Source organism: Microbacterium sp. SWDP-B6 (assembly GCF_059803615.1).
In genome coordinates this window covers 112111-169781 of sequence record NZ_JAPFGV010000002.1, presented here as the reverse complement: position 1 = coordinate 169781, position 57671 = coordinate 112111, and the positions used below count along the sequence as shown (strand labels likewise).

The following is a 57671-nucleotide window of genomic DNA, read 5'->3' as shown; positions in this document are numbered from 1 at the left end:
GGTCATCGCGCTGTGCGTGCTGCTCAGCGGACCGCTGCGCGCGGTGCTGCTTCCGCTGGGGGCGTTGGGATCGATGCCGCTGTCGGCTTACAGCGTGCACGTCGCGTCGGTCGCGCTGATCGCAGGACCCGGCGGCTTCTTCTCGAGCAACGCGTTCTGGGCCGCCACCGCGATCGTGCTCCTTCTCGCCACGACGCTGTGGTCGATCCTGTTCGGGCGAGGGCCGCTCGAACGACTCGTCGGCTGGGCTGCGACGAGGATGGCCGCGGTTCCCCCTGGGCCACCTGTCATCACAGGTCGTAGGGTGGGACCATGACGATTCCTGCACTCGAACTGAACGACGGCCATTCCATCCCGCAGCTCGGCTACGGGGTGTTCAAGGTTCCGGCCGACGAGACCGAGCGCGCCGTGAGCGAGGCGCTCGAGATCGGCTACCGCCACATCGACACGGCCGCCATCTACGGCAACGAAGAGGGCGTCGGCGCGGCCATCGCCGCATCCGGCATCGCCCGCGACGAGCTGTTCATCACCACCAAGCTCTGGAACGACCGGCACCACGGCGAGGAGCCGCGTGCGGCGATCGGGGAGAGCCTCGAGAAGCTCGGTCTGGATGCGGTCGACCTCTACCTCGTGCACTGGCCCACCCCGGCCAAGGACGACTACGTGCACGCGTTCGCCAAGCTCATCGAGCTGCGCGACGCCGGCCTCACGCGCAGCATCGGCGTCTCGAACTTCCTGGTGCCGCACCTCGAGCGCGTCGTGGCCGAGACCGGCGTCACCCCGGCGGTCAACCAGATCGAACTTCACCCCGCCTACCAGCAGCGCGACGTCGTGGACTGGGCGACCGAGCACGGCATCCGCATCGAATCGTGGGGGCCGCTCGGCCAGGGCAAGTACGACCTGTTCGGCACGCCGGCGATCGCCGAGGCTGCAGCGGCGCACGGCGTCACCCCCGCCCAGGCCGTGCTGCGCTGGCACCTGCAGAAGGGCTTCATCGTCTTCCCGAAGTCGGTGCGGGCAGAGCGTCTGCGCGAGAACCTCGACGTCTTCGGCTTCGAGCTGACCGACGCCGAGATCGCGAAGATCGACGCGCTCGACCCGCTCGACGGCTCGGGCCGCGTCGGCTCGCACCCCGACGACGTCAACTGAGGCGTCCCGTTTCGACAGATGACGCCCCGTGTCGCTTCGCGCGACACGGGGCGTCGTCGTGAGTAGCGTCAACGGCATGACTGCTCCCTACCGCGTCGTCGCCGTCTCCGGTTCTCTGCACGAGCCCAGCAAGACCACGGCCCTCATCCGTGCGATCGCGGGGGCGATCGCCGAGCGCGCCGAGGTCGAGATCGAGGTCATCGAGCTCACCGACATCGGTCCGTCGCTCGCGGGGGCGCTTCGTCGCGACCAGCTGCCGGCGAGCGTCGAGGAGAAGCTCGTGGCCATCGAGGCGTCAGACCTGCTGATCGTGGGCAGCCCCGTCTACCGCGCGTCCTTCACCGGCCTGTTCAAGCATCTGTTCGACTTCGTCGGCCAGTACGAGCTCGTCGGCAAGCCGGTGCTGCTCGCGGCGACCGGAGGAGGAGAGCGCCACGCGCTGATCATCGAGCACCAGCTGCGGCCGCTGTTCGCCTTCTTCCAGGCGCTGACGCTGCCGCTCGGCGTCTACGCCAGCGACACCGACTTCGACGGCTACGTGATCGCATCCGACGTGCTCCGCGCACGGATCGAGCTCGCCGCAGACCGCGCGCTGCCTCTCGTCGGCTACGCCGCTTCCCGGCCCGTGGAGCTGCTCGTCTCCTGACCGTCTCGTCGAGGCCCGACCGGCGTAGCGTGGGCGTATGACGAACCGGCTCGCCGACACGCTCAGCCCCTACCTCCGTGCGCACGCGGACAACCCCGTCGAGTGGTATCCCTGGGGGCCGGCGGCCTTCGCCGAAGCGCAGCGGCGCGACGTGCCGCTGCTGATCTCCATCGGCTATTCGACGTGCCATTGGTGCCACGTGATGGCGAGGGAGTCGTTCGCCGACCCGCACACGGCCGCCCTGATCAACCGCGACTTCGTGGCGATCAAGGTCGATCGCGAGGAGCACCCCGACGTCGACGGTGCCTACATGGCCGCAGCGTCGGCGTTCACGCAGAACCTGGGGTGGCCGCTGACGGTGTTCACGACTCCGCGGGGCCGCACGTTCTATGCCGGCACCTACTGGCCGCCCGAGGCGCGACAGCCCCTGCCCGCGTTCCGCGACGTCCTCGCGGCCGTGAACGAGGCCTGGACCCTGCGTCGGGTGCAGGCCGAGGAGTCGGCGGATGCCGTGACCGATGCGCTCGCCAGAGCGGGGGCCGCCGTGCCCTCGGATCTGCCTGACGCCGCGGCGCTCGCCGGGGCGGCCGAGGCCATCGCTGCACGCGAGGATCGGCAGTTCGGCGGGTTCGGCGGCGCCCCGAAGTTCCCCGTCGCGACGACCCTGGGCCTGCTGCAGACGCCGCTGGTGCGGCGGAAGGCTCCGGATGCCGCGGCCGCGGCCGATCGGGCGCTCGCCGCGATGTCGGCATCCGATCTGCGCGATGCCGACGGCGGCTTCTTCCGCTACGCGACGCAACGCGACTGGACCGTGCCGCACTACGAGCGGATGCTGACCGACAACGCCCAACTGCTGCTCGTGGCACTGGATGCGGGGGACGAGTCGACCGCGCGCGGTATCGCGGACTTCCTCGTGGGCACTCTGCGCCGCGAGGGCGGCGGTTTCGGTGCCGCTCAGGATTCGGAGTCGTGGATCGACGGTCAGCGCAGCGAGGGCGGGTACTACCTGCGACCGGTGACCGAACGGGCGGGACTCGAGCCCCCGGCTGTCGACGGCAAGGTCATCACGGGCTGGAACGGGCTCGCCATCGGGGCGCTGGCGCGCGCCGGGTCGAGGCTCGGCGAGCCCACCTGGGTCGCCGAGGCGGAGGATGCCGCGGCATACGTGCTGCAGGTGAACCGCGACACGGCGGGCGCTCTGGTGCGCGCGTCTCTCGACGGCGTCGCGTCGCAGGCCATCGCGACCGCCGCTGATGTCGCGCTGCTCGCCGACGGGCTGTTCTCGCTCGCCGCCGCGACCGGCGATCCTCGGTGGGCCGTCGAGGCTCGCGACCTGCTCGATGCGGTCCTCTCCGGCATCCAAGGCGATCCGCTGCTCGCTGAGCACGGCATCGCGGCCGCGCCCGATCAGACCGACGGAGACCTGCCTTCGGATGCGGCCGCGGTCGCCGCCGCATCGCTCACGGCCTGGCGGCTCGGTGCAGGGGACCGCTATCGCGGAGCCGCGGCAGCGCGAGTGCGCGAGCACGCCGGCTCGGCGATCGGTCAGCCGTTCGCGCACGGCAGTCTGCTGCGGGTCGCCGCGGGGCTCGTCGATGCCCCCAGGCAGGTCGTCGTCGTCACCGAGGCGCCGCAGGGTGCCCTCGCGTCCGCCGCTCGTCGGGCAGACGCCGATGTCGTCGCGATCGTCACCCCGGAGCAGGCGGGGGCATTCGCGGACGCCGGCTTCGAGCTGTTCGAGGGCAAGGGGAGTGCCGGCGAGCAGGCGTTCGACTGCCGATCGTTCGTGTGCCGGCTCCCCGTGAGCGATCCCGCCGAGCTTCCTCTCGCGCGGTGAGGACTCAGCGAGCGTTGCGCGGGTGTTCCCGCGCGGTGCCCGCCGCTCCGCGTATGACTGTGCAGTCTGCTCGCCGGTTCCGCGATTCCACCCCGCCAGTTGCGCGCGTTGCGCACCGGATGCTGCACCGATTGCCCACCTCTCATCATCCGGTCTAGTGTTGCGCGACAGCAGGCGCCGCCCGGACGCCACCGCATCTCAGCAAGGACGCTCAGACGATGACTCTTCCCACCCGTGCCGGACTCGACGCCGTGCCTGCCTACCGCCAGGGGCGTTCCGCCCCGGCCGGTGCCTCGAAGCTCTCCTCCAACGAGTCTCCGCACCCGCCGCTCCCGTCCGTCGTCGAGGCGGTGCAGCAGCGCCTCGCGACCATCCATCGCTATCCCGACATGAGCGCCGCCGCTCTGCGCGAGCGCCTGGCGGAGCGATACGGCGTCGAGCCGGCGGCCGTCACCGTGGGTGCCGGGTCCGTCGAGATCGCCTCTCAGCTCATCCACGCCGTGGCCGGTGAGGGAGACGAGGTCATGTTCGCGAGGCGGTCGTTCGAGGCCTACCCGTCACTCGTGCGCATCGCCGGAGCGACTCCTGTCGCGGTGCCGCTGAACGCCGAGCACGCCCACGATCTCGATGCCATGCTCGCCGCGATCACCCCGCGCACGAGGCTGATCTTCGTGTGCAACCCGAACAACCCGACCGGAACGGTCGTCGGAGCGGCAGAGCTGGAGGCATTCGTCGCGGCGGTGCCCCGCGACGTGCTCGTCGTGATCGACGAGGCCTACGTGCACTTCGACCGCACGGGGTCGCACGGGGCGGGCGTCGAGCTCTTCCACCGGTATCCGCACGTCGCGGTGCTGCACACCTTCTCGAAGGCGTACGGCCTCGCCGGTCTGCGCATCGGCTACGCGCTCTCGCCGCTCGCGGTGGCCGACAGTCAGCGCAAGGTCGCCGTGCCGTTCGGGGTGACCGACCTCGCCCAGGCCGCGGCGCTCGCATCCCTCGATGCGGAGGACGAGCTCGCGGTGCGCATCGACGAGGTCGTCGCGCACCGCGATCGCCTGTGCGCGCTGCTCGTCGATGCCGGCTGGCCCGCCGTCACCTCGCAGGCGAACTTCGTCTGGGTCCCCGCGGGCGACCGCACCGACGAACTCGAGTCCCTGCTGAACGAGGGCGGGGTGATCACGCGGATCTTCGCCGGTGAGGGGATCCGCATCTCATCGGGTTCAATGGAGGACATAGACCGGGTGCAGTCAGCGCTCCAGGCTGAGACCGCACTGCAGGAGGCACGCGCATGACCGAGGTTCCGACCACGACGACCACGACGAAAGGTCTGCACCCCGGGCTGACCCGCCGGCAGATCTCGATGATGGGACTCGGCGGCGCGATCGGCGCCGGGCTGTTCGTGGGTTCGGGCCAGGCGATCAGCATCGCCGGCCCCGCTGTGCTGATCTCGTACCTCGTCGCGGGTGGCATCGTGGTGCTGATCATGGCGATGCTCGCCGAGATGGTCGCCGCCCGGCCGAGCTCCGGTGCCTTCAGCTCGTATGCGCAGAAGGCCATGGGACGCAGTGCCGGCAGCGCCGTCGGCTGGCTCTACTGGATCCAGCTCGTCGTCGTGATCGCGGCGGAGGCGACCGGAGCCGGAGGGATCATCTCTGCCTGGATCCCCGGCATCCCAGCGTGGGTGTGGGTGCTCGTCTTCGTGGTGGCACTGACCGCGGTGAACCTCTTCGGGGTGCGCAACTACGGCACGTTCGAGTTCTGGTTCGCCGCGATCAAGGTCGCCGCGATCATCGTGTTCCTCGTGGTCGGCGTGTGCGCCATCGTCGGCTTCATCCCCGGTGTTCCCGCGACAGGCATCGGCAACCTGGTCGACAACGGCGGCTTCGCACCGAACGGACTCACCGGCATCGCCGCCGCGCTGCTGATCGTGGTCTTCGCGTTCGGCGGCACCGAGGTCGTCGCGATCGCGGCTGCCGAGTCCGACGACCCCGCGCGCAACATCCGTCGGATCGTGCGCGAGGTGCTCGTGCGCATCCTGATCTTCTACGTCGGCTCGATCTTCGTCATCGTGTCGGTGCTGCCGTGGAACGACCCCGCCGTCAAGGACGGACCGTTCTCTGCCGTGCTCGATACCCTGCAGCTGCCCGGCGTCGGGCTCGTGATGGACCTCATCGTGGTGATCGCGCTGCTCTCGGCGATGAACGCGAACATCTACGGCGCATCGCGCATGGCTTACTCGCTCGGGGAGCGCGGTCTGGCTCCGCTCGCTGCGACCCGCACGACGTCGAAGGGCGTGCCGGTGGTCGCTGTGCTCGCCTCCGTCGCGTTCGGCTTCGTCACCGTGGGACTGAACTGGGCGTTCCCCGACGTGGTGCTCCCCGCGCTCCTCAACGTCGTCGGATCCACGCTGTTGGTCATCTGGACGGCGACCGCCGTGTCGCAGATCATCCTTCGCCGCCGTGCCGATCGGGCCGGGGAGGACATGCCGATGCGGATGTGGGGCTTCCCCTGGTTGTCGTGGCTGTGCCTGGCGCTCCTCGCCGGTGTCGTCGCGCTCACGATGATCGACGGCGCCGCGCGCGTGCAGCTGCTGCTCACCATCGGCCTGACCGTCGTGCTCCTGATCGTCGCGCGACTCACGCGGAACGCCTCCCGCCCCGGTGTCACCAGCGAGCGCGACAGCGCGGTGGTGGACTGACCGTGCACATCGACCGCCTCGACGCCGAGCTCATCCGCATGCTCACCGAGTCGCCGCAGCTGCCGATCCTCGAGTGCGCGCGACGACTGGGGGTCGCCAGGGGCACCGCGACCAGCCGTCTCGCGCGCCTGCACGAGGGCGGGGTGATCGAGGCGATCGTGCCACGCATCGACCCCGCGGGCTTCGGCTACGGGGTCGTCGCGTTCTGCCTCGTCGAGATCGACCAGAAGGTGGGTCACGACGATGTCGCCACGGCGCTCGCCGATGCGGTGCCCGAGATCGTCGACATGCACACCGTGACCGGTGCGAGCGACATGCAGCTGCGACTCGTCGCTCGCGATGCGACCCAGCTGCAGGAGGTGCTCGATCGGGTGGCTCTCGTGCCGGGGGTCTCGCGCACGGCGTCATCGATCGCGATGCGCACCCACCTGTCGGGGCGCGTGCTGCCGCTGGTCGAGCACGTCGCCGGCGACGCCGGCTGACAGGTCAGATCCAGCCGGGCAGCCAGTTGTGGAGCAGCCAGAAGTCGTAGGGCACGCTCATGCCGGTCCACACCGGGTAGAAGAACACCGAGACGAGCAGAACCACGGCGAGGAAGATCAGCACCGTGCGCTCGCCTGACTGGCGGCGATGCAGGGGATCGTCTCGTCGGCCCGCGATCTGACGCAGAGCGACGGCGAGCGCGATCACGAGGAACGGCGCCATGGCGACCGTGTAGAACTGGAAGATCGTGCGCTCGGGGAACAGCAGCCAGGGCACGTAGGTCGCCGCGAGTCCGACCAGCGGGAACGTGAACGCGGGGCCGACCGGCGTGCGTTCGATCCACCCGCGCACGAGTCGGTAGATCAGGTAGAGGGCGGCGGCGACACCGGCGTACCAGATGATCGGGTTGGGGATCGTCGAGATCACCGCGATGCAGTGGTCGACACCGCAGGGCCCCGGATCGCTGCCCACCCAGACCGCCGTGGGCCGGAGCAGGAGCGGCCACTCCCACGCAGGGCTCGCGTAGGGGTGCCCCTTGCTGAGGCCGACGTGGAAGTTCAGGATCGCCTCGTGGTAGTTCCACAGTGCGATCAGCGGGTTCGGGTCACTCTGACGGGCATAGCCGCCGGCTGTGACGAGCCACCCCGTCCAGCTGACGAGGTAGGTGGCGAGCGCCGGCAGGACCAGCAGCACGAAGGAGACCGGCCCCTGACGGAACGCCGCCGCGGTCGGCCAGAGGACGACTCCGGCGCGGCGTCTCGCCAGAGCATCCGTCACCACCGTGTACAGGCCGAACGCCGCCAGTGCGTAGAGCCCCGACCACTTCACGGCGCAGGCCGCGCCGAGCGCGACACCCGCGGCGATCAGCCAGGGGCGGCGCCAGAGCACGGGACCCCACATCGGCTCGGGGGAGTCGGGGGCGCTGCGTTCGAGCAGAGGTATCGACCGGTCGCGGTCGATCAGGATGAACAGTGCGCCGAGCATCAGGAAGAACGTCAGCGGGCCGTCGAGCAGCGCGGTGCGGCTCATCACGATGCTGAGGCCGTCGATGGCGAGCAGAGAGCCGGCGACGGTGGCCACGACGATCGAGCCGGTCAGTCTGCGGGCGACCAGGTAGGTCAGCAGCACGGTGGCCGCGCCGAGAAGAGCCGTCGCGATGCGCCAGCCCACCGTGTTGTCGGGGCCGCCGACGGCCATCCCCAGGGCGATGAGCCACTTGCCGAGGGGAGGATGCACGATGAACGCCCCGGCATCCGACAGCGGCAGCTGCTGCAGCGTGATGAACGCCTCGTTCGCGTCCTTGCCCCAGGTGCCCTCGTATCCCAGAGTCCAGAGCGACCAGGCGTCCTTGACGTAGTAGGTCTCGTCGAACGCGAGCTGGTGCGGGTGCCCGAGGTTGACCAGGCGCAGCACCGCAGCCAGGGCGGTCACCACGAGAGGTGCGAACCAGCGCATCATGCGCCCCCAGTCGGGGTCCTGCAGCACGCGGTCGCGCAGTCGCTCGTAGCGCGTCGGTCGCTGCTCGGGGGGAGGCAGCAGGGGCAGGGGCGCGGTCACCGCACCAGCCTAGACACTCCGCCGATGGGGCCCGCCTAAGCTGGGCGGGTGATCATCCTCGCCGCAACACCGATCGGAAACCTGGGGGATGTCTCGCGTCGCCTCGTCGAAGTGCTGGAGAACGCGGAGGTCATCGTCGCCGAGGACACCCGCACCACGCAGAAGCTGATGCAGGCTCTGCAGATCGCGAACCGTCCGCGGCTGATCGCGCTGCACGATCACAACGAGAAGCAGAAGGCGGCAGAGCTCGCGACCCTCGCCATCGAGACCGACGTCGTCGTGGTGAGCGACGCGGGGATGCCGGCCATCAGCGATCCCGGCTACGGTCTCGTCGCCGAAGCCGTCGCGCAGGGCGTGACGGTCACGGCCATCCCCGGACCCAGTGCGGTGCTGATGGCCCTCTCGATCTCCGGGCTCCCGACCGATCGCTTCACCTTCGAGGGGTTCCTGCCCCGCAAGCCGGGGGAGCGGCGGTCGACCCTGCGGGCGCTCACCGCAGAGCCCCGCACCATGGTCTTCTTCGAGTCGCCCGCCAGGCTGGCGTCGTCGCTCGCCGACATGGGCGCTGCGTTCGGTGCCGACCGCCGCATCGCCGTGTGCCGTGAACTGACCAAGTTCTACGAGGAGGTACGTCGAGGCACCTCGGCCGAGCTCGTCGAGTGGGCCACGGCGGGGGTCAAGGGTGAGATCGTCGTCGTCGTCGAGGGGGCGCCGCATCGGGAGGTGTCTGCGGAAGACGCGCTCGCGCAGGTGCAGAGCCTCGTCGCATCCGGGGTGCGCCTGAAAGAGGCGTGCGCCGAGGTCGCCGCCGCCACCGGTCTGTCGTCGCGCGACCTGTATCAGGCAGCGCTCGCCGCCCGCAGCTGATGGTGCAGGGCACTGACGCCGCGGTCGGCTCCGCCTACGACGCGAGGGCCGCGGAGTACGTCGAGCTGGCCGGCGCGATCGAGCAGATGGATCCACGGGATGCGGCGGTCATCGCTGCCTGGCGTGACGCGACCCCTGGACGGCTGCTCGATGCCGGATGCGGGCCCGGGCACTGGACCGGGTTCCTCGGCACGGGCGGGCGCGAGGCGCGGGGAGTCGACCTGTCGGCGGAGTTCATCGCGACCGCGCGGACACGGCACCCCGATGTCCCCTTCGATCTCGGGACGTTCCGCGACCTGCCGCTCGACGGCGGTTCCGTCGGCGGCATCCTCGCCTGGTACTCGCTGATCCACACGCCTCCGGCGGACCTGCCCGAGATCCTCGCCGAGTTCCGTCGCGTGCTGGCCCCCGGCGGCAGCATCCTCATCGGATTCTTCGACGGCGAGCCGCGCGAGTCGTTCGCGCACGCCGTCGCTCCGGCATTCTTCTGGTCTGCCGACGCGCTCGCGGAGCTTCTCGCCGATGCAGGCTTCGCGGTCGTGTCGAGTGAGACCCGCGGCCGGGAGCAGGCCGAGATCAGCGCCAGGCCCCACGGCTCGCTCGTCGCGCGCCGACGGTGAGTCTCGCCCCGGGTACCCTGGTGCACACGCAACCGGAGGAGGACCGAGCGTGACCAAGAAGGCGACCGTCTACGACGTCGCAGAGCGCGCGGGCGTGTCGATCGCGACGGTCTCCCGTGTGCTGCGGCAGCCTGATGCGGTGCGTCCGGTCACCCGCGAGCGGGTGCTCGACTCGGTGGCTGCCCTCGGCTATGTGCCCAGCGGCAGCGCGCGCGGCCTGGCCGAACGCCGCACCGGCGTGCTGGGGCTGTACTTCCCGGGCTTCGATGCCTCGGAGGACGCTCCCGTGCTCGATGTGCTCGCCGGGGATCAGGCCGAGGTGCCGCCTTTCACGGTCGAGCAGGCCTCTGCCGACGCGGGGGCGCCGCATCCGACCATGCTCTTCCTCGACGAGGTGCTGCGCGGTGCCGAGCTGGAGGCCTGGAAGCAGGGGTTCGTGCTGATGATCGGCGTCGGGCGGGGAGACCCCGCCCGCGAGACGGTGCGCGACATCGCCGGCCGGGTCGACGGGCTGATGGTGCTGGCGCAGAGCGTGCCGGACGACGTGCTCGCTCGGCTCGCCCAGCGGATCCCGGTGGTCGTGCTCTCGGGGCCGGCGCGGGGTGACAGCTACGACCACGTGACCGTCAGCAACGCCGAGGCGATGTCGGAGCTCACGCGTCTGGTGCTCGCGCAGGCCGACCCGGGAGGCCTCGCTTTCCTCGCAGGCCCCGAGGACTCGCCCGACGGTGCGCAGCGCTGGGAGGGCTTCGCTGCCGCCATAGCCGAGGCGGGCATCGCGGCGGATGATGTGACGGTGCTGCGCGGTGACTTCACGCGCGCATCGGGACGCCGCGCCGCCGAGGAGCTGATCGCCCGCGGCGCACCGGCCGCGTTGGTCGCGGCGAACGACCAGATGGCTCTCGGGGCGATCGATGCCTTCCGATCGGCCGGCATCCGGGTTCCCGACGACGTGCGGGTCACCGGATTCGACGGCATCGAGGCTGCCGCGCTCTCGCGGCCGACACTGACCACGGTGCGTCAGCCGATGATCGACCTCGGCCGCGCCGCCGTGCAACTGCTCGCCAGACGACTGGAGCAGCCGGATGCCGAGCCGATGACGGTGCGCCTGCCGCTGCAGATCCTCGTCCGCGAGAGCTCGCAGCGCCCCGCCTGAGCGGTCCGACGACCCGCTCAGGCGCGATCGTGCAGCGTGATGCGGTAGCCGTCGGGGTCGGCGAACGTGAAGGTGCGGCCGAACGGGCCGTCGATCGGATCCGCGACGATCGTGTGCCCTGCGGCGGCGAGAGCGTCGTGGATCGCCTGCACGTCGCTGGCATGCAGCCAGATCGCGGCGCCGATCCCCGGCTGGTCGACGCCGTCGAGGTCTGTGCCGGGGGCGATATCGCGCAGTGCGAACGCGATGGGTGTGGTCTCGAAGACGACGGCATGCGGCGGCCCCGTCGGCGAGCGGACGAGGCCGAGGTACTGCTCGTAGAACGCCTGCGACGCGGCGAGGTCGCGAGTCTGGAGGGAGATGAAGTCGGGTCCGGTGACGGGCATGATGTGCTCTTTCCTGTGATGTCAGTTATCTGACACGGATCAATGTATGTCAGAATACTGACATGAGTCAAGACGGCGGCGGCATCGACCTCGACACATCGCTCGGATACCTCCTGAAGGAGGCCTCCAGTGCGCTGCGTTCGGCGATGGAGGAGGTGCTGCGTCCGCTCGGCATGACCATCACGCACTACTCGTGTCTCGAACTGCTCGCCCAGCGGCCCGGCCTCTCGAACTCCGAGCTGGCCCGCGGAGCGTTCGTGACGCGGCAGTCCATGAACGTGCTGCTGCAGGCGCTCGAGCGGGATGGATTCGTCACGAGACCGCCCGAGGCTCCGGTGGGCAAGGCGCTGCCGACGACGCTCACGCCGCGGGGGAGGAGCAGTCTGGCGCAGGCCACGGCCGCGGTGCGATCCGTCGAGGTGCGGATGCTCGCGGGCATGACCGACGACGAGCAGGCGGCTGCGCTCCGGGCGCTGCGGAGCATGGTGCGCTCGCTGCGCGATTCACCGCGATAAAGACAGGTTTGGCACCGCTCCCATCCTCGTCACGGTGGGGAAGTCGCCCTCGTTGTGCGGTGGTCGAGGGCTTGCGCTCGCAAAATGTATGCGCTTACAATCACTCATGCGGCTTCGGCCGCGGGGCGCCCCGACCCCCGGGACCCCCCTTCATGACACAGACGACATGAGGTGGCAGTGTGGCGAAGACGCACATGCTCCGGCGCTGGCGGAGAGCCGCGATCGTGGGACTGGCGGCAGCAGCCGTCGTGCTCAGCGGTTGCAGCATCCAGATCAGTTCGCAGCCCGATCCATCGATCGGCGACGACACGATGCTCATCAATGCGGACAAGGGGAACCCGTTCTTCACGCGGAACTTCAATCCGTACCTCACCAACACGCGCACGGCGTCGAGGTGGATCTACGAGCCTCTGATCCTGGTGAACCCGCTCGACGGAACCGAGAACCCGTGGCTCGCGAGCGAATGGTCGCAGCCCGACGCCCGCACGGTCGTGATGACGATCCGCGACGACGTCGAATGGAGCGACGGCGAGAAGCTGACGCCCGATGACGTGGCGTTCACCTTCCAGTTGCTGAAGGACAATCCCTCGCTCGACATCAAGGGCGCCTGGCAGCACCTCGAGACCGTCGAGGTCGACGGCGACGACGTCATCATGCACCTTCAGACAGACGACGCCCCGTCGCTGCCGATCCTCGGTCAGACCATGATCGTGCCCGAGCACCTCTGGGCCGACGTGAAGGATCCGGGTACCTACCGCAACGAGAACCCGGTCGGCACCGGACCGTTCGTGCTCGGCAACTACAACGACCAGCAGTACTCGGTCGACAAGAACCCCGACTACTGGCAGGCCGACAAGATCGAGATCGAGCACATCATCCTGCCGTCCACGAACTCGCAGCTCGACACCGTCACCCGCGGCTACGACTGGGCCTACTCGTTCATCTCCGACGTCGAGGGCACCTGGGGTGCGGCCAGCGAGCACAACGCCTGGTGGTTCCCGCCGGGTGGAGTCATCGCGCTCATGCCGAACCTCGAGGTCGCTCCGTTCGACGACGTGAACGTGCGCCGCGGCATCGCCCTCTCGCTCGATCGCGAGGAGATCGCCGAGACCGCATCCGAGGGGTACATGGAACCCGCCGGGCAGACCGGGCTCATCCTCCCCAACCAGGAGGAGTACCTCGATCCGAGCATCCCCGACCAGGGCATGATCACCCAGGACACGGATGCCGCACTCGCCGCGTTCGCCGAGGCGGGGTACACCCTCGACGGTGACCGGCTCGTGGGCGCCGACGGCACGCAGCTCGAGTTCGCGCTGACGACCGCCAACGGCTTCTCGGACTGGACCCGCGCGGCGCAGACCGTGCAGAGCCAGCTCGCAGACGTCGGCGTCAAGGTGACTCTCAAGCTCCCGCAGCCGGCGGGATATCAGAGCGCCATCAGCAACGGCGACTTCGAGATGGCCATCGGCGGCATGGGCAACGGCAACGTCTACCAGGCGTTCAACAACCTGCTCTCGAGCGAGTTCTACGTGCCGTCCGGCGAGGCGACCGCGAACAACTTCGAGCGGTACCGCTCGGACGAGGCCGACGCCCTGCTCAAGGAGTACCGCGAGACCGTCGACCCCGCCCGCCAGACCGAGATCGTCGAGGAGCTGCAGGGCATCGTCTACGACGACCTGCCCGTCATCGGCCTCTACTACGGCGGGATCTGGGGCCTCTTCAACGACTCCAAGTTCACCGGCTGGCCCACAGAGGACGACCCGTACATGATTCCGCAGAACTACGACTCGGCGCCGCTGGGCATCTTCACCCGGCTCGAGCGCGTCAAGGAGGATGACCGATGAAGTACGTCCTCCAGAAGGTCGGCCTGTTCGTGCTCACGCTGTGGGCAGCGATCACGCTGAACTTCTTCCTTCCGCGCCTCATGCCCGGTTCGCCGGCAGACGCCGCGATCGCGAAGCTCTCGCAGAACGGTCCGGTGTCGGATGCGACGCGGGCCGCGATCGAGGCCCAGCTCGGCGTGCCGACCGGATCGATCTGGGATCAGTACGTGGCGTACCTCGGTCAGGTCGCACGACTCGACTTCGGTGTCTCGTACACGTTCTATCCGCAGAGCGTCTCGAGCATGGTCTCGACCGCACTGCCCTACACGATCGGCCTCGTCGGCATCGTCACGATCCTCGCGTTCGTGATCGGCACCCTGATCGGCACCGCCGCGGCCTGGCGCCGCGGCACATGGCTCGACAGCCTGCCGACTCTGACGGGGTCGTTCCTCAGCACCTTCCCGTACTTCTGGACGGCGCTGCTGCTGCTGTTCTTCTTCGGCTACGTGCTGCACTGGTTCCCGACGACGGGAGCGTATGCGGCGACGACCACGCCCGGGTTCACCTGGGACTTCATCGTCGACCTCGCGCAGCATGCGGTTCTCCCCGCGCTGACCATCCTGCTGACCTCGCTCGGAGGGTGGATCATCGGCATGCGCAACGCGATGATCAACACGCTGGGTGAGGACTACGTGACCTTCGCCGAGGCGAACGGTCTGCACGGTCGCACGATCGCCCTCCGCTACGCCGCGCGCAACGCGATCCTGCCGAACCTCACCGGCTTCGGGCTCACGCTCGGCGGTGTGGTCGGCGGATCGATCCTCGTGGAGCAGGTGTTCGGATACCCGGGCATCGGCTATCTGCTCTTCAACGCCGTGATCGGGCAGGACTACCCGCTCATGCAGGCGCTCTTCCTGATGATCACCGTCAGCGTGCTCATCGCCAACTTCCTCGTCGACATCCTGTACGGCGTGCTGGATCCAAGGACCCGCCGATGACCTCCACCATGAATGTCAAGGTTCCCTCCGACCGGATCGCGGCTCCCAGTCCGTGGCGCTCGTTCGCCCGGATGGTGGGCACCCTCTGGTCCAACGGCAAGGCCCGACTGGGCCTCATCATCCTCGGGCTGTTCGTCGTGGTCGCGGTGTTCGCACCGCTGCTCGCCCCGTACGGCCCCAAGGTCAACACGTTCGAGCGCAACGCCGATGCATCGGCCGCGCACTGGCTCGGCACCACCGCTGCAGGCGAGGACGTGCTGAGCCAGCTGATCTACGGTTCGCAGGTCAGTCTGCTGGTCGGCATGGCCGCCGGCATCCTCTCGACGATCGTCGCCGTGCTGATCGGTCTCAGCTGGGGCTACATGCGCGGTTTCCTGGGGGAGGTGGTCGGCTTCATCGTCAACCTCTTCCTCGTGATCCCCGGTCTCCCGCTCATGATCGTGATCGCCGCGTACCTGCAGAACGGCGGCATCCTGATGATCATCGCGGTCATCGTCGTCACCGGGTGGGCGTGGGGCGCGCGCGTGCTGCGCAGCCAGACCCAGTCGCTGCGAGGCAACGACTTCGTCACCTCGGCGCAGTTCTCGGGTGACAGCCGGGCGCGCATCGTGTTCCGCGAGATCCTGCCGAACATGACGTCGATCATCGCCGGCACGCTCTTCGGAGCAGCGACTGCGGCGATCCTCGCCGAGGCCGGACTCGAGTTCCTCGGGCTCGGCGACTCCAGCATCGTCAGCTGGGGGACGATGCTCTACTGGGCGCAGAACTCCAACTCCCTGCTCACCGGGCAGTGGCTGCTGCTGTTCGCCCCCGGTCTCTGCATCGCCCTGCTCGCTCTGAGCCTGACACTGATCAACTTCGGCGTGGACGGCATCTCCAATCCGCGCCTGCGAGAGGGGAAGGGACGATGAGCGCCATGGAAGCGAACACCCCCGCGACCACGAACGACGTCCTGCTCGATGTCCAGGGCCTGTCCGTCGAGTACGCCTCCCCGGGTGTGACGCCGGTCACCGCCGTCGAGAACGTGTCGTTCACGCTGCGTCGGGGCGAGTTCGTCGGCCTCGTCGGCGAGTCGGGCTCGGGCAAGTCCACGCTCGGTTTCGCGCTGACACGGCTGCAGAAGCCGCCGGCTCGCATCAGTGACGGGCGGATCCTGTTCGACGGCCGCGACATCCGCGACCTCGACGCCGAGGAGCTGCGTCGACAGCGTCAGGGCGGGTTCGCGATGGTGCTGCAGTCGGGCATGAACGCGCTGAACCCCGTCCGCACGATCGGCAACCACTTCCGCGACATCTTCGCCGCGCACGGGCATGTGGCCCGAGACGCCCGGGATGCGAGGGCGAAGGAACTGGTCGGCAAGGTGGGTCTCGACCCTCTCGTGCTGTCGCGGTACCCGGGAGAGCTGTCGGGCGGAATGCGCCAGCGCGCGTCGATCGCCCTGGCTCTCTCGCTCGAGCCGCAGCTCATGGTGTTCGACGAGCCGACCACCGCGCTCGACGTGCTCGTGCAGCACGCGGTCATGGACACGATCCGCGACCTGCAGCGCTCCGAGCACTTCACCGCGATCCTCATCAGTCACGACCTCGGCATCGTGCTCGAGGCCACTGACCGCGTGATGGTCATGCACGAGGGGCGGATCGTCGAAGACGCGCCGAGCCTCGACATCCTGCACCGCCCGCAGGACGAGTACACGCGGATGCTGCTGAGCCACTACGCCGACCCGCGGGCCGAGTCGATCTCGATCCCCGGGTTCGTCGACCTCGGCACCCGGCGTCGCGAGGGGCACTCGCGCACCGATCTGACCGAGACCCTGCCCACGGTGTCGCAGCGCGACACCCGACGAGCCGATGCCGCGATCGTGGTCGAGGGCGTCTCCAAGCGCTACCCGGCCCCCCGTCGGGGGGAGAAGCCCGTGACGGCGGTCGACGACGTGTCTTTCCGTCTCGAGCCCGGTGAGGCGCTGGCGCTCGTGGGTGCGTCGGGGTCGGGCAAGTCGACGATCGCGAAGCTCATCACCGGGGTCGAGAAGCAGACCGAGGGCACCGTGCGCTTCGGTGACGTCGACGTCGCGATGCTGGGCCGCAAGGGCCTCCGCGATCTGCGCAAGGACGTGCAGATGGTGTTCCAGGATCCGTATGCCGCGCTGAATCCGCTGCACACGGTCGAGTACGCGCTCAGCCGACCGATCCGCAACTACACGCCGCTGCGAGGGCAGGAGGCGAGAGCCCGCGTGCTCGAGCTGCTCGAGACGGTGGGGCTGACGCCGGTCGAGCAGTTCGCAGCGAAGCTGCCGCACCAGCTCTCGGGCGGCCAGCGTCAGCGTGTCGTCATCGCCCGGGCTCTGGCCAGTGATCCGCAGGTGCTGATCGCCGACGAGCCCGTGTCGATGCTCGACGTGTCGCTCCGAGCCGGCGTGCTCGCGCTGCTCGAGGATCTGCGCGAACGGTGGGGCATCAGCATGCTCTACATCACGCACGACCTGCTCAGCGCGCGTCTCGTCACCGAGAACATCCTCGTGCTCAACAGCGGCCGCGTCGTCGAACGCGGCGAGACATCTCAGGTGCTTCAGCATCCGGAGGACCCGTACACGGTCCAGCTGCTGGATGCGGTGCCGAACCCGGCACGGGCCGAACGCTGACCGAAGACCATCGCAAGACGAAAGGAGCACTCGTGCTCACATTCCCTGACGGCTTTCTCTGGGGCGCTGCGACCGCAGCCCATCAGGTGGAGGGGAACAACACGACCAGCAACTGGTGGGCCATGGAGCATGCTCCCGGCTCGCCCATGGTGGAGCCCTCGGGCGACGCCGCCGATCACTTCCACCGGTACCCGGAGGACATGCGGCTGCTGGCGGACGCCGGTCTGAACTCGTACCGCTTCTCGATGGAGTGGGCCCGCATCGAGCCCGAGCGCGGGTTCGTCTCGCGGGCGATGCTCGATCACTATCGCCGCATGATCGACACGGCTCGCGAGAACGGGCTCGACCCCACGGTGACCCTGATGCACTTCACCGTGCCGCAGTGGTTCCAGAAGGACGGCTTCTGGCGTGCGGACGACGCGGTCGACCTGTTCTCGCGCTACGTCGAGACGGTGCTGCCGATCCTCGAGGGCGTGACCTACGTCTGCACGATCAACGAGCCGAACATCGCGGCGATGCTCGCCGGGGGTGAGGATGCGGCCAACCTCGTCGCGTTCGGACTGCCGAACCCCGACCTCGCTGTCGCCGACACGCTGCTCGACGCGCACCACCGTGCGACCGAGATCCTGCACTCCGTCTCGGGCGTGCAGGCCGGATGGACGATCGCCACGCAGGCCTTCCACTCCACCGGCGAGCCCGGCGCAGACGAGATGCTCGCCGAGTACGGCGACCCGCGCGATCACTGGTACCTCGACCAGTCGGCGGGCGACGACTTCGTCGGCGTGCAGGCCTACACGCGCACCTTCATCGGACCCGAGGGGCCGCGGCCGGTCGCCGACGATGTCGAGACGACGCTCACCGGGTGGGAGTTCTTCCCCGAGGCGCTCGAGATGGGCGTGCGCAGCGCCTGGGAGCGCAGCGGTGGAGTGCCGGTGCTCGTGACCGAGAACGGCATCGCGACCGCCGACGACACTCGTCGCATCGCCTACACGCAGGGCGCGCTCGAGGGTCTGCACCGGGCGATCTCCGACGGCATCGAGGTGAAGGCGTACCAGCACTGGAGTGCACTCGACAACTACGAGTGGGCGAGCGGATTCCGTCCGACCTTCGGCCTGATCGGCTTCGACCACGAGACGTTCGAGCGCTCGCCGAAGCCGTCGCTCGCCTGGCTCGGCGAGGTCGCGCGTCGTAACGGGCTCTGAGCCGGACGACCCCGGGGCTCTGCCCCGGGGTTACCCTCGGATCATGAGCCATGCAACCCGTACGACGCGCGGTGACAGGCTCCGATCGGCGGCCGCCGGGCTGAGTGCGGCGGTCGTCGCGGTCGGCCTGGCGGAGCTGGTGGCCGCCATCGTCGAACCGAGCGCGAGTCCGTTCGCCGTGATCGGCAGCGGGCTCATCGACCTCGCGCCCAGCTGGGCGAAGGACACCGCGATCGCGCTGTTCGGCACCGGCGACAAGGTCGCGCTCCTCACCGGGATCGCCATCGTGCTGGCAGGACTGGCGGCGCTCGCCGGCATCCTGGAATCCCGCCGGGCGGGAGTGGGGTCGACGATCCTCGCTGCTCTCGGCGTGCTCGCTCTGGTGGCCGCGATGATCCGTCCTGGTGCGGGACCGTTCGCCTGGCTCCCCGGCCTCGTCGCGGGAGTGACGGCGGTCGTCGCGCTGCGGCTGCTCATGCGCAAGGTGCACCCGGTGCCGTATGTCCGCGCCGAGCATGAGGAGCGCCGACAGTTCCTCCTGTGGACCGTCGGCGTCGCAGCCACCGGCATCGTGGCGCTCGCCATCGGCAACGCGGCCCGCGGCGTGACCCGGTCCATCGAGGCGGTGCGGTCCACACTGCGCCTGCCGAAGGCCGCCACGCCGGCCCCGGCAGTGCCGGTCGCCGCAGAACTCGACATCCAGGGGCTTGCGCCCGTCGTCACCCCGAATGCGCAGTTCTACCGCATCGACACCGCTCTGATCGTGCCGCGCATCGACCCGGCCGATTGGTCGATCCGCATCCATGGGATGGTCGACCGAGAGATCGTGGTCACGTGGGACGAACTGCTCGCCCTGCCGATGCAGGAGTCGCATGTGACGCTCGCGTGCGTGTCGAACGAGGTGGGCGGAGACCTGATCGGCAACGCCCTGTGGCTCGGGCATCCGGTGCGCGAGCTCCTCGCGCGGGCGGGCGTCGACCCGGACGCCGACATGGTGCTGTCGACCTCGTCCGACGGATTCACGGCCTCGACACCCCTCGAGGCTCTCACCGACGACCGCGACGCCCTGCTCGCGGTCGGCATGAACGGTGATCCGCTGCCCATCGAGCACGGTTTTCCGGTGCGCATGGTGGTGCCGGGGCTCTACGGCTATGTCTCTGCGACCAAGTGGGTGACCGACCTCGAGGTCACGCGGTTCGACCGGGCGACCGCGTACTGGACCGACCGCGGGTGGTCGGAGCGCGGACCGATCAAGCTGCAGTCGCGCATCGACGTGCCCCGTCGCGGGACTCGGATCGAGGCGGGTGACGCCGTGATCGCCGGCATGGCATGGCAGCAGCATGTGGGAGTCGAGGGCGTCGAGGTGCGGATCGACGAGGGCGCATGGCGTCGGGCCGAGCTCGCCACCGCGATCTCCGACGACACCTGGGTGCAGTGGCGCCTCGACTGGTCGGCCGAGAGCGGAGCGCACACGATCGAGTGCCGGGCGATCAGCGCCGACGGCGAGACGCAGACCTCGGATCCGGCCGACGTCGTGCCCGACGGCGCTCAGGGGTGGCATCGCATCGAGGTCTCGGTCGCCTGAGCGTAACGACCCCCTGCATCCCACCTAGAATTGTCCCCATGCCCGCAGGCGAATCGTTCTACATCACCACGCCCATCTACTACCCCTCCGATGTGCCTCACATCGGTCACGGGTACACCTCGGTGGCGGTCGACGCGCTCGCGCGCTGGCACCGTCAGGGCGGCGATGACACGTGGATGCTCACGGGCACCGACGAGCACGGCCAGAAGATGCTCCGCGCGGCGGCGGCGAACAACGTCACCCCGCAGGAGTGGGTCGACAAGCTCGTCACCGAGGCGTGGTTCCCGCTGCTGAAGACCCTCGATGTCGCGAACGACGACTTCATCCGCACCACGCAGGAGCGCCACGAGACCAATGTACAGACGTTCTTCCAGCGTCTGTACGACCGCGGCTACATCTACGCGGGCGAGTACGAGGCGCTGTACTGCGTCGGCTGCGAGGAGTTCAAGCCCGAGTCCGAGATCGTCGACGGCACAGGTCCGTTCGAGGGTCTGAAGGTGTGCGCGATCCACTCGAAGCCCCTCGAACTGCTGCAGGAGAAGAACTACTTCTTCAAGCTCAGCGAGTTCCAGGACCGCCTGCTCGAGCTCTACAAGACGCAGCCCGACTTCGTGCGCCCCGACTCCGCGCGCAACGAGGTCGTCTCCTTCGTCAGCCAGGGGCTGAAGGATCTCTCGATCTCGCGCTCGACGTTCGACTGGGGCATCCCGCTGCCGTGGGACGAGTCGCACGTCATCTACGTGTGGGTCGACGCACTGCTCAACTACGCCACCGCCGTCGGGTACGGCTCCGATCCGGAGACGTTCGACCGCCGCTGGCCCGCCTATCACGTGGTCGGAAAGGACATCCTGCGCTTCCACGCGGTGATCTGGCCCGCGCTGCTGATGGCCGCCGGTCTCGACGTGCCCAAGGGCGTGTTCGCGCACGGCTGGCTGCTGGTCGGCGGAGAGAAGATGTCGAAGTCGAAGCTAACCGGCATCGCACCGACCGAGATCACCGATGTCTTCGGCTCCGACGCGTACCGCTATTACTTCCTTTCCGCGATCGCGTTCGGTCAGGACGGGTCGTTCTCGTGGGAGGACCTCTCGGCCCGTTACCAGTCCGAGCTCGCGAACGGCTTCGGCAACCTGGCCTCGCGCACCACGGCGATGATCGAGAAGTACTTCGAGGGCATCGTGCCGCCCCCCGCCGACTACACCGAGAAGGATCTCGAGATCCAGAGGATCGTCGCGGATGCGGCGTCGAACGCGGATGCCGCGATCGAGCAGTTCCGCATCGACGAGGCCATCTCGTCGATCTGGACCATCGTCGACGCCCTGAACGGCTACATCACCGCGAACGAGCCGTGGGCGCTGGCCAAGCAGGCGAACAGCGGAGACGAGGCTCAGCGCGGCCGTCTGGGCACGGTGCTCTACACCTGCGCCGAGGGCCTGCGTGCCCTCGCGGTGCTGCTCTCGCCGGTGATGCCGCAGTCGACGGAGAAGCTCTGGGTCGCCCTCGGCGCTGCCGAGAGCCTCGGACGTCTGCAGGATCAGCCGATCCGTGAGGCCGGAGCCTGGGGAGCGCTGCGCCCCGGAACCAGCGTCAACGGCCTCAGCCCGCTGTTCCCGCGTGTGGAGTCCAACGCCTGAGCATGACCTACGTGCAGCAGCGAGACGGAGAGGGACGCAAGAACCTGCGGTATCCGGCGGCCCCCGAGCCGCTCTCCGTGCCCGTGTACGACAACCACGCGCATCTCGAGATCCTCGACGGCGATGAGCCGCTGTCGCTGACCGAGCAGCTGGATCGGGCCCAGGCCGTGGGCATCGCCGGGGTGGTGCAGGCGTCGGGTGACATCGAGTCTTCTCGGTGGGCGGTCGAGGCGGCGGAATCGGACTCCCGTGTGCTCGCGGCTGTTGCGATCCACCCGAACGACGCGCCTGCCTACGCCGAAGAGGGGCGCCTCGATGAGGCCATCGCGGTGATCGACGAGCTCGCCGCGCACCCCCGCACGCGGGCGATCGGCGAGACGGGGCTCGACTTCTTCCGCACCGAGCCCGAGCGCCGAGCACCGCAGTTCGAGTCCTTCGAGGCTCACATCGCGCTCGCCAAGAAGCATGGCATCGCGATGCAGATCCATGACCGCGAAGGGCACGACGCGGTTCTCGAGACGCTGACGCGGGTGGGTGCCCCCGACCGGACCGTGTTCCACTGCTTCTCGGGTGACGACGAGATGGCCCGGATCTGTGCGGATGCCGGATATCACCTGTCGTTCGCAGGCAACGTCACGTTCAAGAACGCACAGAATCTGCGCGACGCGCTGAAGGTGACACCGCTGGATCGCATCCTGGTCGAGACCGACGCGCCGTTCCTCACCCCGACGCCGCTGCGCGGCCGGCCGAACGCCCCGTATCTCGTGCCGATCACGGTGCGCTTCATGGCCGCCGAGCTCGGCATCGAGGTCGACGAGCTCTCTGCCCAGCTCGCCGCGAACACCCTGCGGGTCTACGGCTCGTTCACCTGAGTCTCGATCGCCTGCGTGTCGGAGACCGGCTTCGCCGACACGATCTGCGAGATCGGCTTCCACACGAACAGCAGCGTGAGCGCAGCGCCGACGAACGCGAACCACCACGGAGCGGTGAGACCCCAGAACTGCGCGATCACGCCGCCCAGTGCCTGTCCGATCACCATGCCGCCGAACACGCCGACCATATTGACCGAGGCGACCCGGCCCTGCAGCTCGGGCGGCACGAGGCGCTGACGGACGGTGGTCGAGATCGTGCCCCAGATGAACGCGTAGGCGCCGAAGACGAACATGATCACGAGCGCGACCCACCCGGTGCTGGTGAGCGCGAAGGCGAGGTGCATCAGCACTTCGAGAGAAAGCACGACGCGCATGAGCGTCGCGAACGACACGTGTCGTTCGAGCCACCCGAAGCACAGCGTGGCGAGGATGCCACCGGCGGCGGAGGCCGTGGTCAGCGCTCCATAGCCGACGGCGCCCATGTTCAGGTGCTCGGTGGCGTAGAGCACGAGCACGCCCCAGGGGGCCGCCCAGGTCACGTTGAAGACCAGGATGATGAGCACGAGCATCCGCACCGGCGGGTTCTGCCAGAGCCACCGCAGGCCCTCGGCGATGTCGGTGTGCACGTGCGTCTTCTCGGCGTCGCCCGTCGCCCGGGGCGGCACCGGCGTGCGGGCCATGCGCGAGATCAGCACGACCGCGAGGAGCACGCAGAGGACCTCGAGCAGGAAGGGCCACGCCGTGCCCGCGGCGAAGAGGAAGGCTCCCAGCGGAGGACCCGCGAACTGGTTCGCGACGAGGTACCCGGCCTGCAGACGCGCGTTGCCGATGCCCAGATCGGCGGGCTTCACGAGCATCGGCAGCAGCGTGCTTCCCGCCGTGTCGACGAAGACCTCTGCCGTGCCGTAGAGGAAGGCCACAGCGAGCACGATCCAGATGTTCGCCGTGCCGGTGAGCAGGAACGCGCAGAGACCTGCGAGCACCACGGCCCGCGCCGCGTTGGCGAACATCACGAGGCGTCGGCGGTCGAACCGGTCGGCGATCGCACCGGCGTGCAGCCCGAACAGCAGCCACGGAAGGAACTGCATGATCGCGCCGGCGGCGACGAGGATCGGCGATGACGTCATCGAGGCGATGAGCAGGGGAGCGGCCGCCAGAGCGACGCCGTCTCCGACGTTGCTCGTCCACGACGATGCGAGCAGCCAGCGGAAATCCCTGCCCATCCGACGGGGCGCGATCAGTTCACCGAGGGAGGGCACCACAGAAGACTACTGGCGGGTTCGGACACCGGTGAGGCGTGGGGGACAATGGAGCAATGACAGTCACCCTGCTCGGCGCCACCGAGATCCGCCGCCTCGCCGCTGAGCTCGACGTCACCCCGACCAAGAAGCTCGGACAGAACTTCGTCGTCGATGCGAACACCGTGCGCAAGATCGTGCACGCCGCCCGCGTGCAGCCGGGGGAGCGGGTCGTCGAGGTCGGGCCGGGGCTCGGTTCGCTCACCCTCGCGATCCTCGAGACCGGGGCATCCGTCACCGCCGTCGAGATCGACCACCGGCTCGCAGCCCGACTCGCCCAGACCGCGGTCGAGCACGGCGTTCCCGCCGAGAGGCTCACGGTCGTCGATGCCGACGCGCTGCGCATCACCGAGCTGCCCGGCGAACCCACCGTGCTGGTCGCGAATCTCCCCTACAACGTCTCCGTCCCCGTGCTGCTGCACTTCCTCGAGAACTTCTCGTACCTGAAGCGCGGCGTCGTGATGGTGCAGGCCGAGGTCGCCGAGCGCATCGCGGCCAAGCCAGGGTCGAAGATCTACGGCACCCCGAGCGTCAAGGCCGCCTGGTACGGCGAATGGAGGCTCTCGGGCACCGTGTCCCGTCAGGTCTTCTGGCCGGTGCCCAACGTCGACAGCCTCCTCGTCGGCTTCGACCGGTCGGAGGGCGAGCGCGGCACGGAGGATGAACGCCGACTCACCTTCAAGATCGTGGATGCCGCCTTCAACCAGCGCCGCAAGATGCTGCGTCAGGCGCTGTCCGAGCTCTTCGGCAGCTCGGCCGCGGCATCCGAGATCCTGATCGCGGCAGGAGTCGCGCCGACCGCCCGCGGCGAGGATCTCACGGTCGACGACTATCACCGTATTGCGCGGCACGTCGCCCAGATCGAAGACACCGTCATCACCGGCTAACCTGGCACGGTGACCGAGTCTCCCCGCTTCCGTCCCAATGTCCCTGAGCTCCACCGGCCGTACGCTGCCGACGAGAGCCGCTACCAGCAGTTCGAGTACCGCCAGGTCGGCTCCTCGGGGCTCTACCTGCCGCCGATCTCGCTGGGCCTGTGGTGGAACTTCGGCGACAACATCCCGCTCGACAACCAGCGCGCACTGCTGCGTCACGCGTTCGACCGGGGCATCACCCACTTCGACCTCGCGAACAACTACGGGCCGCCCTACGGCTCCGCCGAGAAGAACTTCGGGCGCATCTTCGCCGAGGACTTCCGCCCCTATCGCGACGAGCTGATCATCTCGTCGAAGGCAGGCTGGGACATGTGGCCGGGGCCGTACGGCGACCTCGGGAGCCGCAAGTACATCCTCGCGAGTGCCGAGCAGTCGCTGACGCGCATGGGTCTCGACCACGTCGACATCTTCTACTCGCACCGTGCAGACCCGGTGACCCCGGTCGCCGAGACCATCGGCGCACTCGACACACTCGTGCGTCAGGGCAAGGCGCTCTACGTGGGCATCTCGTCGTACAGTGCCGAGCGCACGGCCGAGGCCGTCGCCGTCGCCACCGAGCTCGGCACCCCGCTCGTCATCCACCAGCCCGCCTACTCGATCCTCAACCGCTGGGTCGAAGACGGGCTCACCGAGAAGCTCGAGCAGTCCGGCGTCGGCGCGATCGCCTTCACCCCGCTGGCGCAGGGGCTCCTCACCGACAAGTACCTCGGTGACGGCACCGCAGCCCGGGCCCAGAAGCGCGGGTCACTGCCCGATGCTCCGCTGTCGGATGCCGCTGTCGAGACGCTCCGGTCGCTCAACGCCATCGCCGAGGGGCGGGGGCAGTCGCTGGCTCAGATGGCGATCCAGTGGACGCTGCGCAACCCGGTGGTCGCCTCCGCACTGGTCGGGGCATCGCGCCCCGAGCAGCTCGACGAGAACATCGCCGCCGTCAACGGACCGGCATTCACGGCCGACGAGCTCAGCCGCATCGATGAGGCGGCCGGCGCCATCGACGTCGACCTGTGGGCGTCGTCCACGGAGCTGTGACGGGAACACCGAGATGAGCTTCGCCGCCCCCGTCGATTCCGTGCACGTGCGCGCGCCAGGCAAGATCAACGTCTACCTGGGCGTGGGCGGCCGTCACGACGACGGGTACCACGCGCTGGCGACCGTGTTCCAGGCGGTGTCGCTCTATGAGGACGTGATCGCCCGGCACGCCGACGACTTCTCGATCACGGTGTCGGGCGTGGACGATCCCGACACGGTGCCGCTGGACGACCGCAACCTCGCGATGCGGGCGGCGAAGCTGCTCGCGACCGCAGCCGAGTACGGCGGCGGGGTGGCGCTCGAGATCCGCAAGAGCGTGCCGGTCGCCGGAGGAATGGGAGGCGGGTCAGCGGATGCCGCTGCCGCCCTCGTGGCCTGCGATGCGCTGTGGGGCACCGGGTTCTCGACGGCGCGCCTGCACGAGCTCGCGGCACGCCTCGGTGCCGATGTGCCCTTCGCGCTGCACGGCGGCACCGCCGTCGGCACCGGTCGGGGAGACCAGTTGAACCCGGCATTGGCGAGGGGACGCTTCGACTGGGTGCTCGTCCCGAGTGACGAGGGCCTGTCGACGCCGGTCGTGTACGCGCGGCTCGATGCCCTGCGTGACGCCGAGGGCGCGCTCGCCGACGATCCGCCGCTGTCGCTCGAGGTTCCGGCGCCCGTGCTGCAGGCGCTGCGCTCGGGAGACCCGGACCTGCTGTCCGAGAGCATCTACAACGACCTGCAGGAAGCCGCCCTGCACGAGCGGCCGGAACTCGAGACGACGATCCTGCGTGGCATCCATGCCGGTGCGCTGCAGGGGATCGTGTCCGGTTCAGGGCCCACCGTCGCACTCCTCTGCGCGAGCCCCGAGGGTGCGCAGGAGGTGCAGTCGCTGCTGCGCGAGCACGGGCTCGAGTCGCTGCACGTGCATGGCCCGGTGCCGGGCGCGCGCATCCTCGCCTGACCCGCCCCGCCGCCCCCTCACGTCAGCGACGTGCGTTCGGCGCGCCTGGCATACATAATGAAGTGACGATGTGACCGTGCACATTCAAGGAGGTCTGTGATGTCGACTGCCTCCGAGCGTGCCCGGATGCCGAGCATCCGCGACGTCGCTCGACTCGCGGGGGTGTCGCACCAGACGGTCTCGAGGGTGCTGAACGATCACGCGAGCATCCGCCCCGAGACCAAGGCCAAGGTGCTCGACGCCATCGCGGTGCTCGACTATCGTCCCAATCTCGCAGCGCGGGCACTGGTGACCAGCAAGTCCAACATGCTGGGCATCCTCGCGGCGACCGTGGGGGAGTTCGGACCCACGTCCTCGATCGTCGGCATCGAGGATGCCGCGCGCGAGGAGGGGTACTCGGTCTCGACGCTCAACCTCTCGGCCACGACGCCGGAGGCGATCGGCAACGCCCTGCGCCAGTTGGCGCGCGAGCAGGTCGACGGCATCGTGGTGCTCGCCCCGCAGGTGCGGGCGTTCCACGTGCTCAAGGGCATGGCGGTCGAGATGCCGTTCGTATCGCTGCAGACCGCCTCGGGCTCCGACGGGGTGACGCTGTCGGCAGACCAGGTCGCCGGTGCCCGCGCCGCCACCGAGCATCTGATCGGGCTCGGACACAGCGACATCATCCACATCGCAGGGCCCCAGGACTGGATCGAGGCAGAGTCGCGCATGCGCGGGTACCTGGACGCGCTGCGCGAAGCCGATCTTCCGACCTTCCCGCCGATCCGCGGCGACTGGACCGCCGACTTCGGCTATTTCGCGGGCAAGGAACTGTCGCGCCGCCGCGATTTCACGGCCGTGTTCGTCGCGAACGACCAGATGGCCATCGGTCTGATGCACGGCTTCCGGGATGCCGGCGTCCGCGTGCCCGAGGATGTGAGCGTCGTCGGCTTCGACGACATCCCCGTCGCCGCGCATGTCGCGCCGACTCTGAGCACCGTGCATCAGGACTTCCCCGAGCTCGGGCGTCGGGCGGTGCGGATCCTGCTCGCGCAGATCCGGGGTGAGCAGGTGCCCGAGTTCGGGCCGCTCCAGACCACCCTGCGCACGAGGGAATCGTCCGCACCTCGATAGAGCCACAATTTGGCTCGTGGTCTTGACAGCGTCTCGGCGAGCGTAGACTATGTAATCCAATGTGAACGGTCACATCGAAGGTGACCGCCCGTCGCGAGGAAGATCTTGTGAGCACCACAGCAACGTTGCCGGTCGTGTCAGGCCCCATCCTGGAGATGCGCAGCATCACCAAGGAGTTCCCGGGTGTCAAGGCGCTGTCCGACGTGTCCATCACCGTCCGCGCAGGCGAGATCCATGCGATCTGCGGGGAGAACGGCGCCGGGAAGTCGACCTTGATGAAGGTCCTTTCCGGCGTGTACCCCTACGGCACGTACGAGGGGGACATCCTGCTCTACGGCGAGGAGCAGCGCTACCGCGACATCGCGGCGAGCGAGCAGGCCGGAATCGCGATCATCCACCAGGAGCTCGCGCTGATCCCCGAGCTCTCGATCACCGAGAACATCTTCCTCGGCAACGAGATCCGCAGCTTCGGCAAGATCGACTGGCGCGCACAGCGCCAGCGCACGGTCGAGCTGCTGGCTCGCGTCGGCCTGCGTGAAGACCCCGACGTGGCCATCAAGACGCTCGGCGTCGGCAAGCAGCAGCTGATCGAGATCGCCAAGGCCCTCAACAAGGACGTCAAGCTCCTCATCCTCGATGAGCCCACCGCCGCGCTGAACGAGAACGACTCGCAGCACCTGCTCGATCTGATCCTGGGTCTCAAGGCCAAGGGCATCGCGTCGATCATGATCAGCCACAAGCTCAACGAGATCGAGCAGATCGCCGACGAGATCACGATCATCCGTGACGGTCGCACGGTCGAGACGCTCGACATCTCGCGCGGTGAGATCAACGAGGACAGGATCATCCGCGGGATGGTCGGACGCTCGCTCGAGAGCCGATACCCGGACCGCACCCCCGAGATCGGGGAGGTCTTCTTCGAGGTCAAGGACTGGTGGGTTCAGCACCCGACCGTCTCCGAGCGCATGGTCGTCAAGGGATCGAACCTCAACGTCCGCCGCGGTGAGGTCGTCGGCATCGCCGGGCTGATGGGCGCGGGCCGCACCGAGTTCATGATGAGCATCTTCGGCCGCTCCTACGGCAACTTCCAGGGCGGACAGATCATCAAGGACGGCCGGGAGATCTCGATCCCCGATGTCTCGTCCGCCATCAAGCACGGACTGGCCTACGTGAGCGAGGACCGCAAGGTGCTCGGCCTCAACCTGCTCGACACCATCAAGCGGTCGGTCGTGGCGGCCAAGCTGTCGAAGATCTCGAAGCGCGGCGTCGTCGACGAGCGCGAGGAGTACTCGGTCGCCGAGCGCTATCGCAAGGCGCTGCGCATCAAGACGCCGAGCGTCGAAGAGGGCGTCGGCAAGCTCTCGGGAGGAAACCAGCAGAAGGTCGTGCTGGCTCGGTGGATGTTCACCGACCCCGACCTGCTGATCCTCGACGAGCCCACCCGCGGCATCGACGTGGGGGCGAAGTACGAGATCTACGCGATCATCAACGAGCTCGCCTCGCAGGGCAAGGGAGTCATCGTCATCTCCAGTGAGCTGCCCGAGCTGCTCGGCATCTCCGACCGCATCTACACAGTCTTCGAAGGTCGGGTCACCGACTGCATCCCGGCCGACCAGGCGACACCCGAGGCCCTCATGCGCAGCATGACCTCCGCGACTCAGAAAGCATCAGCATGACCACCGACCTCACGACAACGAAGCGCGGCTTCCACTTCGGCGACATCCGCAAGATGTTCGGAAGCAACGGCACCTCGTCGCTGCGCCAGTTCGGCATCCTGGGCAGCCTCATCGTCATCATCGCCCTCTTCGAGATCCTGACGCTGCTCCGCAACGGGCCGAACGGCGCGACCCTGACGTCGGGCAACCTGATCAACGTCATCAACCAGTACTCGTTCATCCTGATCCTCGCGATCGGCATGGTGATGGTCATCATCATGGGGCACATCGACCTGTCGGTAGGCTCGGTGGCGGCGTTCACCGGCATCATCGTCGCGAAGTCGATGGCCGACTGGAACCTCCCTTGGCCGGCGGCGATCCTCCTCGGCCTCGGTGTGGGTGCCCTCGTGGGTGCCTGGCAGGGATTCTGGGTGGCGTATGTCGGGGTGCCCGCGTTCATCGTGACGCTCGCCGGCATGCTCTTCTTCCGCGGTGCGCAGCAGTGGATCGGTGACGCTCAGACGATTCCGGTGCCCAAGGGCTTCCAGGTGATCGGCACCGGCTATCTGCCCGAGGTCGGGCTTCCGCTCGACTTCAACGTGCCGACGATGCTCCTCGCCCTGGTCGCTGTGGCGTGGCTGGTCTTCTGGGAGATCCGCACCCGTCGCCAGCAGCACAAGATGGGCTCCGACAGTGCGCCTCTGTGGGTCAGCGTGGTCAAGGTCGTGCTGCTCTCGGTCGTCGTCCTCGCCGCGGCGTGGATGTTCGCGACCGGTCGCCCCGGCACGAGCTTCCCGGTTCCCGGTCTGATCCTGCTCGCCCTGGTCATCATCTACTCGTTCATCACTCGCAACACCGTGTTCGGCCGTCACATCTACGCCGTGGGTGGCAACCGTCAGGCAGCCCGCCTCTCGGGTGTGAAGGACCGCTGGGTCGACTTCTTCGTCATGATGAACATGTCGATGATGGCCGCCCTCGCCGGCATGATCTTCGTCGCCCGTTCGCAGGCGTCCGGACCGAACGACGGCACCGGCTGGGAGCTCGACGCCATCGCATCCGTGTTCATCGGTGGCGCCGCCGTCGCCGGTGGCATCGGCACCGTGATCGGATCGATCATCGGTGGTCTGGTCATGGCCTTCCTCAACAACGGTCTCGCTCTGCTCGGCCAGGGTGCCGACGTCGTCTCGATGATCAAGGGCCTCGTGCTCCTGCTCGCGGTCGGCATCGACGTCTGGAACAAGCAGCAGGGCCGCCCGTCTCTCATCGGTTTCATGATGCGTCGCTCGAGCCGCCAGCAGGACCCGGCCACCGAGACGTTCGAACCCAACAGGACTTACCAAGCCCCTCCCGTCGACAAGACAAGGGCCGAGTAAGCGGAATCTCCGCGCAGTGCTCGCACGCAGAATCCGTCACATCACACAGAAAGAGATCACATGAAGAAGATCATCGTCACAGCGACAGCGCTCGTCGCGACGGCTGCCTTCGCACTCACGGGCTGCTCCGGTGAGCGCGGCGGCGGAACCGACACGGGATCCGGCGAAGAGGCCGAAGCAGGCTTCGAAGCAGGCTCCCCGATCGGTGTCGCGCTTCCCGACAAGACCAGTGAGAACTGGGTCCTCGCGGGTCAGCTCTTCACGGACGGCCTCGAAGAGGCCGGCTTCAAGGCCGACGTGCAGTACGCTCCGGCGAGCAACACGGTCGCCGAGCAGCAGAACCAGATCCAGGCCATGGTCACCAACGGTGCCAAGGTCATCATCATCGGCGCGAAGGATGGCAAGCAGCTCGCCACCCAGGTGCAGGCCGCCAAGGATGCCGGCGCGTACGTGATCGCGTACGACCGTCTGATCGAGAACACCGAGGCCGTCGACTACTACGTCGCGTTCGACAACTTCAAGGTCGGCCAGCTGCAGGGCCAGGCTCTGCTCGACGGACTCGCCGAGCGTGCGGGCCACGAGGCTCCGTACAACATCGAGCTCTTCTCTGGCTCGCCGGATGACGCCAACTCGAAGGTCTTCTTCGACGGCGCCATGGACGTGCTCCAGCCGGAGATCGACAACGGCAACCTCGTCGTCGTGTCCGGTCAGACCGAGATCGCGCAGACCGCGACCGAGGGCTGGCTTCCGGAGAACGCGCAGAACCGCATGGACACGCTGCTGACCTCGTCGTACAGCGGTGACACGGTGGTCGACGGTGTGCTGTCGCCGAACGACACCCTTGCTCGCGCCATCATCACGTCGGTGCAGCAGGCCGGCAAGCCGGTTCCGGTCGTCACGGGTCAGGACTCCGAGGTCGAGTCGGTGAAGTCGATCATGGAGGGCATCCAGTACTCCACGATCAACAAGGACACCGCGCTGCTCGTCGAGCAGTCGATCAAGATGGTCGGCCAGCTGCAGGCGGGCGAGACCGTCGATGTCAACGACGAAGAGTCGTACGACAACGGCGCGAAGATCGTTCCGGCATACCTGCTCGACCCGATCATCGTCACGAAGGAGAACGCCGCTGAGGCGTACGCCAACGTGCCGAGCCTCCTCGAGATCGTGAAGTCGTACCAGTAAGCGATTCCGCTCGAACAACGACGAGCCGTCCGGACCTTCGGGTCCGGGCGGCTCTTCGCCATGTCGGGTCGACTTTTCACACCGCGCGCGGGCGAGCCGCTGGCGGGAAGCGGACGTCCTGTTGGAGGACGTCCGCACACGGTGCGCTAGCCCCAGAGGGGGTCGTCGGGATCGGGAGAGTCTGTGCCGTCGGCATCTGTCATGATGCGCGCGTCAGCGATCCACGACGTCAGAGCGCCATCGCGAAGGAGATGAGGTCGCGGTGTGTCGAGCAAAACGGAGGCGGTCACCTTGTCCAGCGGCTCATCGCTCGCGAAGATGACGACGTTGCCGAGTGGCCCTTCCGCATCTTCCGGCTCTGTGTCGAGCACGACAGCGACGTGATCGAACACGGTGCTCAGGGTCGCGGCCTGTCGTCGTGAGTATTCGAACGGATGCCCGTCGAGCAGGTTCACGGCGACCACGCCCGCTGCTGCGGAGCGCGCGGCGACCCGGCGGTAGAACTCCTGGCTGGCCACACGATGCCGGATGACGGCGGCATCCCAGAGATCGACGACGGTGAAGCACGCCTCCACCCAATCGGTGTCGATTGCGGTGCGATAACTCGCTGTGTCGTCAAGTCCGGGGGACGGAGATGACTGCACCGGCGATGTCTTCTCATTCGGAAAAGCGGCGTCCGCGACCGCACGAGCGTCACCGAGGATGACTCGTATGTCAGACCCGGGAGGCAATGGCAGCGCGTCGATGACGGCGGCGTAGAGCGCGGGTTCGAACTCCACCACCAGCTGAGGTGACCCGGCGCGCGTCGCCTGGACGTAGCGTGCCAGCGTGAGTGCTCCGGCCCCCAGATGCACGGTGAACAGCGGCGCTTTCGGCTCGGCGGCGGCATCCATTGCGCGGGCGATGTGTTGGGTGTAGCTGTACTCGAGGGAGGTGGGTTCGGTGATCGAGATGACGGACTGCGCAATTCCATCCACGCTGAGCTCGAAGCGACCGGGTCGCCTTCTCGACTGCACCAGCTTTGCCTTGCGGTCGCCTAGTGAGAGCGAGAACACCCGGCGACTCCATGGCACCTGTCTAGTTTAGGCCGGAGGGGATCGGTCGGCGGCTGCCTCTCGAGGAGCAGAGCGCCGTAGGCGAATTCGCTCTCGGAAGGCCGAGCCTCCTCGAGATCGTCGAGTCGCACGAGAAAGCGATCAGTCATCTGGCAGAACAGGGCCGCTCGGACCTTCGGGGCTAGGGGATCTTTCCTATTGGCGTGCTGCTGTGGTGCGTCCTTCAGCAGCCGACGCCGGCCGGGTTCTCGTCGCAGGTGTGGGCGACGAGCGCGGTGCGGGCTTCGAGGATGCGGATCTCCTGCGTGGCGCCACTGGTGGTGAGCTGCCCGGGAACGTCGATCCATCCGCCGCCGAGGTCCACCTGCGCGGTGTACCGGATGTCCACGCGGGCCCGGTACACGCCCGGTTCGCGGTAGACGTGGCTGGTCGGGGTCGGTGTGAACTGCGCCTGGCCGAGCGCCTCCCACGTCCGCCCCGGCGTTGTCAGTGTCGCCGAGCTGCCGTCGCCGTAGGTGTAGTCGTATCCGGCCGGGACGAATCGCACGCGCAGTGGCACGCCGAACAGCTCGCCGCCTTGGATCTGCGGTGTCGCAGCGGCGGTGAAGTTGGTCGGCATCCCAGCGATCCCGACGTTTCCGGGTTCGGCGGTGGCGAGGACGGATGCCGGGGCGAACCGCGCGAGGTCGGAGATGGTGATCGTCGGAGTGCCCGTCGCCGGCGGGGCCGTTGCCGGGGCAGCGGGCCGATTAGGGCGGGGTGCGCATCGCGTGGTGCCCGAGTCGTCCATGCACGCCGCGAGGTCGATCGCCTCCTGGCTCGGTCCCGACGGCGTGCCGGGGCCGGATGGACCGCCGGGGCTGCCTGGTCCGCCGTTGCTCTGTCGCGAGCTCGTGCCGGGATCGATGCTGGGCTGCTGTTGTTGCGTGCCCGAGATCGTAAGAGACGAGCCATCCGTGGAGCCGCACAGGCCCATCTTCTCCACGGCACTGGCGCAATCTGATGAGGCACCTACCGCACTAATCGGTGCCGTTAGAAAAAGGCCAAGCATCAAGAATCCGGTTGCAACCTTGCTCAACATGAGCCCTCGTCCGCTGAGCTCTCAAGTGTGATCCGCAGGCGCGAGTGATCTCCGGTGAACTGGACGACCTGAGAGACAATATCGCCGCGATCCGGGGGAGTGACATCCACGCCGTCCGAGTTCAGAACTCGCAGCTCGGACACGTCGATGCAAACGTAGCCCGTCACCTCCGCGATGCGGTCGTCAATACTTGCGTTCGTGCCAAGAAAGGTCGCGACCGTGGCTTCTCCGCTGGCGCGCAGTCCCCACTCCCGAAGTGAGTTTTGTGCGTCGATGTCACTCCCTAGTGCCAACCCCGCAAGGAATATCTGCGGGTTGGGCTCTGCCTCGCCTCGAATTCGTGCGTTGCCAGCATCGTTGTACGCCCGGTACACCTCTTCTGCCGCCGCGAACGCCTCTTCCTCGCTGGCGAAGGCGGGCGTCTGCGTGGGAACCGGCGTAGGCCCCGGTGCGCACCCGAGCAGCTGCCCCAGAGCGGTCGCGATCATCGCGACAGTCACACTTCTTGCGCGTGTCGTCAGCGGTCGAGGAGTCGGCGAGGGTCGCGAGCGAGGAGGGGTCACCGCGCCACCGTAGCCAAAGGGGAATAGGTGCTGTCGCAGTTATCCACAGCGCGAGGCGGCGACCGGGTCTTCCTCAGAACGGTGCGGGCACAGCATCCTCCGTCACGGTGAAGGTCACCGTGTTCGGTGCAGGAGGAGTGTCGACATAGGTTCGGCCGGTGGGACTCGTCCACTCCACGACTCCGCCTGGCTTCTGCTCGACGTGCCAGGGGGAGTGGTGTTTCAGAACATGATGTCGGCGACAGAAGGACGCGAGGTTCGTCTCGCAGGTCGCGCCACCCGTCGAGGCAGCATGATTGTGGTCGAGATCGCACTTGCGAGCCACGATCCCGCAGGTGGGGAAGCGGCATCGCTGGTCCCGCGCACGCAGGTGCCTGCGCAGGTGACGGCTCGGTCGATACCGGTCGACCGCGAGCACTCGACCGCTGATCGGATGCGTCAGCACCCGATCCCACCCCTTCGTCTGGCCCGCCATCTTGCGCGCCGTGTCGACATCGATCGGGGTCCGTCCGTCGAGTTCGGCGGGCGGTGCCGTATCGGCATCCGACGCCTCGTCCGCATCGTCATGCATCAGGGTCGTCACCGGAACGGTGATCTCGATCCGGGCGTTGATGGCTCCGAGCAGTCCGTCTTCGCTGTCGTGACCTGTCGGCTGCCCGCTGAGCACCAGATCGGCGAGCAGATCGGCACGGATCTCATCGACCGTCCGATCATCCGGCTCGAACTCGCTGCCGTCGCGAGCTGCCTGTCGCTTCGCGCGAAGGTTCTCGTTGCGCAATGCGTGCGCCATCTGCGAGAGACGGTCGAACATGCCGTGGACGAGCGCGGCGGGCGCGTGCGTGTGCAGAGCCGCCATTCCGTCGTCGCCGTCCGTCACCCAGACGCGCCGCTGGGACCTCGCTCGACGGTGTATCTCCGACACGGTCGTCGAAGCGAACCGCTCGGCGACTCGCCGGGCCAACGCACGCAGACGGTTGGGCGACTCCGCCTCGGCGATCGGAAGGATGACCGCGGAGTACTTCTCACGATCGCTGGGCGACTCGATACCCGACCCCGCGTCGACGATCACCCGAGAATGAGCCGGGCTGATCCGCCCAGCCCCCTGCGCCGCCCACACGGCCGGAAACTGGTCGACCAGCAGCTCTGCGGCCGCCATCCGCCGCTCGATCGTGCGATCGCTGACGCGCTGCACTGCACCGATCTCGGCAGCCACGGTGCGAAGAGAGTGGTCGCCTCTGTCGGGGTGATCGCCCTGCTTGGCGATGTCGATCGCCAGCCGCCCGGCGATCGCCAGCAGCCCGTCGCGTGCGGCGCTCATGCTGCTCAGGGTCGCCTCCGCGACCTGCAGCGCGTCGACGAGATCGGCGAGTGTCGCCATCTGTGCGTCCGTCGCGTCGAGCAGTGCTGTCATGTCATAAGTAGATCAGAGACCACCGACATTCGAAGATAAATACGAAACATTCCGATCTGGATATGATCACGGAAGAGTAACGGAAGCGTGCAACACTGACGGGATGCTCCTCCACGCGATCGACACCGGAACAGGCCCAGGCACGGTGCTCCTGCTGCACGGAATGATGGGGTCGTCCGAGAGCTGGTGGCGCCTGATCCCGCCGCTCACAGCCAACGGCCACCGCGTGATCGCTCTCGATCTGCCCGGTCAACGGCCTGTCGGAGCGCGACCCGCAGCTCACGATCGAGCAGGCAGCGGCCTCCGTGGTCGAGACGGCCAGGCACCTCGCCCCCGGGCGCCCGCTCGCAGCCATCGGCCACTCCTACGGCGCGAGCGTTCTCGCCGCGTCCTTCGAGATGCTGCAGCCCGACCTGTCTGTGTATGTCGACGCGGCGCTCTCTCTGACCGGGGGACACGACCGCGCGGCTCTCACGGCGCAGTATGCACGCGACCGCAGAGCGCGCCTGTCTCCGAAAGATCTGCTCGCATCCCGCCCCTTCTACTCCGCGCAGGATGCCGAGGTGGAGGCTCGCGCCGCCGCACTCTTCGACCCGGCGACGACAGCGTCGATCTCCTGCGACACGGATCACTCCTGGCTTCCCGACGCCGGCTCGATCGTCCTGCGGGCAGAACCGAGCGCATGGGTCAGCGACGACGACGCCCGCAGATTCGCGGCGAACGGCGCTGACGTCCGCAGCATCCCCGGGGCCGCGCACACCATCTGGTACAGCCACTTCGACGCATTCACTGCGTCCCTCCCCGAACTCTTCGGCCCACCGCCACCGTACGCGCTGTCATAGCCTCGGATCATGACGACCGCGATGCCACCCTCGAACGCGGTGCTCGCGGACTTCGGGATCCCCGCCGCGGATCACGAGGAACTCCGGAACCTCCACGGAGGCCGCGGTCTCACCTGGCGTGCGGCCGACACAGTCCTGCGCCCCTCGGCCGGCGACGGAGAGACGCTGTGGAAGGCGAACGTCCTCGCGCATCTGCCGCACACCTCGGCATTCCGCACGCCGCGCCCGATCCCGTCGGCATCCGGAGCGTGGACGGTCGCCGGCTGGGAGGCCTGGGAGTGGCTGCCCGGTCACACGGATGAGACCCGCGTGGCCGACGTGCTCGCCGCCGCCGCCGCGTTCCATCGAGCCGTCGCCGACCTCGATCGTCCGGACTTCCTCGATGCCGCGCGCGACCCCTGGGCGCGGTCGGACAGGATCGCCTGGCAAGAAGAGGACCTGCCGCCCGGCGACGCACTCCGGCGACTCGCTGACGCCTTCAGGCCCGTCGCCGCCCCGGCCCAGATCATCCACGGCGATCTTCTCGGCAACGTGATGTTCGAACGGGGGCAGCCCCCGGTGATCATCGACTGGGCTCCGTACTGGCGTCCGGTCGGCTTCGCCGACGCGATCGTGTTGGCCGATGCCGCGTGCTGGCATCGTCTCGCACCGGCGGACATGCTGAGGCTCGCAGACGACAGAGCAGACGGGCGCCAGCACATCATCCGCGCCCTCGCGTTCCGCATCGCGACCTTCCAGCTCCTGGGCGTGTGGGATGCCGAGATGGAGGCGCGCCATGCTCCCGCTGTCACCGCAGCGCTCAGCTGACCGGCTCACCCAGCGTGCCCGACTACCCTGGGGAGTGATATGGCACATCTTCTCGGGGCAGAAGCCCTTCATCTCGAATATCCGACGAGGGTCGTCTTCGACTCCGTGACCCTCGGCATCGAAGAAGGTGACCGCATCGGCATCGTCGGCCGCAACGGCGACGGCAAGTCGAGCCTCCTGGGGATGCTGGCAGGCCTCAAGGAGCCGAGCTCGGGCCGCGTCACGGTGCGCGGCGGAACCACCATCGGCGTCCTCGACCAGGCCGACACCCTCAGCGACGACCTCACGATCAGCGCCGCGGTCGTCGGCGACACCCCGGAATACGAGTGGGCGGGCGACCCCCGCATCCGTGACGTCATCGAGGGACTGCTGAAGGATCTGCCGTGGGATGCCGAGATCGGCTCTCTCAGCGGTGGTCAGCGTCGTCGCGTCTCGCTCGCCAAGCTGCTGACGGGCGACTGGGACGTCATCGCGCTCGACGAGCCCACCAACCATCTCGACGTCGAAGCCATCACCTGGTTGGCCGGGCACCTCAAGAAGAGGTGGAGCCCGAACTCCGGAGCGCTCATGGTCGTGACTCACGACCGATGGTTCCTCGACGAGATCTCGACCGAGACCTGGGAGGTGCACGACCGCATCGTCGAGCCCTTCGAGGGCGGGTACGCGGCATACATTCTGCAGCGCGTCGAACGCGACCGGATGTCGGCCGCCACCGAGGCCAAGCGACAGAACCTCGCGAAGAAGGAGCTCGCGTGGCTGCGCCGAGGCGCCCCTGCTCGCACCGCGAAGCCGAAGTTCCGCATCGACGCCGCCAACGAGCTCATCGCCGACGTGCCCGAGATCCGCGACAAGATCTCTCTGCAATCGCTCGCGGTGTCGCGCCTGGGCAAGGACGTCGTCGACCTGCTCGACGTGGGAGTCACCTATCCGACCGCCGACGACGGCACGCGAGAGGTGCTGCGTGACGTCGAATGGCGCATCGCGCCGGGGGAGCGCACCGGCATCCTCGGCGTCAACGGCGCCGGCAAGTCGACGCTGCTGGGCCTCATCGCCGGCACCGTCGAGCCGACCGTCGGCCGCGTGAAGCGCGGCTCGACCGTGAAGGTCAAGACGCTCACGCAGCGCCTCGACGAACTCGAAGACGTGCGGCGAGAGCCGGTGCGAGTAGTGATCTCGCGGCTGCGCACCTCGTACACGATGGGCTCGGGCTCGAAGGCGCAGGAGCTCACGCCCGGGCAGCTGCTCGAGCGGCTCGGCTTCGACTCCGCCCAGCTCTCCACCCCGGTGAAGGATCTCTCGGGAGGCCAGCAGCGTCGACTGCAGCTGCTGCTCGTGCTCCTCGACCAGCCCAACGTGCTGATCCTCGACGAGCCGACCAACGATCTCGACACCGACATGCTCGCGGCCATCGAGGATCTCCTGGACTCGTGGTCGGGAACCCTGCTGGTCGTCAGCCACGACCGGTACTTCCTCGAGCGCGTGACCGACCAGCAGTTCGCGATCCTCGACGGCCACCTTCGGCATCTGCCCGGCGGCGTCGACGAATACCTGCGGCTGCGTCAGCTGCAGACCTCGGCGCCCGGCAAGTCTCAGACTGCCGTCAACACCGAGAAGAAGGCCTCCAGCCTCGACGGCGCCGCCCTGCGTTCGGCGCAGAAGGAGGTCTCTTCGCTCGAGCGCCGCATCCAGAAGCTCACCCAGCAGGTCGACAAGGCGAAGTCCGCTCTCGCGGAACACGACCAGTCGGACTTCGCGGGCCTCGGCGACAAGATGAAGGCGATCAGCGATCAGCAGGCCGAGATCGAGCAGCTCGAACTCCGCTGGTTCGAGCTGACCGAAGAACTCGACTGATTCGGGGTCTCGCCATTCGGCCGTAGCGGGAATACGGTGGCAGTGCGATGCGCTGTGCTCTGGGCGGGGTTCGATGCCATCTGGGATCGCACAGCTTGATCCTGCGGTACCCGGGAGGTTCAGATGGAAGGACTCGAGGTCACCGTCCTGATCGGACTGACGATCCTCGTTGGCACGATGCTGGCGCCGCGTGTGCGGCTCGCACTGCCGCTCGTGCTCGTCATCCTGGGTCTGCTGCTCGGCTTCGTGCCGCAGCTGCGCGAGATTCAGCTGCCGCCCGAGACCGTGCTGCTGCTGTTCCTCCCGGTGATGCTGTTCTGGGAGAGCCTGACCACGTCGCTGCGGTCGATCCGCCGCGACTTCCGTTACATCCTGCCGATGAGCACCCTGCTCGTCGTGGCATCCGCCTTCGCCGTCGCCGGAATCGGGCTGCTGTTCGGGATGCCGTGGGAGACCGCCCTCATTCTCGGCGCTGCCGTCGCCCCACCGGACGCCACGGCCGTCGCCGCCCTCGGACGCCTGCTGCCGACGCGCATGTTCATGAAGCTCAAGGCGGAGAGCCTGACGAACGACGGCACCGCCCTGGTGCTCTATGCGATCGCCATCTCGCTGGCCCTCGGGGGCAACGTGACGCCGCTGTCGGTGACCATGTCGGTGCTCACCTCGTACGTCGGAGGCATCGCCGCCGGTGTCGTGGTCGCCGCGCTCGGATACCTGCTGCTGCGTCGCACCTCCTCGACGATCGTCATCAACGTCACACTTCTGCTGATCCCGTTCTCGGCGTTCCTGCTGGCCGAGATCGTGCATGCGTCCGGCGTCCTCGCCGTCGTGGTCGCCGGCCTGATCGTCGCCTATGTGTCGCCTCGGGTGACGACCGCCTCGTCTCGACGTCAGGTCGCGGCGGCTTGGCCCTTCGGGGTCTTCCTGCTCAACGGCGCGCTCTTCGTCCTGATCGGGCTCGAGGTGCAGTTCGTCGCGCACGAGATCTCGGCCGCGGCGATCGGCCGTCTGGTGCTGATCACGCTCGCCGTGTGGATGACGCTGCTCGTCGTGCGCTACCTCTTCCAGGTGATGAACGCCCCGTTCCAGCGACGCAACCCCGCGCGCCCGTCGCGCGGTGCGCGGGCGCGTTCGATGGCGGTGTCGACCGTCGCAGGCATGCGAGGTGCGGTCTCGCTCGCGATCGCGCTGTCCGTGCCTGCCTCCAGTGCGACCGAAGGCGAGATCGCGGGGCGTGACGAGATCGTCTTCGTCACCGCCGGGGTGATCCTGCTGAGCCTGCTCGTGCAGGGGCCGCTCCTTCCGGCCATCGTGCGCTGGGCCCGATTCCCGGTCGACCACGCCGAAGACGAGGAGTACGAGCTGGCCGAGCGCACCATCTCGGGCGCGGCACTCGCAGCCCTCGATGACCTCGCGGTCGAGCACGGCGTCGGACAGGAGATCCGCGACAAGGTGCGGGCCGAGGGCTACCAGATGCTCGAGTTCTCGAACGCGCGCGCCCTGGCCCGCGAACAGGCCATCGTCGACGCCGAGGCGCAGGCGCTCGATGTGATGCTCGACGAGCCGGATCCCCTCGGCCGCGGCTCGATATCCGAGACGGGGGACGCAGGAGCGGATGCTGCGCCGACGACGGTGCGGATGCCGGATGCGACGCGCATCGTCGACGATGAAGACGGCACAGAGGGCGAGGTGAGGACCCTGCAGATGCTCGCGACGTCGGTCGACGTCGACGTCATGCAGCGCTCACCGCTGCTGCGCCACGAGGAGCACACGCGTCTCAAGCTCGCCCTCCTCGACCGCAAGCGCGAGGTGCTGCTCGGGCTGCGCAGGGACGGCACCGTCGACGACCTCGTCGTGCGTCGCATCTCGGCGCGACTCGACCTGGAGCAGGTCAGGCTGCAGGGCATCGAGGACTACGACTGAGAGCTGTGACGCTCTGTGACGCTCGATTGTCGCGCACTGCGTCGCCCTGCCTAACGTATTCGAGTCCCCCAAGAGAGGAACCCGAACACTCATGTCCATCACAGCATCCCGTCGGACCACATCCGTCATCGCCGCGCTCGCCGCGGTCCCGCTCTTCGTCGCACTCGCAGGCTGCGCCACCGCATCATCCGACGCCGGCGCAGGCGGCGGTGACTCCGAGAACGAGACCGTCAAGATCGGGGTCGTCGGCAAGGGAGACGCGCAGTGGGCTCCTTTCGTCGAGGCGGCCGCTGACGAGGGCATCACGGTCGAGCTCGTCGACTTCGGCTCCTACGAGCAGCCGAACCCCGCGCTCACCGAGGGTGAGATCGACCTCAACCAGTTCCAGCACATCGTGTACCTGGCCGAGTACAACAGCGCCTCGGGCTCCGACCTGACGCCGATCGGCTCGACCGCGATCTACCCGCTGGGCCTGTACTCGAAGAAGTACGACGACGTCGACAGCATCCCCGAGGGCGAGACCGTCGCCGTCCCGGATGATGCCTCGAACCAGGCGCGCGCACTCCTCGTGCTGCAGTCGGCCGGTCTCATCGAGCTCAAGAGCGGCGGAACGATCTTCTCCGACCTCGCCGATGTCGACACCGACAAGTCCAAGGTGAAGGTCACCGCCCTCGAGGCCGCCCTGATCCCGACGTCGCTGCCGGATGTCGCCGCGGCGATCATCAACAACGACTTCGTGGAGGACTCCGGTCTCACCTTCGACGACGCGATCGCGCAGGACGACCCGGAGGACCCGAACGCGCTGCCGTACGTGAACATCTTCGCGTCGCGCGCCGAGGACGCCGACAACGAGACGTACCTCAAGCTCGTCGAGATCTTCCAGACGAACGAGGACGTGCAGGCAGGTCTGATCGAGTCCTCGGGTGACACTGCGGTGCCGCTGCAGACCCCCGCCAAGGATCTCGTCGCCTCGCTGAAGAAGGTCCAGGAGGACACCGAGGCCAAGAAGTAGGACGACCGGGTGCAGAACACCCCCGTCCGATGAGGGAGAATCGGGTGGCGCTTCGTGCGTCACCCGATTCTTCGTTCCCGAAGCAGACCGGAGCACCACATGCCGATCGTCACCCTGACGAACGTCTCGAAGACCTACCCCTCCCGCACCCGTGAAGACGCCGAGGTCGTGGCCGTCGACGACGTCACCCTCTCGATCGAGAAGGGCGATGTCTTCGGCATCATCGGATACTCCGGTGCGGGCAAGTCGACCCTTGTGCGGCTGATCAACGCCCTCGAACCGGCGACCAGCGGCACCATCACGGTCGACGACGTGGACATCACCTCTCTTCGGGAGAGCGAGCTGCGCAAGGTCCGCGGGGGGATCGGCATGATCTTCCAGCAGTTCAACCTGTTCGCCTCGCGCAGCGTCAAAGCGAACATCGCGTACCCGCTAAAGCTCGCCGGCTGGTCGAAGGCCGACATCGAGACGCGGGTCTCCGAGCTCCTCGCCTTCGTCGGCCTCGCCGACAAGGCCAAGGCGTATCCCGAGCAGCTCTCCGGCGGTCAGAAGCAGCGCGTCGGCATCGCCCGCGCCCTGGCCACGGGCCCCGCCATCCTGCTCGCCGACGAGGCCACCAGCGCCCTCGACCCGCAGACCACGCACGAGGTGCTGGATCTGCTCAAACGGGTCAATCGGGAGCAGGGCGTCACGATCGTCGTGATCACACACGAGATGGACGTCATCCAGACGATCGCCACCAAGGTCGCGGTCATGGAGAACGGTCGCGTGATCGAGCAGGGCGATGTCTTCGACGTCTTCTCCGCTCCGCAGAACCCCGCGTCGCAGCGCTTCGTCGGCACGGTCGTGAAGGGCATCCCCTCGCCGTCCGAGCTCGGTGTGCTGCGCGAGCGCCACCGAGGCCGCCTCGTCACGTTCTCGTTCCGCGACGGCGACTCGTCGCAGGCGCAGGTGTTCCTCGACCTCGCCGGGGCGGGGCTCGACTTCGAGCTCGTGTACGGCGGGATCAACGACATCCGCGGGCGGGCCTTCGGCCACCTCACGCTCGCGATCCGCGGCGAGAGCGCCGTGATCGACCGCACCCTCGGGGAGATCTCGCAGCGCGTCGAAGTCACCGAGATCGCCGGAGAGGAGGCGCGCTGATGGACCGTCTGAACGAACTGTGGCCCGAATTCTGGAAGGCCGCGCTCGAGACCCTCTACATGACGTCGTTCGCGCTCGTGCTCGGCGGCATCCTCGGTCTCGCGATCGGTGTCATCCTCTACGTCACCCGCCCCGGCGGGCTCGCCCAGAACCGACCTGTCTCCGTGGTCGCGAACCTCGCGGTGAACTTCTTCCGCCCGATCCCGTTCGTGATCTTCATGGCGGTCGCGCAGCCGTTCGCCCGCGTCGTCGTCGGCACCGGGATCGGCACCACTGCCGGAGCGTTCATCATCGGTCTCGCCGCGGCCTTCGCGATCGGCCGCATCGTCGAGCAGCACCTCGTCTCGGTCTCGCCCGGGGTCATCGAGGCCGCCCGCGCGATGGGCGCCGGCCCCTGGCGCATCCTGTTCACCGTGGCGATCCCCGAATCCCTCGGACCGCTCATCCTCGGTTACACATTCATCGTCGTCGCGCTCATCGACATGACGGCGATGGCCGGTCTCATCGGCGGCGGCGGTCTCGGAGCGTTCGCGCAGATCTACGGCTTCCGTCAGTTCGAGCCGCTCGTGATGTGGGCGGCGATCGTTCTGATCGTGGTGTTCGTGCACCTCGTGCAGATGCTCGGCACGCGGCTAGCGCGCAAGATCATGCGCCGCTGACCGGAGCCTCCTGAAGCGTGCGCGTCGTGGAGAACACCCTCGGCGCGCCGCTCAGCGGATCGATGAAGTGCAGTTCGCGCGCGAGCAGCTGCATGGGGTGATCGAAGTCATCCGGCCGCTCGCCGCGCAGCTCGGGATAGAACGGGTCGTTCAGGATGCCGAGGCCGAGAGCGGCGAGGTGCACCCGCAGCTGATGCATCTTGCCGCTGTGTGGGCGCAGCAGCGTGTGCACGACGCGCTCGTCGGCACCGAGCACCTCGATCAGCGTCTCGGCGTTGGGCTCGCGTTCGTCGTCGACCTGGACCTTCAGCTCGTTGCGCAGCTTCACGATGTGATTGCGGTAGACGAGGGGGAATCGCGCCGCCTCCCAGTCGGCCGGACGGGCGGAGACCGCCTCATAGACCTTCTGCACCTGTCGGGTCTCGAACAGCAGCTGGTACGGGCCTCTCGTGGCCGGGCGCGCCGAGAACATCAGCACCCCGGCGGTCGCCCGATCGAGTCGGTGGATCGGTGCGAGCTCGTCGTTGCCGAGCAGGTTGCGGAGGCGGATCAGCGCGGAGTTCTGCAGGAACTTCCCGCCGGGGATCGTCGGGAGGAAGTGCGGCTTGTCGATGACCACCAGGTCGTCGTCCTGATGGATGACCTCGATCTCGACCGGCAGGCGCGTCTCGACGGGAGGATCGCGGTAGTACCAGATGAACTCCTCGACGCCCAGCGGCGTGTCCCGCGCCAGGGGCGTGCCGTCGCGGGCCACGATCTCGCCGCGGTCGAAGCGGCTGAGCAGACCTTCGGGGTCGAGGTGGAAGAAGCGGTCGATCATGTAGGCGCCCACCGTCGGCCAGTCGCCGCTCATCGGAACGTGCAGGCGCGTGGCGCCGACGCCGTCGCGCACGGGAAGAGGGGAGAGCATCGCCATGTCGTCAGTTCCTCACGCGTCGAAACTGAGGCTCAGCTTGCGCAGCAGCGCAGCCAGGCGATCGCGGTCGCCGCGCGACAGGGCCCGCAGCAGGTCGTCCTCGACGTCGACCAGACGCGTGATCGCGGCATCCACCCGGATCCGCCCATCATCCGTGAGCGTCACGAGCACGCTGCGGCCGTCAGCAGGGTCGCCTTCGCGCCGCACGAAACGACGCCCGACGAGACGATCGATGCGATTGGTCATGGTGCCGCTCGACACCAGTGTCTGCTGGAGGAGCTGCTTGGGGGATAGCTGGAAGGGCGCCCCGGCGCGGCGCAGCGCCGACAGCACGTCCCACTCCCAGGCCTCCAGATCGCTCCGGCGGAACACGTCGCGACGAGCGCGGTCGAGCAGCCGGGTCAGGCGATCCATCCGCGACAGCACCTCGAGGGGTGAGAAGTCGAGGTCGGGTCGCTGGGTGTTCCAGGCGCCGACGATCCGATCAACCTCATCCGCCTCAGTCATCCGTCCATTATCGCCGGTAGCACGCAGGCGGACATGGCAGACTTGACCCGCGGCTCCCTCGGGAGCAGCGGTCCGCCGTGGTGTAATGGCAGCACGACAGCCTTTGGAGCTGTTAGGTCTAGGTTCGAGTCCTGGCGGCGGAGCATGACTGGGAACAATCTCGCGATCATCATCCTCGCCGCAGGCCAGGGAACCCGCATGCGCTCGCGCCTGCCGAAGGTGCTGCACCCGATCGGCGGGCGCCCACTGGTGGGGCACGTCCTGACGACGGCAGGTCGCCTCGAGGCGGACCACGTCGAGGTCGTCGTGCGGCACGAGCGCGACCAGGTGGTCGCCGCCCTCACCGAGGACTACCCGGATGCCGTCTTCATCGACCAGGACGAGGTTCCCGGCACGGGCCGAGCGGTGCAGGTCGCGGTCGATGCGCTCCCTGCGGACTTCGACGGCGACGTGCTCGTGCTCTCTGGAGACTGCCCGCTCGCGGATGCCGACACGCTGCGCTCGTTCCTCGATGCGCACCGCGAGGCGGACGCCGAAGCGACACTCATGACCGCCGTCGTCGACGACCCGACCGGCTACGGCCGCGTCATCCGCGACGCAGACGGCGGTGTCGACCGAGTGGTCGAGCAGAAGGACGCCACGGCAGAAGAGGCCTCCGTCAGCGAGATCAACGCGGGCATGTACGTGTTCCGGGTCGCGACGCTGCGCAAGTACCTGCCGTCCGTCGGCGTGGACAACGCGCAGGGCGAGATGTACCTGACCGACGTTCCGGGGCTGCTCCGCCGCGACGGCAGCCGGGTGGCGGCATCCGTCGTCTCCGACGTCACGGTCACCTACGGCGTCAACGATCGCGCTCAGCTCGCCGAGGTCGGTCGTCTGCTCAACCGCCGGATCGTGCGGCGCTGGCAGCTCGAGGGCGTCACCGTGATCGACCCGGCGACGACCTGGATCGACGACGACGCCACCCTGGCGCCCGACGTCACGATCCTCCCGAACACACACATCCTGCGCGCCACGACGATCGCCGAAGGTGCCATCATCGGCCCCGACACGACCCTCGTCGACTGCGAGGTCGGTGAAGATGCGATCGTCCGCCGCACCGACGCCACGCTCGCGGTCATCGGCGCCGAGGCCACCGTCGGCCCCTTCTCGTTCCTGCGCCCCGGCACCGTCCTCGGGGCCCGCGGCAAGATCGGCGCCTACGTCGAGACGAAGAACGCCGAGATCGGCGAAGGCAGCAAGGTCCCGCACCTGTCGTACGTCGGCGATGCGACCATCGGTCGAGGCGTCAACCTCGGCGCCAGCACGATCACGGCGAACTACGACGACGTGAACAAGCACCGAACGATCGTCGAAGACGAGGTGCACACCGGGTCGCACACGACCCTCGTCGCGCCCGTTAGGCTGGGAGCCGGCGCCAAGACAGGTGCCGGCGCTGTCGTCCGCAAGGACGTCCCTGCCGGCTCCCTTGCCATGAGCGTCGCCCCTCAGCGCAACATCGAGGGTTGGGTCGAGAAGAACAGGGCAGGCACGGGCGCGGCAGACGCCGCAGCCCGATCCCGAGTGGCGGAGTAGGCAGAACGATGGCGCGCAAGAAGAAGACGGTCGATCTGGACAGGGACAACGGCATCGCTCCGGGTCTCGTAGCCAAGACCAAGAAGCGACTCGTGGTCGCCGGTGGTCGATCGCACCCCGCGCTGACCGCAGCGGTGGCCGCATCACTCGGAACAGAGGTCGTGCCGACCGAGCACCGCACCTTCGCATCCGGTGAGATCTACGCACGGTTCGAGGTGTCGATCCGAGGCTGCGACCTGTTCCTGATCCAGACCTTCGGCGAGCCGGTCAACGAGTGGCTCATGGAGACGCTCATCATGATCGACGCCGCGAAGCGCGCCTCCGCCAAGCGCATCACGGTCGTCGCCCCCTACTACCCGTACTCGCGTCAGGACAAGAAGGGCCGCGGCCGTGAGCCGATCAGTGCCCGCCTCGTCGCCGATCTGCTGAAGACGGCCGGTGCAGACCGCGTCATGAGCGTCGACCTGCACGCCGCTCAGATCCAGGGATTCTTCGACGGCCCCGTCGACCACCTCTTCGCCAAGCCCGTGCTGATGGAGTACTTCAAGAGCACGCTGAGCGCCGAGGACCGAAAGATCCTCACCGTCGTCTCGCCCGACATGGGGCGCGTCCGCGTCGCAGACACCTGGTCGGACAGCCTCGGGGCACCGCTCGCCATCATCCACAAGCGTCGCGACCCGAAGGTCGCCAACCAGGTCTCCGTGCACGAGATCGTCGGCACCGTCGAGGGGCGCACCTGCCTCCTCGTCGACGACATGATCGACACCGGAGGAACGATCGTGAAGGCGGCGCAGGCGCTGAAGGCGAGCGGTGCGCATCGCGTGATCGTCGCCGCGACGCACGCGATCTTCAGCGACCCGGCATCCGAGCGTCTGCAGGACGCGTCGATCGACGAGGTCGTGATCACCGACACGATCCCCCTGACCGAGTCGCGCCAGTGGGACAAGCTCACGATCCTCCCGATCGCCCCGCTGCTCGCCCGCGCGATCCACGAGGTCTTCGAAGACGGATCCGTCACGAGCATGTTCGGCGGCGACGCTTAGGCGACCCATACTTCGGACACAGCCCGCGCATAGATGCTGTCCCTACGGTCGAATCACACACACCGATCAAGGCCGGGAGGACCATCATGATCCGCACGACTGTACCGACTTCTGTTCGCAAGGGCGCAGCCCTGGCCGGCGTCGCAGGACTGCTCGTCCTCGCGGGGTGCTCCGGCACGGCTGACGCCGAAGACCAGTCGACCGACACCGGAACCGACACGAGCACCGAATCGACCGATTCCGGAGCAGCGGCCGGCGGCGACTACACCGACGGCACCTACACCGCCGACGGCTCGTACCAGACCCCCGAGACGGTCGAGACGATCAGCGTGACCCTCACGGTCGCCGACGGTCTGGTCACGGATGTCGAGGTGACCGGCGACCCGCAGGCCCGCGAGAGCGAGCAGTACCAGGGCGAGTTCATCGGCGGCATCGCGGACGAGGTCGTGGGCAAGTCCCTCGACGACATCGAGGTCAGCCGTGTGGCGGGCTCGTCGCTCACCAGCGGCGGGTTCAACGAGGCCGTCGAGTCGATCAAGGAGCAGGCCGCCGCCTGAGGCGCCTGACCACGGCATGACGATCTGGCGTTTCGACGCGATCGGCACACTCTGGGAGATCGAGACGTCGCACGGGCTCGGCGCGGACGACCGTGAACGCGTCGGGGCCGAGATCGAGCGATTCGACCGGGAGTGGTCGCGGTTCCGAGAGGACTCATCGGTCACCCGTGTCGGCCGAGACGGCGGCTCGATCTCGTCTCCCGATGCGGGCGCGATGCTCGATGCCTACCGCGACCTGTCGAGGGCGAGCTCCGGGGCGGTGAACCCGCTCGTCGCGGAGAGCTTGGATGCCCTCGGCTACGACGCGTCGTACTCGCTCGTCGCGAGCCCCCCGATCGCCGCCCCGGCAGACTGGACCGATCGGGTGCGCTGGACGGCGGGGGAGGCCACGGCATCCGCGCCGGCTCTTCTCGACGTCGGGGCACTCGGCAAAGGGCGTCTGGTCGATCTCGTGGCCGGGGTGCTCGCCGACGTGCCCGGTGACCTCGTGGTCGATGCCGGAGGTGATATGAGAGTCCGCGGAGACGTGGTGCGGGTCGGACTCGAGCATCCGTACGATCCGACGAAGGCGATCGGCGTGATCGAACTGCAGGATGCCGCGCTCTGTGCCTCGGCGATCAATCGCCGAGCGTGGGGTGATGGACTCCACCACGTGCTCGACGCTCGCACCGGGGTGCCGGTCCGCACCTGGGCGGCCACGTGGGCGATCGCCCCTGAGGCGATGCGAGCGGATGCCGTCGCGACCGCCCTGTTCTTCGACGGCGGCCCCGAGCTCGCCGCATCGTGGGGCGTCGAGTGGGTGCGCATGACGACCGACGGACGCGCCGAGCGTTCGCCGGGCTGCCCCGCACAGCTGTTCACCACCCGCCGATGAGGCATCGAAGTAGGGAAGAGTAGACCTGTGATCACTTCCATCACCGCGCTGCGGCAGCGGGTTCTCGCCTTGCTCGGCGGCATCTCCATGTACCGTCTGGTGCTGTTCGCCCTGCTCGCGCTGGGGCTCATCGCCGTGGTGCTGTCGACTCTCGGCGTGATCGTCTCGCCGACACCGCTCGAGATCATCGCGTCCTTCGTCGTGCTTGCGTTGGTCATATCGCTGGTGGATGCGGCGGCCCAGCGCATCCTGCGGCTGCCGTGGCGCATCGAGTCTTCGCTGGTGACGGCACTGATCCTGCTCTTCGTGCTCCGCCCCGGCATCGAGCCGAACGCCCTGCTCGGGCTGGCCATCGCCGGAGTCGTGGCGAGCCTGTCGAAGTATCTGATCGTGTGGCGGGGTCGGCACGTCCTCAACCCCGCCGCCTTCGGTGCGGCCGTCGTGTCGATCCTCGGATCCTTCGGTGCCTTCGAGTGGCTCGGGACGTCCTCGTCGTGGTGGGTCGGCACACCGTCGCTCTTCGTCCCCGTCCTGATTCTCGGACTCGTCGTCCTCTGGCGCACCGAGAAGGTGCGCGTCGTCGTCGTCTTCCTCATCGTCGCGATCGCTGTCGCGATGCTGCGGCAGGCCGTGCAGGCTCAGGAGTTCTCGATCGCCTTCGATCCCGGTGCCGCTCTCTCGTTCGCGATCTTGCAGTCCCCGTTCCTGTTCCTCGGAGCGTTCATGCTCTCCGAGCCCCTGACTCTGCCGCCGCGCCGGTGGCAGCAGTTCTCGGTGGCGGTTCTCGTCGGAGCACTCGCCGGGTGGCCGATCGCGATCGGCGGCCTCTTCACCCTCGGGCAGGAGCGGGCGCTGCTCATCGGGAACCTGCTCGCGTTCGCCTTCGCGCTGCGAGGGTCGGTGCGGCTCGTGCTCGAGAAGCGGCAGTTCATCACGCCGACCGCTCAGGAGCTGACGTTCCGCGCACAGGGAAAGCTGAGATTCCTTCCGGGACAGTACCTCGAACTGGATGTGCCGCACGCCCGACCGGATGCCCGCGGAACCCGCCGTGAGTTCAGCATCGTCTCGGCCCCGGCAGACCTCCCGACGCTCCGCATCGCCTATAAGGACGGCGATCAGAAGCATCCGTCGAGCTACAAGCGCGCACTGGCTGCAGCGGAACCGGGCTCAGCTCTCGCCGTGACGGGCACGTGGGGCGACTTCCTCCTCCCGCGTTCGGAGACGCCCGTCCTGATGGTCGCCGCAGGCATCGGCGTGACGCCGTTCGTGTCGCAGCTGCGGCAACTCCAGCTCACGGAGCAGCAGCGTGACATCGTGCTGGTCTATGTGGCCTCCGACAGCTCGGAGCTGGCGTTCCGAGACGAGCTGGCCGCCACCGGCGCGCGCGTCATCGTCTTCACGCGCGATGAGCCTGCGAACCTTCCGACGCACTGGACCTGGGCGCAGGGCGCGCGCCTCGACGCCGCAGGCCTCGAGCGTCACGTTCCCGACATCGGCGAGCGGCACTCGTACATCTCCGGTCCTCCGCGGCTCATCGCCGACCTCGCTCCCGCGCTGCAGAAGGCCCGCTCCCTCACGACAGACGCCTTCGCCGGATACTGAGCCGGGGTTCCGCTCGGCGTGCGTCTACTCCGAGGCATGTCCTGCGGGGTCAAAAACGCACCGGGATCGCCTGCTTCCGATGTTCTTTTGACCCCGCAGCCTTTGGGGACGGGACGTCAGTCGGTGGATGCAGTGGCCGGGCTCAGGGGGAGTCGCACCGTGAACGTCGTGTCGCCGGGTTGGCTGGCGACGGTGAGGTGGCCGCCGTGGCCCTCGACGATCGCTTTCGCGATGGCCAGCCCGAGGCCGGTGCCGCCGGTCTGCCGAGCGCGGGAGCTGTCGCCACGCGCGAACCGGGCGAAGAGCTCATCTCGCACGCCGGGGTCGATACCGGGCCCGTCGTCGTGCACCCGCAACACGGCCTCATCACCTTCGCGACTCACGCTGAGCGTGATCGAGGTGCCCGCGGGGGTGTGCGTCCGCGCGTTGGCGAGAAGGTTCGCGACGACCTGGTGCATCCGTCCGGCGTCGCCGACGATGACGATGGGCTCATCAGGAGCCTCGATGTTCCAGTGATGGTCTGCCGCAGTCGGGCGTGCGTCGGAGAGGCCCTCGAGCGCGAGCTGGGTCAGGTCGACAGTGCCGTAGACCAGCTCCCGTCCCTCGTCGAGACGGGCGAGCAGCAGCAGGTCCTCGACGAGGCGCGTCATGCGCAGCGACTGAGCCTGGATGCGCTCGAGCGACGTGGTGGTGCTCTCGACGGCCGCCTCGCCACCCTGTTGCTTCAACGCGCGCAGCGAGAGCTCGGAGTACCCGCGGATAGACGACAGCGGAGTGCGCAGCTCGTGGCTCGCGTCGGCGACGAACCGGCGCATCCGCTCCTCGTTCTTCTGACGCGAGGCGAGGGAGTCGTTGACGTGGTCGAGAAGCTTGTTCAGAGACGAGCCGACCAGGCCGGTCTCCGTGCGCGGATCGGCCTCCGATGCGGGAACGCGCTCGGTGATCTGCACTTCACCTCGGTCCAGGGGCTGATTCGCCACCCGGGTTGCCGTCGCCGCGACCGCACGCAATGGTCTCAGCCCCACGCGGATGGTGATCGCCGTGGTGAGCGCCAACAGGATGAGGCCTCCGATCGTCGCCAGGGCGATCACCGTGAGCAGAGTCGTCAGCTGATTCTGGATCTCGGTGCGGGGGAGTCCGGTGACGACGTTGACACCGTTGGGCGCCTGCTTCGCGAAGACCATGTACGAGCCGAAGTCGTCGATGGTGACTGTCGCACTGGGCTGGCCGCCGAGTGCCGCGTCGATACGATCGAGGTCTTCGCTGGTCAGCTTCTGCGGAACGCCGCCCCATTCGTCTTTGGTGTCGGGGAAGAGCACTCCGCTGGTTCCGCCCTCCGTGCTGGACACCGCCAGCAGGAGTCCTGGGACGCGGGCGTCGTTGATCTCGAGGATGTTGTCCATGTTCGCGAACTGCGCGGGCACCCGGCTGACCCACTGTGTCACCGTATTCGAGTAACTGTGCAGGCGATCCTCGAGCTGTCTCTCCAGTGTGCTGCCGAGCAGAGCGCTGGTGATCACGGCGACGATCACGAGGATGAGCGAGACGAACCCGATCACGGCTGTCATCAGCCGTGTCTGCAGACTCATCGGTCGCCGAGCCATCCCCGTCAGGCTCACTGGGGCGCCTTGATCATGTAGCCGACACCTCGCACCGTGTGCAGCAGCGGGGTGCGCCCGGCGTCGATCTTCTTGCGCAGGTACGAGATGTACAGCTCGACGACCGACGACTTGCCGCCGAAGTCGTAGCTCCACACCCTGTCGAGGATCTGGGCCTTCGACAGCACTCGTCGCTCGTTGCGCATCAGATAGCGGAGCAGCTCGAACTCGGTCGCGGTCAGCTCGATCTCGGTGCCGTCGCGGACGACCTCGTGGCTGTCCTCGTTGAGGGTGAGGTCGGCGACGCGGAGGATCGACTGGCCGTCGTCGGCCGTCGCGTGTCCGGTGCGGCGGATGATCGCGCGCAGTCGGGCGATCACCTCTTCCAGGCTGAACGGCTTCGTGACGTAGTCGTCACCACCGGCGGTGAGGCCGGCGACCCGGTCGCCGACGGCATCCTTCGCAGTGAGGAAGAGCACCGGCACGAGGCTGCCGGATTCGCGAAGGCGCCGCAGCACGGCCATGCCGTCGAGGTCGGGCATCATGATGTCGAGCACGAGCGCGTCGGGTTCGAATTCGCGCGCGACCTGCAGCGCCTCCAGGCCGGATGATGCGGTGCGCACCTCCCAGCCCTCCATCCGCAGGGCCATCGCGAGGAGATCGGTGAGCATCTGCTCATCGTCGACGGCGAGGATGCGCAGGGGGGAGCCGTCGGGGCGGCGCAGTTCGGGGAGATCGGAGCTCATGAGTACATTCTGCGGAATCACCTATGGGGTTTCTATGGAGAGCGCTATGCGTGGGCTGTGAGATCCGCCGACCATAGTCTTCTCATCACTCATCCCTCGATCTCGCAAAAGTCCGCTCCCTAGCGTCATCATCGGCCCGCGAACGGCGCGGCGGAAGGAGAGACATGTACGGGACATATCTGCGGCGCGAGTTGGCGGGCCGCAAGAGACAGACGATGATCGTCGCGATCGGGCTCGCCATCGCGATCGCCCTGGTCATCGTCGTCAACGCGCTCACCGCGGGAGTGCGCGATGCGCAGGCCCAGGCACTGGAGTCGGTCTACGGCGTCGGAACCGACCTCACGGTCACCGGGGCCGCGGCTGAGCCGGGGGAGGGCGGTGGTCAGCGCTTCGACTTCGGATCGGAGGACGGAGCCACCGAAGGCGACACGACGACGTTGAGTCAGTCGACCCTGATGACGGACTTCATGCGCGGAACTCTCGACGCGACCGTGCTCGACACGGTGACGGCGACGGACGGCGTGACGGCGGCATCCGCTGCGCTCAGCCTCACGAACTCGACCTTCTCGGGTGAGCTGCCCAGCGGCGGCTTCGGAGCGCAGGACGGAACCGCTGAGGGCACCGCTCCCACCGAGGGCGACGCACCGCCCCAGGGCGGCGCCGGTGGCGGCTCCTTCGGCGTCGAGTCGTTCACGGTGCTCGGCATCGATCCGGCCGTGACGTCGGTGGGTCCGCTCGCCTCGGTCGAGATCAGCGACGGCCGCGCTCTCGACAGCGATGATGCGGGTGCGCTCGTCGCCCTCGTCGACGCCACCTACGCGAGCACGAACGAGATCGCCGTCGGTGACACGATCGACGTCGCCGGTTCCGATGTCGAGATCGTCGGCATCGTGGCATCCACCTCCGACTCCGCCGACACCGCGGCCAACGTCTACCTGCCCCTCGACACGGCCCAGGAGCTCTCGGGTGCCGGAGACGTCGTCTCCACCGTCTATGTGCAGGCCGAGTCGGCGGCGTCCATCGACGCTGTGCAAACGGCACTCGCCGACGAGCTTCCCGATGCCACCGTCACGTCGCAGTCCGAGCTCGCATCGATTGTCTCAGGGTCGCTGTCGAGCGCGACCTCGCTGATCACGAACCTCGGCACCTGGCTGTCGATCATCGTGCTCGCGGTCGCCGTGCTGCTCTCGGTGCTGCTGACGCTGTCGGGCGTCTCACGTCGCACGAGAGAGTTCGGCACCCTCAAAGCGATCGGCTGGTCCAACGGCCGTGTCGTGCGTCAGGTCGCGGGCGAGTCGATGGTGCAGGGACTCATCGGCGGCGCCGTAGGCCTGGTGCTCGGCATCACCGGGATCGTCGTCATCAACCTCGTGAAGCCGACGGTCGCCGCTGCTGCCGCGGGCACTGCCGAAGGCGGCCCCGGGGGAACGGGTGGCAGACCCACCGGAGGTGGCGGCATGTTCCAGACGCAACAGGCGGCCGACATCGTGTTGCAGGCCCCCTTCACCCCCTGGGTGCTGGTCGCGGCCGTCGGTCTCGCCGTGCTCGGTGGCCTCGTGGCCGGAGCGTTCGGCGGATGGCGGGCGGCACGACTGAGCCCTGCCGAGGCACTGCGTTCCGTCGCCTGACGGTTCACGAGACATCACAGACAGAGGAGAGACATCATGACCATCGCAGACATCGCCCCCACGGCGAACGGGACGGATGCCGCGGCGCCGATATACCGCGCGCAGGGCGTCACTCGCACCTACCGGCAGAAGGCAAGGACGGTGAAGGCGCTGACCGGTGTCGATCTCACCATCGACCCCGGCGAGTTCGTCACGATCCAGGGGCCCACTGGAGGAGGCAAATCGACGCTGCTGCAGCTGCTGGGAGCGCTCGACAAGCCGTCTTCGGGGTCGCTGAAGCTGGGCGACATCGAGCTCGCCTCCGCATCCGCTCGTGAGCTCACTCGCATCCGGGCCCAGGAGATCGGCTTCGTCTTCCAGGGGTTCAACCTCATCCCGACCCTCACGGCTGCCGAGAACGTGAACATGGCGCTCGAGCCGACCTCGCTCAGTCGCGCCGAGCGATCAGCGCGCGTGGCGCAGGCGCTCGCTCACGTCGGCCTCGACGACCGTGGCGACCACCTGCCGACCGAGCTCTCGGGCGGTCAGCAGCAGCGCGTGGCGATCGCCAGGGCGATCGTGAAGCGGCCTCGGGTGCTGCTGGCCGATGAACCGACCGGCAACCTCGACGAGAGCATGCGAGACGAGATCCTCACGCTGCTCGAGGGGCTGTGCGCCGAGGGGATCACCATGATCGTCGTCACGCACGACTCGGCGGTGGCTCGTCGAGCGACGAGGCGGCTGCGGCTCGCGAAGGGGACGGTGCAGGACATCACCAGGTGAGACAAGACGAAGGCCCCGGCGACACTCGCCGGGGCCTTCGTCATGCGTCAGAGAGCGCTCAGTGCGTGTCTTCGGCTTCGATCTCGGTGCGGTCGCCCGACCACTGCGTGTGGAACGTGCCCGGCTTGTCGATGCGCTTGTAGGTGTGCGCACCGAAGAAGTCGCGCTGTCCCTGCACGAGGGCGGCCGGGAGGCGGTCGGCGCGGATGCCGTCGTAGTACGACAGCGACGACGAGAACGCCGGAGCGGGGATGCCGGCCTGAGCCGCCGCGACCACGACGCGACGCCACGGCGCCTGCGCGCGGGTGATCGCCTCGGTGAAGTAGGGAGCCGTCAGCAGCACGGGCAGGCCGGGCTCTGCGGCGTAGGCGTCGGCGATGCGGTTGAGGAACTGCGCACGGATGATGCAGCCGCCGCGCCAGATCTTGCTGATCGCGCCGAGGTCGATGTTCCAGCCGTACTCTGCCGCGCCCGCGCGGATCTCGTCGAAGCCCTGCGAGTAGGCGACGATCTTCGAGGCGTAGAGCGCGAGACGCACGTCCTCGATGAACGCGGCCTCGTCGGCGACGGTGAACGCGTCGTCAGGGCCGGGAAGAGAGCCTGCGACCTCGCGCTGCTCGGGGTGCGAGGACAGCGATCGGGCGAAGGTGGCCTCGGCGATACCCGACACCGGCACGCCGAGCGACAGGGCGGTCTGCACGGTCCATGCACCGGTGCCCTTGGCCCCGGCCTGGTCGAGGATCACGTCGACGAGCGGCTTGCCGGTCTCGGCATCCACCTGGCGCAGCACCTCTGCGGTGATCTCGATCAGGTACGACTCGAGCTCGCCCTTGTTCCACTCGGCGAAGATCTCGGCGATCTCGGCGGGGGACTTGCCCGTGCCGCGACGGATGAGGTCGTAGGCCTCGGCGATCAGCTGCATGTCGGCGTACTCGATGCCGTTGTGCACCATCTTGACGAAGTGGCCCGCGCCGTCGTGGCCGACGTGCGTGACGCACGGCTCGCCCTCGGCGATCGCGGCGATCGACTTGAGGATCGGGCCGAGGGTGATCCAGGACTCGTCCGAGCCGCCGGGCATGATCGACGGGCCCGTGAGCGCGCCCTCTTCGCCGCCCGAGATGCCGGCGCCGACGAAGTTGATGCCCGTCTCGCGGACGGCCTTCTCGCGGCGGATCGTGTCGGGGAAGTACGCGTTGCCGCCGTCGACGATGATGTCGCCCGGCTCGAAGACCTCGACGAGCGAGTCGATCACGGCGTCGGTCGGGCCGCCGGCCTTGACCATGATGATCGCCGTGCGCGGCTTCTGCAGCGAGTCGGCGAAC

General features: G+C 68.1%; 52 protein-coding genes, 1 tRNA gene and 1 pseudogene (2 of these 54 only partly in view). 42 read left to right on the top strand and 12 right to left on the bottom strand.

Features of this window, described 5'->3' with window-relative positions:
* The 7 genes from OPU70_RS05355 to OPU70_RS05325 all read left to right on the top strand — a co-directional run.
* Positions 1-316: the end of a heparan-alpha-glucosaminide N-acetyltransferase domain-containing protein gene (locus tag OPU70_RS05355; RefSeq protein ID WP_498557286.1), read on the top strand. It extends 872 nt beyond the left edge of the window; only the last 316 of its 1188 coding nucleotides appear in the window; its start codon lies off the left edge, out of view; it ends in the stop codon at positions 314-316.
* On the top strand, positions 313-1149 hold the full coding sequence (locus OPU70_RS05350; RefSeq protein ID WP_042537356.1) for an aldo/keto reductase: 837 nt from the start codon (positions 313-315) through the stop codon (positions 1147-1149). The genes OPU70_RS05355 and OPU70_RS05350 overlap by 4 nt, the downstream gene beginning before the upstream one ends.
* A 76-nt stretch (positions 1150-1225) precedes the next feature.
* Positions 1226-1795 (top strand): FMN reductase, encoded by a 570-nt coding sequence (msuE, locus tag OPU70_RS05345; protein ID WP_042537450.1) that lies wholly within the window; start codon positions 1226-1228, stop codon positions 1793-1795.
* Positions 1796-1832: 37 nt separating this feature from the next.
* Positions 1833-3632: a thioredoxin domain-containing protein gene (locus OPU70_RS05340; RefSeq protein ID WP_498557285.1), complete on the top strand. Its 1800-nt coding sequence runs from the start codon at positions 1833-1835 to the stop codon at positions 3630-3632.
* Between the two features lie 218 nt (positions 3633-3850).
* Positions 3851-4924: a histidinol-phosphate transaminase gene (gene hisC, locus OPU70_RS05335; protein ID WP_498557284.1), complete on the top strand. Its 1074-nt coding sequence runs from the start codon at positions 3851-3853 to the stop codon at positions 4922-4924.
* On the top strand, positions 4921-6330 hold the full coding sequence (locus OPU70_RS05330; RefSeq protein WP_498557283.1) for an amino acid permease: 1410 nt from the start codon (positions 4921-4923) through the stop codon (positions 6328-6330). Before hisC ends, OPU70_RS05330 begins: the two co-directional genes overlap by 4 nt.
* 2 nt (positions 6331-6332) lie before the next feature.
* On the top strand, positions 6333-6812 hold the full coding sequence (locus OPU70_RS05325; RefSeq protein WP_056373472.1) for an Lrp/AsnC family transcriptional regulator: 480 nt from the start codon (positions 6333-6335) through the stop codon (positions 6810-6812).
* Positions 6813-6816: 4 nt separating this feature from the next.
* On the opposite strand, the gene OPU70_RS05320 is transcribed toward OPU70_RS05325, so the two are convergent.
* Positions 6817-8370: a dolichyl-phosphate-mannose--protein mannosyltransferase gene (locus OPU70_RS05320; RefSeq protein WP_042537367.1), complete on the bottom strand. Its 1554-nt coding sequence runs from the start codon at positions 8368-8370 to the stop codon at positions 6817-6819.
* Between the two features lie 48 nt (positions 8371-8418).
* On the opposite strand from OPU70_RS05320, the gene rsmI reads away from it, so the two are divergent.
* Genes rsmI through OPU70_RS05305 form a run of 3 tightly spaced genes read left to right on the top strand, consistent with a single transcriptional unit; the run spans position 8419 to position 11013 of the window.
* Entirely contained in the window at positions 8419-9237 is an 819-nt protein-coding gene (gene rsmI, locus OPU70_RS05315; RefSeq protein WP_498557282.1) for a 16S rRNA (cytidine(1402)-2'-O)-methyltransferase, read from the top strand.
* Complete coding sequence (locus OPU70_RS05310) at positions 9237-9857, top strand: class I SAM-dependent DNA methyltransferase (RefSeq protein WP_079113239.1); 621 nt, start codon at positions 9237-9239, stop codon at positions 9855-9857. The genes rsmI and OPU70_RS05310 overlap by 1 nt, the downstream gene beginning before the upstream one ends.
* 49 nt (positions 9858-9906) lie before the next feature.
* On the top strand, positions 9907-11013 hold the full coding sequence (locus tag OPU70_RS05305) for a LacI family DNA-binding transcriptional regulator (protein WP_228385544.1): 1107 nt from the start codon (positions 9907-9909) through the stop codon (positions 11011-11013).
* Between the two features lie 17 nt (positions 11014-11030).
* Here OPU70_RS05305 and OPU70_RS05300 read toward each other — a convergent pair whose 3' ends face one another.
* Positions 11031-11399 carry a VOC family protein gene (locus OPU70_RS05300; protein ID WP_079113237.1) on the bottom strand — a complete coding sequence of 123 codons (369 nt, stop codon included), beginning with the start codon at positions 11397-11399 and terminating at the stop codon, positions 11031-11033.
* A gap of 62 nt (positions 11400-11461) precedes the next feature.
* Here OPU70_RS05300 and OPU70_RS05295 point away from each other — a divergent pair, with 62 nt between their 5' ends.
* From OPU70_RS05295 to OPU70_RS05255, 9 genes are all read left to right on the top strand, one after another.
* Entirely contained in the window at positions 11462-11914 is a 453-nt protein-coding gene (locus tag OPU70_RS05295) for a MarR family winged helix-turn-helix transcriptional regulator (protein WP_309690110.1), read from the top strand.
* A gap of 179 nt (positions 11915-12093) precedes the next feature.
* Positions 12094-13758, top strand: coding sequence for an ABC transporter substrate-binding protein (locus tag OPU70_RS05290; protein ID WP_228385543.1), 1665 nt, complete (start codon positions 12094-12096; stop codon positions 13756-13758).
* A complete protein-coding gene (locus OPU70_RS05285; protein WP_042537382.1) occupies positions 13755-14735 on the top strand; it encodes an ABC transporter permease in 981 nt (326 codons plus the stop codon). Before OPU70_RS05290 ends, OPU70_RS05285 begins: the two co-directional genes overlap by 4 nt.
* Positions 14732-15646 carry an ABC transporter permease gene (locus tag OPU70_RS05280; RefSeq protein WP_042537384.1) on the top strand — a complete coding sequence of 305 codons (915 nt, stop codon included), beginning with the start codon at positions 14732-14734 and terminating at the stop codon, positions 15644-15646. The genes OPU70_RS05285 and OPU70_RS05280 overlap by 4 nt, the downstream gene beginning before the upstream one ends.
* Positions 15647-15651: 5 nt before the next feature.
* Positions 15652-17373, top strand: a complete 1722-nt coding sequence (locus OPU70_RS05275; protein WP_498557281.1) for an ABC transporter ATP-binding protein — start codon at positions 15652-15654, stop codon at positions 17371-17373.
* 32 nt (positions 17374-17405) lie between these two features.
* The gene (locus tag OPU70_RS05270) at positions 17406-18575 is read left to right on the top strand and encodes a glycoside hydrolase family 1 protein (RefSeq protein WP_042537386.1); all 1170 of its coding nucleotides are present in this window, start codon (positions 17406-17408) and stop codon (positions 18573-18575) included.
* Positions 18576-18618: 43 nt separating this feature from the next.
* Complete coding sequence (locus tag OPU70_RS05265) at positions 18619-20160, top strand: molybdopterin-dependent oxidoreductase (protein WP_498557280.1); 1542 nt, start codon at positions 18619-18621, stop codon at positions 20158-20160.
* A 38-nt stretch (positions 20161-20198) separates the two neighbouring features.
* Positions 20199-21791: a methionine--tRNA ligase gene (gene metG / locus OPU70_RS05260; RefSeq protein ID WP_498557279.1), complete on the top strand. Its 1593-nt coding sequence runs from the start codon at positions 20199-20201 to the stop codon at positions 21789-21791.
* Positions 21792-21793: 2 nt separating this feature from the next.
* The gene (locus OPU70_RS05255; protein WP_498557278.1) at positions 21794-22663 is read left to right on the top strand and encodes a TatD family hydrolase; all 870 of its coding nucleotides are present in this window, start codon (positions 21794-21796) and stop codon (positions 22661-22663) included.
* Here OPU70_RS05255 and OPU70_RS05250 read toward each other — a convergent pair.
* Complete coding sequence (locus OPU70_RS05250) at positions 22645-23922, bottom strand: MFS transporter (RefSeq protein WP_498557277.1); 1278 nt, start codon at positions 23920-23922, stop codon at positions 22645-22647. The two genes, OPU70_RS05255 and OPU70_RS05250, sit on opposite strands and share 19 nt — an antisense overlap.
* 56 nt (positions 23923-23978) lie before the next feature.
* Between OPU70_RS05250 and rsmA the strand changes: the two genes are divergently transcribed.
* The 7 genes from rsmA (at position 23979) to OPU70_RS05215 (ending at position 32194) form a co-directional block, all read left to right on the top strand.
* Positions 23979-24848 carry a 16S rRNA (adenine(1518)-N(6)/adenine(1519)-N(6))-dimethyltransferase RsmA gene (rsmA, locus tag OPU70_RS05245; RefSeq protein ID WP_309690095.1) on the top strand — a complete coding sequence of 290 codons (870 nt, stop codon included), beginning with the start codon at positions 23979-23981 and terminating at the stop codon, positions 24846-24848.
* Positions 24849-24857: 9 nt separating this feature from the next.
* The gene (locus tag OPU70_RS05240) at positions 24858-25925 is read left to right on the top strand and encodes an aldo/keto reductase (RefSeq protein WP_079113229.1); all 1068 of its coding nucleotides are present in this window, start codon (positions 24858-24860) and stop codon (positions 25923-25925) included.
* Positions 25926-25938: 13 nt separating this feature from the next.
* Positions 25939-26871 carry a 4-(cytidine 5'-diphospho)-2-C-methyl-D-erythritol kinase gene (locus tag OPU70_RS05235; protein ID WP_042537400.1) on the top strand — a complete coding sequence of 311 codons (933 nt, stop codon included), beginning with the start codon at positions 25939-25941 and terminating at the stop codon, positions 26869-26871.
* A gap of 99 nt (positions 26872-26970) precedes the next feature.
* The gene (locus tag OPU70_RS05230; protein WP_042537402.1) at positions 26971-27984 is read left to right on the top strand and encodes a LacI family DNA-binding transcriptional regulator; all 1014 of its coding nucleotides are present in this window, start codon (positions 26971-26973) and stop codon (positions 27982-27984) included.
* Positions 27985-28139: 155 nt separating this feature from the next.
* Positions 28140-29660: a multiple monosaccharide ABC transporter ATP-binding protein gene (gene mmsA / locus OPU70_RS05225; protein ID WP_042537456.1), complete on the top strand. Its 1521-nt coding sequence runs from the start codon at positions 28140-28142 to the stop codon at positions 29658-29660.
* A complete protein-coding gene (gene mmsB / locus OPU70_RS05220; protein ID WP_042537404.1) occupies positions 29657-31012 on the top strand; it encodes a multiple monosaccharide ABC transporter permease in 1356 nt (451 codons plus the stop codon). Before mmsA ends, mmsB begins: the two co-directional genes overlap by 4 nt.
* Before the next feature lie 60 nt (positions 31013-31072).
* The gene (locus OPU70_RS05215; RefSeq protein ID WP_042537406.1) at positions 31073-32194 is read left to right on the top strand and encodes a substrate-binding domain-containing protein; all 1122 of its coding nucleotides are present in this window, start codon (positions 31073-31075) and stop codon (positions 32192-32194) included.
* Between the two features lie 146 nt (positions 32195-32340).
* Here OPU70_RS05215 and OPU70_RS05210 read toward each other — a convergent pair whose 3' ends face one another.
* The 4 genes from OPU70_RS05210 to OPU70_RS05195 form a co-directional block, all read right to left on the bottom strand.
* Positions 32341-33171: a polyamine aminopropyltransferase gene (locus OPU70_RS05210; RefSeq protein ID WP_498557276.1), complete on the bottom strand. Its 831-nt coding sequence runs from the start codon at positions 33169-33171 to the stop codon at positions 32341-32343.
* 301 nt (positions 33172-33472) lie between these two features.
* Positions 33473-34225: a hypothetical protein gene (locus tag OPU70_RS05205; protein WP_498557335.1), complete on the bottom strand. Its 753-nt coding sequence runs from the start codon at positions 34223-34225 to the stop codon at positions 33473-33475.
* A gap of 98 nt (positions 34226-34323) precedes the next feature.
* Entirely contained in the window at positions 34324-34818 is a 495-nt protein-coding gene (locus OPU70_RS05200; protein ID WP_498557275.1) for a hypothetical protein, read from the bottom strand.
* Positions 34819-34966: 148 nt separating this feature from the next.
* The gene (locus tag OPU70_RS05195; RefSeq protein ID WP_498557274.1) at positions 34967-36304 is read right to left on the bottom strand and encodes an HNH endonuclease signature motif containing protein; all 1338 of its coding nucleotides are present in this window, start codon (positions 36302-36304) and stop codon (positions 34967-34969) included.
* Positions 36305-36407: 103 nt separating this feature from the next.
* Between OPU70_RS05195 and OPU70_RS05190 the strand changes: the two are divergent.
* The 8 genes and pseudogenes from OPU70_RS05190 to OPU70_RS05155 all read left to right on the top strand — a co-directional run.
* Positions 36408-36545, top strand: a pseudogene (locus OPU70_RS05190) (alpha/beta fold hydrolase); the annotation flags it as partial.
* A complete protein-coding gene (locus OPU70_RS05185) occupies positions 36544-37146 on the top strand; it encodes an alpha/beta hydrolase (protein ID WP_498557334.1) in 603 nt (200 codons plus the stop codon). The pseudogene OPU70_RS05190 and the gene OPU70_RS05185, both read left to right, overlap by 2 nt.
* A gap of 9 nt (positions 37147-37155) precedes the next feature.
* A complete protein-coding gene (locus tag OPU70_RS05180) occupies positions 37156-37953 on the top strand; it encodes a hypothetical protein (protein ID WP_498557273.1) in 798 nt (265 codons plus the stop codon).
* 39 nt (positions 37954-37992) lie between these two features.
* The gene (locus OPU70_RS05175; protein WP_498557272.1) at positions 37993-39804 is read left to right on the top strand and encodes an ABC-F family ATP-binding cassette domain-containing protein; all 1812 of its coding nucleotides are present in this window, start codon (positions 37993-37995) and stop codon (positions 39802-39804) included.
* Between the two features lie 123 nt (positions 39805-39927).
* Positions 39928-41727, top strand: coding sequence for a Na+/H+ antiporter (locus OPU70_RS05170; RefSeq protein ID WP_498557271.1), 1800 nt, complete (start codon positions 39928-39930; stop codon positions 41725-41727).
* Between the two features lie 91 nt (positions 41728-41818).
* Positions 41819-42739 carry a MetQ/NlpA family ABC transporter substrate-binding protein gene (locus OPU70_RS05165; protein ID WP_042537421.1) on the top strand — a complete coding sequence of 307 codons (921 nt, stop codon included), beginning with the start codon at positions 41819-41821 and terminating at the stop codon, positions 42737-42739.
* A 99-nt stretch (positions 42740-42838) separates the two neighbouring features.
* Positions 42839-43882, top strand: a complete 1044-nt coding sequence (locus OPU70_RS05160) for a methionine ABC transporter ATP-binding protein (RefSeq protein WP_498557270.1) — start codon at positions 42839-42841, stop codon at positions 43880-43882.
* A complete protein-coding gene (locus OPU70_RS05155; protein ID WP_042537425.1) occupies positions 43882-44541 on the top strand; it encodes a methionine ABC transporter permease in 660 nt (219 codons plus the stop codon). Before OPU70_RS05160 ends, OPU70_RS05155 begins: the two co-directional genes overlap by 1 nt.
* On the opposite strand, the gene OPU70_RS05150 is transcribed toward OPU70_RS05155, so the two are convergent.
* Positions 44528-45451 (bottom strand): pseudouridine synthase, encoded by a 924-nt coding sequence (locus OPU70_RS05150; RefSeq protein ID WP_197065946.1) that lies wholly within the window; start codon positions 45449-45451, stop codon positions 44528-44530. The two genes, OPU70_RS05155 and OPU70_RS05150, sit on opposite strands and share 14 nt — an antisense overlap.
* Before the next feature lie 18 nt (positions 45452-45469).
* Complete coding sequence (locus tag OPU70_RS05145) at positions 45470-45964, bottom strand: MarR family winged helix-turn-helix transcriptional regulator (protein WP_042537429.1); 495 nt, start codon at positions 45962-45964, stop codon at positions 45470-45472.
* A 71-nt stretch (positions 45965-46035) separates the two neighbouring features.
* On the opposite strand from OPU70_RS05145, the gene OPU70_RS05140 reads away from it, so the two are divergent.
* The 6 genes from OPU70_RS05140 to OPU70_RS05115 all read left to right on the top strand — a co-directional run bounded on the left by OPU70_RS05140 (position 46036) and on the right by OPU70_RS05115 (position 51615).
* Positions 46036-46107, top strand: a tRNA-Gln gene (locus OPU70_RS05140).
* Position 46108: 1 nt separating this feature from the next.
* Entirely contained in the window at positions 46109-47539 is a 1431-nt protein-coding gene (gene glmU, locus OPU70_RS05135) for a bifunctional UDP-N-acetylglucosamine diphosphorylase/glucosamine-1-phosphate N-acetyltransferase GlmU (RefSeq protein WP_475436500.1), read from the top strand.
* An 8-nt stretch (positions 47540-47547) separates the two neighbouring features.
* Positions 47548-48582 carry a ribose-phosphate diphosphokinase gene (locus tag OPU70_RS05130; protein ID WP_042537432.1) on the top strand — a complete coding sequence of 345 codons (1035 nt, stop codon included), beginning with the start codon at positions 47548-47550 and terminating at the stop codon, positions 48580-48582.
* A gap of 86 nt (positions 48583-48668) precedes the next feature.
* Positions 48669-49139 carry an FMN-binding protein gene (locus OPU70_RS05125; RefSeq protein WP_042537434.1) on the top strand — a complete coding sequence of 157 codons (471 nt, stop codon included), beginning with the start codon at positions 48669-48671 and terminating at the stop codon, positions 49137-49139.
* 16 nt (positions 49140-49155) lie between these two features.
* Positions 49156-50013: an FAD:protein FMN transferase gene (locus OPU70_RS05120; RefSeq protein ID WP_498557269.1), complete on the top strand. Its 858-nt coding sequence runs from the start codon at positions 49156-49158 to the stop codon at positions 50011-50013.
* Positions 50014-50040: 27 nt separating this feature from the next.
* Complete coding sequence (locus OPU70_RS05115) at positions 50041-51615, top strand: FAD-dependent oxidoreductase (RefSeq protein ID WP_498557268.1); 1575 nt, start codon at positions 50041-50043, stop codon at positions 51613-51615.
* Positions 51616-51731: 116 nt separating this feature from the next.
* On the opposite strand, the gene OPU70_RS05110 is transcribed toward OPU70_RS05115, so the two are convergent.
* Together OPU70_RS05110 and OPU70_RS05105 are read right to left on the bottom strand one after the other, a co-directional pair.
* Positions 51732-53204: a sensor histidine kinase gene (locus OPU70_RS05110; RefSeq protein ID WP_156145903.1), complete on the bottom strand. Its 1473-nt coding sequence runs from the start codon at positions 53202-53204 to the stop codon at positions 51732-51734.
* Positions 53205-53230: 26 nt separating this feature from the next.
* Entirely contained in the window at positions 53231-53959 is a 729-nt protein-coding gene (locus OPU70_RS05105; RefSeq protein WP_042540306.1) for a response regulator transcription factor, read from the bottom strand.
* A gap of 164 nt (positions 53960-54123) precedes the next feature.
* Between OPU70_RS05105 and OPU70_RS05100 the strand changes: the two genes are divergently transcribed.
* Positions 54124-55587 (top strand): ABC transporter permease, encoded by a 1464-nt coding sequence (locus OPU70_RS05100; protein ID WP_498557267.1) that lies wholly within the window; start codon positions 54124-54126, stop codon positions 55585-55587.
* A 36-nt stretch (positions 55588-55623) separates the two neighbouring features.
* Positions 55624-56349, top strand: coding sequence for an ABC transporter ATP-binding protein (locus OPU70_RS05095; RefSeq protein WP_079113215.1), 726 nt, complete (start codon positions 55624-55626; stop codon positions 56347-56349).
* A 58-nt stretch (positions 56350-56407) separates the two neighbouring features.
* Here OPU70_RS05095 and gnd read toward each other — a convergent pair whose 3' ends face one another.
* A protein-coding gene (gene gnd / locus OPU70_RS05090; protein WP_042540310.1) for an NADP-dependent phosphogluconate dehydrogenase crosses the window boundary here: on the bottom strand, positions 56408-57671 show its 3' portion. It continues 185 nt past the right edge of the window; 1264 of the gene's 1449 nt are visible here — the last part of the coding sequence; the start codon falls outside the window, past its right edge; it ends in the stop codon at positions 56408-56410.

Excerpts from the sequence above, each read along its gene's own strand:
- OPU70_RS05130 (WP_042537432.1), top strand. The coding sequence starts at position 47,548 with ATGGCGCGCAAGAAGAAGACGGTCGATCTGGACAGGGACAACGGCATC.
- OPU70_RS05255 (WP_498557278.1), top strand. The coding sequence starts at position 21,794 with ATGACCTACGTGCAGCAGCGAGACGGAGAGGGACGCAAGAACCTGCGG.
- OPU70_RS05180 (WP_498557273.1), top strand. The coding sequence starts at position 37,156 with ATGACGACCGCGATGCCACCCTCGAACGCGGTGCTCGCGGACTTCGGG.
- OPU70_RS05170 (WP_498557271.1), top strand. The coding sequence starts at position 39,928 with ATGGAAGGACTCGAGGTCACCGTCCTGATCGGACTGACGATCCTCGTT.
- OPU70_RS05350 (WP_042537356.1), top strand. The coding sequence starts at position 313 with ATGACGATTCCTGCACTCGAACTGAACGACGGCCATTCCATCCCGCAG.
- OPU70_RS05165 (WP_042537421.1), top strand. The coding sequence starts at position 41,819 with ATGTCCATCACAGCATCCCGTCGGACCACATCCGTCATCGCCGCGCTC.
- OPU70_RS05145 (WP_042537429.1), bottom strand. The coding sequence starts at position 45,964 with ATGACTGAGGCGGATGAGGTTGATCGGATCGTCGGCGCCTGGAACACC.
- msuE (WP_042537450.1), top strand. The coding sequence starts at position 1,226 with ATGACTGCTCCCTACCGCGTCGTCGCCGTCTCCGGTTCTCTGCACGAG.
- mmsA (WP_042537456.1), top strand. The coding sequence starts at position 28,140 with ATGCGCAGCATCACCAAGGAGTTCCCGGGTGTCAAGGCGCTGTCCGAC.
- OPU70_RS05340 (WP_498557285.1), top strand. The coding sequence starts at position 1,833 with ATGACGAACCGGCTCGCCGACACGCTCAGCCCCTACCTCCGTGCGCAC.
- OPU70_RS05150 (WP_197065946.1), bottom strand. The coding sequence starts at position 45,451 with ATGCTCTCCCCTCTTCCCGTGCGCGACGGCGTCGGCGCCACGCGCCTG.
- OPU70_RS05230 (WP_042537402.1), top strand. The coding sequence starts at position 26,971 with ATGTCGACTGCCTCCGAGCGTGCCCGGATGCCGAGCATCCGCGACGTC.
- OPU70_RS05105 (WP_042540306.1), bottom strand. The coding sequence starts at position 53,959 with ATGAGCTCCGATCTCCCCGAACTGCGCCGCCCCGACGGCTCCCCCCTG.
- OPU70_RS05100 (WP_498557267.1), top strand. The coding sequence starts at position 54,124 with ATGTACGGGACATATCTGCGGCGCGAGTTGGCGGGCCGCAAGAGACAG.
- OPU70_RS05295 (WP_309690110.1), top strand. The coding sequence starts at position 11,462 with ATGAGTCAAGACGGCGGCGGCATCGACCTCGACACATCGCTCGGATAC.
- rsmA (WP_309690095.1), top strand. The coding sequence starts at position 23,979 with ATGACAGTCACCCTGCTCGGCGCCACCGAGATCCGCCGCCTCGCCGCT.
- OPU70_RS05310 (WP_079113239.1), top strand. The coding sequence starts at position 9,237 with ATGGTGCAGGGCACTGACGCCGCGGTCGGCTCCGCCTACGACGCGAGG.
- OPU70_RS05110 (WP_156145903.1), bottom strand. The coding sequence starts at position 53,204 with ATGAGTCTGCAGACACGGCTGATGACAGCCGTGATCGGGTTCGTCTCG.
- glmU (WP_475436500.1), top strand. The coding sequence starts at position 46,109 with ATGACTGGGAACAATCTCGCGATCATCATCCTCGCCGCAGGCCAGGGA.
- OPU70_RS05280 (WP_042537384.1), top strand. The coding sequence starts at position 14,732 with ATGACCTCCACCATGAATGTCAAGGTTCCCTCCGACCGGATCGCGGCT.
- OPU70_RS05095 (WP_079113215.1), top strand. The coding sequence starts at position 55,624 with ATGACCATCGCAGACATCGCCCCCACGGCGAACGGGACGGATGCCGCG.
- hisC (WP_498557284.1), top strand. The coding sequence starts at position 3,851 with ATGACTCTTCCCACCCGTGCCGGACTCGACGCCGTGCCTGCCTACCGC.
- mmsB (WP_042537404.1), top strand. The coding sequence starts at position 29,657 with ATGACCACCGACCTCACGACAACGAAGCGCGGCTTCCACTTCGGCGAC.
- OPU70_RS05205 (WP_498557335.1), bottom strand. The coding sequence starts at position 34,225 with ATGGGCCTGTGCGGCTCCACGGATGGCTCGTCTCTTACGATCTCGGGC.
- OPU70_RS05125 (WP_042537434.1), top strand. The coding sequence starts at position 48,669 with ATGATCCGCACGACTGTACCGACTTCTGTTCGCAAGGGCGCAGCCCTG.
- OPU70_RS05235 (WP_042537400.1), top strand. The coding sequence starts at position 25,939 with ATGAGCTTCGCCGCCCCCGTCGATTCCGTGCACGTGCGCGCGCCAGGC.
- OPU70_RS05285 (WP_042537382.1), top strand. The coding sequence starts at position 13,755 with ATGAAGTACGTCCTCCAGAAGGTCGGCCTGTTCGTGCTCACGCTGTGG.
- OPU70_RS05300 (WP_079113237.1), bottom strand. The coding sequence starts at position 11,399 with ATGCCCGTCACCGGACCCGACTTCATCTCCCTCCAGACTCGCGACCTC.
- OPU70_RS05175 (WP_498557272.1), top strand. The coding sequence starts at position 37,993 with ATGGCACATCTTCTCGGGGCAGAAGCCCTTCATCTCGAATATCCGACG.
- OPU70_RS05120 (WP_498557269.1), top strand. The coding sequence starts at position 49,156 with ATGACGATCTGGCGTTTCGACGCGATCGGCACACTCTGGGAGATCGAG.
- OPU70_RS05330 (WP_498557283.1), top strand. The coding sequence starts at position 4,921 with ATGACCGAGGTTCCGACCACGACGACCACGACGAAAGGTCTGCACCCC.
- OPU70_RS05275 (WP_498557281.1), top strand. The coding sequence starts at position 15,652 with ATGGAAGCGAACACCCCCGCGACCACGAACGACGTCCTGCTCGATGTC.
- metG (WP_498557279.1), top strand. The coding sequence starts at position 20,199 with ATGCCCGCAGGCGAATCGTTCTACATCACCACGCCCATCTACTACCCC.
- OPU70_RS05265 (WP_498557280.1), top strand. The coding sequence starts at position 18,619 with ATGAGCCATGCAACCCGTACGACGCGCGGTGACAGGCTCCGATCGGCG.
- OPU70_RS05195 (WP_498557274.1), bottom strand. The coding sequence starts at position 36,304 with ATGACAGCACTGCTCGACGCGACGGACGCACAGATGGCGACACTCGCC.
- OPU70_RS05200 (WP_498557275.1), bottom strand. The coding sequence starts at position 34,818 with ATGATCGCGACCGCTCTGGGGCAGCTGCTCGGGTGCGCACCGGGGCCT.
- OPU70_RS05155 (WP_042537425.1), top strand. The coding sequence starts at position 43,882 with ATGGACCGTCTGAACGAACTGTGGCCCGAATTCTGGAAGGCCGCGCTC.
- OPU70_RS05160 (WP_498557270.1), top strand. The coding sequence starts at position 42,839 with ATGCCGATCGTCACCCTGACGAACGTCTCGAAGACCTACCCCTCCCGC.
- OPU70_RS05215 (WP_042537406.1), top strand. The coding sequence starts at position 31,073 with ATGAAGAAGATCATCGTCACAGCGACAGCGCTCGTCGCGACGGCTGCC.